At 68.0% G+C, this 56,159-nt stretch carries 60 protein-coding genes and 1 tRNA gene (1 of these 61 running past the window's edge); 19 read left to right on the top strand and 42 right to left on the bottom strand.

Annotated features, from left to right (window positions below; all coding sequences use genetic code 11):
- Positions 1 to 81: 81 nt before the first annotated feature.
- The 6 genes from JL108_RS05605 to JL108_RS05630 form a co-directional block, all read right to left on the bottom strand.
- Entirely contained in the window at positions 82 to 996 is a 915-nt protein-coding gene (locus JL108_RS05605; RefSeq protein ID WP_143911684.1) for a tetratricopeptide repeat protein, read from the bottom strand.
- A 210-nt stretch (positions 997 to 1,206) separates the two neighbouring features.
- On the bottom strand, positions 1,207 to 1,746 hold the full coding sequence (locus JL108_RS05610; RefSeq protein ID WP_143911685.1) for a PH domain-containing protein: 540 nt from the start codon (positions 1,744 to 1,746) through the stop codon (positions 1,207 to 1,209).
- Positions 1,747 to 1,753: 7 nt separating this feature from the next.
- Positions 1,754 to 1,915 (bottom strand): hypothetical protein, encoded by a 162-nt coding sequence (locus JL108_RS05615; RefSeq protein ID WP_185972956.1) that lies wholly within the window; start codon positions 1,913 to 1,915, stop codon positions 1,754 to 1,756.
- Positions 1,909 to 2,934: a methylmalonyl Co-A mutase-associated GTPase MeaB gene (gene meaB / locus JL108_RS05620; protein ID WP_143911686.1), complete on the bottom strand. Its 1,026-nt coding sequence runs from the start codon at positions 2,932 to 2,934 to the stop codon at positions 1,909 to 1,911. Before meaB ends, JL108_RS05615 begins: the two co-directional genes overlap by 7 nt.
- A 6-nt stretch (positions 2,935 to 2,940) precedes the next feature.
- Positions 2,941 to 4,131, bottom strand: a complete 1,191-nt coding sequence (locus JL108_RS05625) for an acetyl-CoA C-acetyltransferase (protein ID WP_205197460.1) — start codon at positions 4,129 to 4,131, stop codon at positions 2,941 to 2,943.
- An 82-nt stretch (positions 4,132 to 4,213) separates the two neighbouring features.
- Positions 4,214 to 4,639, bottom strand: coding sequence for a pyridoxamine 5'-phosphate oxidase family protein (locus JL108_RS05630; RefSeq protein ID WP_143911688.1), 426 nt, complete (start codon positions 4,637 to 4,639; stop codon positions 4,214 to 4,216).
- A 57-nt stretch (positions 4,640 to 4,696) separates the two neighbouring features.
- On the opposite strand from JL108_RS05630, the gene mce reads away from it, so the two are divergent.
- Together mce and ccrA are read left to right on the top strand one after the other, a co-directional pair.
- A complete protein-coding gene (gene mce, locus JL108_RS05635; RefSeq protein WP_143911689.1) occupies positions 4,697 to 5,143 on the top strand; it encodes a methylmalonyl-CoA epimerase in 447 nt (148 codons plus the stop codon).
- Positions 5,144 to 5,232: 89 nt separating this feature from the next.
- On the top strand, positions 5,233 to 6,570 hold the full coding sequence (ccrA, locus tag JL108_RS05640) for a crotonyl-CoA carboxylase/reductase (RefSeq protein WP_143911690.1): 1,338 nt from the start codon (positions 5,233 to 5,235) through the stop codon (positions 6,568 to 6,570).
- A 201-nt stretch (positions 6,571 to 6,771) separates the two neighbouring features.
- Here ccrA and JL108_RS19785 read toward each other — a convergent pair whose 3' ends face one another.
- Complete coding sequence (locus JL108_RS19785) at positions 6,772 to 7,059, bottom strand: hypothetical protein (RefSeq protein WP_143911691.1); 288 nt, start codon at positions 7,057 to 7,059, stop codon at positions 6,772 to 6,774.
- Positions 7,060 to 7,186: 127 nt separating this feature from the next.
- Entirely contained in the window at positions 7,187 to 8,380 is a 1,194-nt protein-coding gene (locus JL108_RS05650) for a 3-hydroxyacyl-CoA dehydrogenase family protein (protein WP_205197461.1), read from the bottom strand.
- Positions 8,381 to 8,475: 95 nt separating this feature from the next.
- Between JL108_RS05650 and nucS the strand changes: the two genes are divergently transcribed.
- The gene (gene nucS / locus JL108_RS05655) at positions 8,476 to 9,153 is read left to right on the top strand and encodes an endonuclease NucS (protein ID WP_205197462.1); all 678 of its coding nucleotides are present in this window, start codon (positions 8,476 to 8,478) and stop codon (positions 9,151 to 9,153) included.
- Between the two features lie 146 nt (positions 9,154 to 9,299).
- On the opposite strand, the gene JL108_RS05660 is transcribed toward nucS, so the two are convergent.
- A complete protein-coding gene (locus tag JL108_RS05660) occupies positions 9,300 to 9,824 on the bottom strand; it encodes a ferritin (RefSeq protein ID WP_143911694.1) in 525 nt (174 codons plus the stop codon).
- Between the two features lie 60 nt (positions 9,825 to 9,884).
- On the opposite strand from JL108_RS05660, the gene JL108_RS05665 reads away from it, so the two are divergent.
- On the top strand, positions 9,885 to 10,124 hold the full coding sequence (locus tag JL108_RS05665; protein WP_205197717.1) for a hypothetical protein: 240 nt from the start codon (positions 9,885 to 9,887) through the stop codon (positions 10,122 to 10,124).
- Positions 10,125 to 10,230: 106 nt separating this feature from the next.
- Here JL108_RS05665 and JL108_RS05670 read toward each other — a convergent pair whose 3' ends face one another.
- Together JL108_RS05670 and JL108_RS05675 are read right to left on the bottom strand one after the other, a co-directional pair.
- Positions 10,231 to 12,207, bottom strand: coding sequence for a protein meaA (locus JL108_RS05670; protein WP_240190710.1), 1,977 nt, complete (start codon positions 12,205 to 12,207; stop codon positions 10,231 to 10,233).
- A 65-nt stretch (positions 12,208 to 12,272) separates the two neighbouring features.
- Positions 12,273 to 13,805, bottom strand: coding sequence for a class I adenylate-forming enzyme family protein (locus JL108_RS05675; RefSeq protein ID WP_205197463.1), 1,533 nt, complete (start codon positions 13,803 to 13,805; stop codon positions 12,273 to 12,275).
- 71 nt (positions 13,806 to 13,876) lie between these two features.
- Between JL108_RS05675 and JL108_RS05680 the strand changes: the two genes are divergently transcribed.
- The 3 genes from JL108_RS05680 to JL108_RS05690 are packed head-to-tail and all read left to right on the top strand — an operon-like array spanning position 13,877 to position 16,782.
- On the top strand, positions 13,877 to 14,524 hold the full coding sequence (locus JL108_RS05680) for a TetR/AcrR family transcriptional regulator (RefSeq protein ID WP_205197464.1): 648 nt from the start codon (positions 13,877 to 13,879) through the stop codon (positions 14,522 to 14,524).
- Positions 14,521 to 16,158, top strand: a complete 1,638-nt coding sequence (locus JL108_RS05685) for an acyl-CoA dehydrogenase family protein (RefSeq protein ID WP_205197465.1) — start codon at positions 14,521 to 14,523, stop codon at positions 16,156 to 16,158. Before JL108_RS05680 ends, JL108_RS05685 begins: the two co-directional genes overlap by 4 nt.
- A 36-nt stretch (positions 16,159 to 16,194) precedes the next feature.
- Positions 16,195 to 16,782 (top strand): cob(I)yrinic acid a,c-diamide adenosyltransferase, encoded by a 588-nt coding sequence (locus tag JL108_RS05690; protein WP_205197466.1) that lies wholly within the window; start codon positions 16,195 to 16,197, stop codon positions 16,780 to 16,782.
- Positions 16,783 to 16,852: 70 nt separating this feature from the next.
- Here JL108_RS05690 and JL108_RS05695 read toward each other — a convergent pair whose 3' ends face one another.
- From JL108_RS05695 to JL108_RS05810, 24 genes are all read right to left on the bottom strand, one after another.
- Positions 16,853 to 17,020, bottom strand: coding sequence for a hypothetical protein (locus tag JL108_RS05695; protein WP_185972958.1), 168 nt, complete (start codon positions 17,018 to 17,020; stop codon positions 16,853 to 16,855).
- Between the two features lie 39 nt (positions 17,021 to 17,059).
- Positions 17,060 to 17,506, bottom strand: coding sequence for a DUF2550 domain-containing protein (locus tag JL108_RS05700; protein WP_205197467.1), 447 nt, complete (start codon positions 17,504 to 17,506; stop codon positions 17,060 to 17,062).
- A 19-nt stretch (positions 17,507 to 17,525) separates the two neighbouring features.
- Complete coding sequence (locus tag JL108_RS05705; RefSeq protein WP_143911702.1) at positions 17,526 to 17,903, bottom strand: F0F1 ATP synthase subunit epsilon; 378 nt, start codon at positions 17,901 to 17,903, stop codon at positions 17,526 to 17,528.
- Positions 17,903 to 19,345 (bottom strand): F0F1 ATP synthase subunit beta, encoded by a 1,443-nt coding sequence (gene atpD / locus JL108_RS05710; RefSeq protein ID WP_143911703.1) that lies wholly within the window; start codon positions 19,343 to 19,345, stop codon positions 17,903 to 17,905. The genes JL108_RS05705 and atpD overlap by 1 nt, the downstream gene beginning before the upstream one ends.
- Positions 19,346 to 19,350: 5 nt before the next feature.
- On the bottom strand, positions 19,351 to 20,280 hold the full coding sequence (locus tag JL108_RS05715; protein WP_143911704.1) for a F0F1 ATP synthase subunit gamma: 930 nt from the start codon (positions 20,278 to 20,280) through the stop codon (positions 19,351 to 19,353).
- A gap of 2 nt (positions 20,281 to 20,282) precedes the next feature.
- A complete protein-coding gene (gene atpA / locus JL108_RS05720; protein ID WP_143911705.1) occupies positions 20,283 to 21,923 on the bottom strand; it encodes a F0F1 ATP synthase subunit alpha in 1,641 nt (546 codons plus the stop codon).
- Between the two features lie 37 nt (positions 21,924 to 21,960).
- Positions 21,961 to 22,761, bottom strand: coding sequence for a F0F1 ATP synthase subunit delta (locus JL108_RS05725; protein ID WP_143911706.1), 801 nt, complete (start codon positions 22,759 to 22,761; stop codon positions 21,961 to 21,963).
- Positions 22,761 to 23,294: a F0F1 ATP synthase subunit B gene (locus JL108_RS05730; protein ID WP_143911707.1), complete on the bottom strand. Its 534-nt coding sequence runs from the start codon at positions 23,292 to 23,294 to the stop codon at positions 22,761 to 22,763. The genes JL108_RS05725 and JL108_RS05730 overlap by 1 nt, the downstream gene beginning before the upstream one ends.
- A 41-nt stretch (positions 23,295 to 23,335) precedes the next feature.
- Positions 23,336 to 23,521: a F0F1 ATP synthase subunit C gene (locus JL108_RS05735; RefSeq protein ID WP_087622973.1), complete on the bottom strand. Its 186-nt coding sequence runs from the start codon at positions 23,519 to 23,521 to the stop codon at positions 23,336 to 23,338.
- A 132-nt stretch (positions 23,522 to 23,653) separates the two neighbouring features.
- Positions 23,654 to 24,445, bottom strand: coding sequence for a F0F1 ATP synthase subunit A (atpB, locus tag JL108_RS05740; protein ID WP_240190711.1), 792 nt, complete (start codon positions 24,443 to 24,445; stop codon positions 23,654 to 23,656).
- 78 nt (positions 24,446 to 24,523) lie between these two features.
- Positions 24,524 to 24,967, bottom strand: a complete 444-nt coding sequence (locus JL108_RS05745) for a hypothetical protein (protein WP_205197468.1) — start codon at positions 24,965 to 24,967, stop codon at positions 24,524 to 24,526.
- Positions 24,958 to 26,079 carry an MraY family glycosyltransferase gene (locus JL108_RS05750; RefSeq protein ID WP_143911709.1) on the bottom strand — a complete coding sequence of 374 codons (1,122 nt, stop codon included), beginning with the start codon at positions 26,077 to 26,079 and terminating at the stop codon, positions 24,958 to 24,960. The genes JL108_RS05745 and JL108_RS05750 overlap by 10 nt, the downstream gene beginning before the upstream one ends.
- Entirely contained in the window at positions 26,079 to 26,726 is a 648-nt protein-coding gene (locus JL108_RS05755) for an L-threonylcarbamoyladenylate synthase (protein WP_307837199.1), read from the bottom strand. Before JL108_RS05755 ends, JL108_RS05750 begins: the two co-directional genes overlap by 1 nt.
- A 182-nt stretch (positions 26,727 to 26,908) precedes the next feature.
- Positions 26,909 to 27,406, bottom strand: a complete 498-nt coding sequence (locus JL108_RS05760; RefSeq protein WP_205197470.1) for a hypothetical protein — start codon at positions 27,404 to 27,406, stop codon at positions 26,909 to 26,911.
- Positions 27,407 to 27,442: 36 nt separating this feature from the next.
- On the bottom strand, positions 27,443 to 28,030 hold the full coding sequence (locus tag JL108_RS05765) for a CDP-alcohol phosphatidyltransferase family protein (RefSeq protein WP_205197471.1): 588 nt from the start codon (positions 28,028 to 28,030) through the stop codon (positions 27,443 to 27,445).
- 49 nt (positions 28,031 to 28,079) lie between these two features.
- A complete protein-coding gene (gene prmC / locus JL108_RS05770) occupies positions 28,080 to 28,919 on the bottom strand; it encodes a peptide chain release factor N(5)-glutamine methyltransferase (protein WP_205197472.1) in 840 nt (279 codons plus the stop codon).
- A 94-nt stretch (positions 28,920 to 29,013) separates the two neighbouring features.
- On the bottom strand, positions 29,014 to 30,078 hold the full coding sequence (gene prfA, locus JL108_RS05775; protein WP_205197473.1) for a peptide chain release factor 1: 1,065 nt from the start codon (positions 30,076 to 30,078) through the stop codon (positions 29,014 to 29,016).
- Positions 30,079 to 30,156: 78 nt separating this feature from the next.
- Positions 30,157 to 30,363, bottom strand: coding sequence for a 50S ribosomal protein L31 (rpmE, locus tag JL108_RS05780; protein ID WP_087622967.1), 207 nt, complete (start codon positions 30,361 to 30,363; stop codon positions 30,157 to 30,159).
- Between the two features lie 271 nt (positions 30,364 to 30,634).
- Positions 30,635 to 31,111, bottom strand: coding sequence for a glutathione peroxidase (locus JL108_RS05785; RefSeq protein ID WP_143911714.1), 477 nt, complete (start codon positions 31,109 to 31,111; stop codon positions 30,635 to 30,637).
- A 174-nt stretch (positions 31,112 to 31,285) separates the two neighbouring features.
- Positions 31,286 to 33,289 carry a transcription termination factor Rho gene (gene rho / locus JL108_RS05790; RefSeq protein WP_307837200.1) on the bottom strand — a complete coding sequence of 668 codons (2,004 nt, stop codon included), beginning with the start codon at positions 33,287 to 33,289 and terminating at the stop codon, positions 31,286 to 31,288.
- 217 nt (positions 33,290 to 33,506) lie between these two features.
- Complete coding sequence (thrB, locus tag JL108_RS05795; RefSeq protein WP_205197475.1) at positions 33,507 to 34,382, bottom strand: homoserine kinase; 876 nt, start codon at positions 34,380 to 34,382, stop codon at positions 33,507 to 33,509.
- Positions 34,379 to 35,443 carry a threonine synthase gene (gene thrC / locus JL108_RS05800; protein WP_143911717.1) on the bottom strand — a complete coding sequence of 355 codons (1,065 nt, stop codon included), beginning with the start codon at positions 35,441 to 35,443 and terminating at the stop codon, positions 34,379 to 34,381. The genes thrB and thrC overlap by 4 nt, the downstream gene beginning before the upstream one ends.
- Positions 35,443 to 36,750 (bottom strand): homoserine dehydrogenase, encoded by a 1,308-nt coding sequence (locus JL108_RS05805; protein WP_205197476.1) that lies wholly within the window; start codon positions 36,748 to 36,750, stop codon positions 35,443 to 35,445. The genes thrC and JL108_RS05805 overlap by 1 nt, the downstream gene beginning before the upstream one ends.
- 103 nt (positions 36,751 to 36,853) lie before the next feature.
- Positions 36,854 to 38,215: an MFS transporter gene (locus JL108_RS05810; protein WP_205197477.1), complete on the bottom strand. Its 1,362-nt coding sequence runs from the start codon at positions 38,213 to 38,215 to the stop codon at positions 36,854 to 36,856.
- A 123-nt stretch (positions 38,216 to 38,338) separates the two neighbouring features.
- Here JL108_RS05810 and soxR point away from each other — a divergent pair, with 123 nt between their 5' ends.
- Positions 38,339 to 38,803, top strand: a complete 465-nt coding sequence (gene soxR / locus JL108_RS05815; protein ID WP_205197478.1) for a redox-sensitive transcriptional activator SoxR — start codon at positions 38,339 to 38,341, stop codon at positions 38,801 to 38,803.
- A 102-nt stretch (positions 38,804 to 38,905) separates the two neighbouring features.
- Here the strand turns inward: soxR and lysA are convergent, their stop codons facing one another.
- The 3 genes from lysA to JL108_RS05830 are packed head-to-tail and all read right to left on the bottom strand — an operon-like array spanning position 38,906 to position 42,376.
- On the bottom strand, positions 38,906 to 40,303 hold the full coding sequence (lysA, locus tag JL108_RS05820; RefSeq protein WP_374190844.1) for a diaminopimelate decarboxylase: 1,398 nt from the start codon (positions 40,301 to 40,303) through the stop codon (positions 38,906 to 38,908).
- Between the two features lies 1 nt (position 40,304).
- Positions 40,305 to 41,966 (bottom strand): arginine--tRNA ligase, encoded by a 1,662-nt coding sequence (argS, locus tag JL108_RS05825; RefSeq protein ID WP_205197480.1) that lies wholly within the window; start codon positions 41,964 to 41,966, stop codon positions 40,305 to 40,307.
- A gap of 20 nt (positions 41,967 to 41,986) precedes the next feature.
- Positions 41,987 to 42,376: a response regulator gene (locus tag JL108_RS05830; RefSeq protein ID WP_205197481.1), complete on the bottom strand. Its 390-nt coding sequence runs from the start codon at positions 42,374 to 42,376 to the stop codon at positions 41,987 to 41,989.
- A gap of 47 nt (positions 42,377 to 42,423) precedes the next feature.
- Between JL108_RS05830 and JL108_RS05835 the strand changes: the two genes are divergently transcribed.
- The 10 genes from JL108_RS05835 to JL108_RS05880 all read left to right on the top strand — a co-directional run bounded on the left by JL108_RS05835 (position 42,424) and on the right by JL108_RS05880 (position 52,581).
- Positions 42,424 to 42,495, top strand: a tRNA-Arg gene (locus JL108_RS05835).
- Between the two features lie 245 nt (positions 42,496 to 42,740).
- Complete coding sequence (locus tag JL108_RS05840) at positions 42,741 to 44,366, top strand: AMP-binding protein (RefSeq protein WP_205197482.1); 1,626 nt, start codon at positions 42,741 to 42,743, stop codon at positions 44,364 to 44,366.
- 56 nt (positions 44,367 to 44,422) lie between these two features.
- Positions 44,423 to 44,914: a metallophosphoesterase gene (locus JL108_RS05845; protein WP_205197483.1), complete on the top strand. Its 492-nt coding sequence runs from the start codon at positions 44,423 to 44,425 to the stop codon at positions 44,912 to 44,914.
- Positions 44,915 to 44,989: 75 nt separating this feature from the next.
- Positions 44,990 to 45,436 carry an OsmC family peroxiredoxin gene (locus tag JL108_RS05850; RefSeq protein ID WP_143911724.1) on the top strand — a complete coding sequence of 149 codons (447 nt, stop codon included), beginning with the start codon at positions 44,990 to 44,992 and terminating at the stop codon, positions 45,434 to 45,436.
- A gap of 98 nt (positions 45,437 to 45,534) precedes the next feature.
- Positions 45,535 to 46,401 carry an ABC transporter permease gene (locus tag JL108_RS05855; protein WP_205197484.1) on the top strand — a complete coding sequence of 289 codons (867 nt, stop codon included), beginning with the start codon at positions 45,535 to 45,537 and terminating at the stop codon, positions 46,399 to 46,401.
- A gap of 5 nt (positions 46,402 to 46,406) precedes the next feature.
- Positions 46,407 to 47,138 carry an ABC transporter ATP-binding protein gene (locus tag JL108_RS05860; protein WP_143911726.1) on the top strand — a complete coding sequence of 244 codons (732 nt, stop codon included), beginning with the start codon at positions 46,407 to 46,409 and terminating at the stop codon, positions 47,136 to 47,138.
- Positions 47,139 to 47,351: 213 nt separating this feature from the next.
- Complete coding sequence (locus tag JL108_RS05865) at positions 47,352 to 51,038, top strand: multifunctional oxoglutarate decarboxylase/oxoglutarate dehydrogenase thiamine pyrophosphate-binding subunit/dihydrolipoyllysine-residue succinyltransferase subunit (RefSeq protein WP_374190845.1); 3,687 nt, start codon at positions 47,352 to 47,354, stop codon at positions 51,036 to 51,038.
- A gap of 16 nt (positions 51,039 to 51,054) precedes the next feature.
- Positions 51,055 to 51,231, top strand: coding sequence for a DUF6104 family protein (locus JL108_RS05870; protein ID WP_087622952.1), 177 nt, complete (start codon positions 51,055 to 51,057; stop codon positions 51,229 to 51,231).
- A gap of 4 nt (positions 51,232 to 51,235) precedes the next feature.
- Positions 51,236 to 51,952, top strand: a complete 717-nt coding sequence (locus JL108_RS05875) for an AAA family ATPase (RefSeq protein ID WP_205197486.1) — start codon at positions 51,236 to 51,238, stop codon at positions 51,950 to 51,952.
- 20 nt (positions 51,953 to 51,972) lie between these two features.
- Entirely contained in the window at positions 51,973 to 52,581 is a 609-nt protein-coding gene (locus tag JL108_RS05880) for an endonuclease (RefSeq protein ID WP_205197487.1), read from the top strand.
- Positions 52,582 to 52,751: 170 nt separating this feature from the next.
- Here the strand turns inward: JL108_RS05880 and JL108_RS05885 are convergent, their stop codons facing one another.
- The 3 genes from JL108_RS05885 to JL108_RS05895 all read right to left on the bottom strand — a co-directional run bounded on the left by JL108_RS05885 (position 52,752) and on the right by JL108_RS05895 (position 55,464).
- Positions 52,752 to 53,720, bottom strand: a complete 969-nt coding sequence (locus tag JL108_RS05885) for a zinc-binding dehydrogenase (RefSeq protein WP_205197488.1) — start codon at positions 53,718 to 53,720, stop codon at positions 52,752 to 52,754.
- 17 nt (positions 53,721 to 53,737) lie between these two features.
- Positions 53,738 to 54,949, bottom strand: a complete 1,212-nt coding sequence (locus JL108_RS05890; protein ID WP_240190713.1) for an NADP-dependent malic enzyme — start codon at positions 54,947 to 54,949, stop codon at positions 53,738 to 53,740.
- Between the two features lie 113 nt (positions 54,950 to 55,062).
- Positions 55,063 to 55,464: a hypothetical protein gene (locus JL108_RS05895; RefSeq protein WP_205197489.1), complete on the bottom strand. Its 402-nt coding sequence runs from the start codon at positions 55,462 to 55,464 to the stop codon at positions 55,063 to 55,065.
- A 245-nt stretch (positions 55,465 to 55,709) separates the two neighbouring features.
- On the opposite strand from JL108_RS05895, the gene JL108_RS05900 reads away from it, so the two are divergent.
- Positions 55,710 to 55,961 (top strand): WhiB family transcriptional regulator, encoded by a 252-nt coding sequence (locus tag JL108_RS05900; protein ID WP_087622947.1) that lies wholly within the window; start codon positions 55,710 to 55,712, stop codon positions 55,959 to 55,961.
- A gap of 94 nt (positions 55,962 to 56,055) precedes the next feature.
- Here the strand turns inward: JL108_RS05900 and JL108_RS05905 are convergent, their stop codons facing one another.
- Positions 56,056 to 56,159, bottom strand: partial view of a sensor histidine kinase gene (locus JL108_RS05905; RefSeq protein ID WP_205197490.1) — the end only. The gene runs 1,294 nt beyond the window's last position; 104 of the gene's 1,398 nt are visible here — the last part of the coding sequence; the start codon falls outside the window, past its right edge; its stop codon occupies positions 56,056 to 56,058.

Genomic DNA, 56,159 nt, shown 5'->3' on the forward strand with positions numbered 1-56,159 from the left:
CTCAATGGCCCCCCCTTTCCTAAACCGGCCACACCCCTGGGTCCCCTATTGGGGAGCACATTTCGGTCCAGCGCGCCGGGGTCAGAAGAGGGCGGTGGCGAGTGAACGCCGCGCCGTCGCCACGCGGGGATCGGTGACGCCGACGACCGTGAACAGTTCGAGCAGGCGCTGTCGGATCCGTTCGCGCTCATCGCCACCCGTGCGCCGGATCAGATCGATGAGCCGGTCGAAGGCATCGTCGACATGTCCACCCGAGACATCCAGATCCGCCACCAACAGCTGCGCCTCGACGTCCTCGGGACGATCGGCAGCGGCCTGCCGCGCGGATGACAAGTCGGCTCCCTGTGTGCGTGCCATCAGCTTGACACCGGCGAGGCGCTCGCCGATCTCGCTCTCCCCCGGATGCTGCGCCGCGAGCTTCTCGTACTCGGCGATCGCGGTCGTGAAGTCTCCGGCGGCGAAGGCCTCGTCGGCGGCCGCGAACCGCGGGTCGTCGGCCGGCTCGTCGTCGGCACTCTCGTCGACCGGGGCCTCGCCGCTGGGCTGGGCCCGGCCGGTCAGACCGTGCTGGGCGGCGAGACGGACCAGCTCGTCGAAGTAGCGGTCGACCTCGGCGGCGTCCACCGTGCCTTGGAAGAGCGGGACCGGCTGACCCTTGACCAGGCCGACCACGAAGGGCACGCCCTGGGCACCGAGGGCCTGGGCGACACCGGGGCTGGCGTCGACATCGACCCGTGCCACCTGGATCGCCCCCTGGTGGCGCGCGGTGGCGGCCACAAGCACCTCATTGAACTCCTCGCTCTGCGGCGATCGCGGCGACCACAGACTCAGGACCACGAGATGCTGCATCGAGGACTCGACCACCGCCTGGAAGTTCTGCTCGGTCGCGTCGATGACGTAGACGCCACCGCCACCGGCTCCTCCGCCGGGAGGACCGGACGGGGCCGGGTTCGACAGAGCGGACAGATCGAAGGCACCGGGGCGCGAGAACGTCATGGACCCATTGTAGGAACCACCTCGACACTCCCCGGGCGGTGACCTACACACCTCTCGCGGGCTCGTTCTGCGCCGGGGCGGTGACGTACGCACCTGTCACGGCCGGCGAGACGTGCCTGACTCACCGCTCGATCGAGTGAGAGGTGCGTAGGTCACCGCCCAAACGGGTGAGGTGCGTAGGTCACCGCCCGGGATCGCGGGGCCGCCGGCCTAGTGGAAGGCCGTCGGGTTGCGCGGACCGCGCAAGCCCGAGCGCTGGACGACGCGCTGGATCGTGAGGTCGCGGCCGTCCGGGTCGGAGATGTAGCGGATCTTGCGAAGCCCCTGCGACCGGGCTGCGGACTCGAAGACGAAGTGCCCGTAACCGAGCACGCGACCGATGACGGGCTTCTCGACAGTGATGTCGAGGATGCGCGTGATGGGCATCGTGGCGATCTTGACGGTGAAGACCCCGGAGGCGCGAAAGACCCGCATATTGGTGACGACGAAGATGTCGCGATACTCGCGAGCGGCGATATAGCCCGCCCAGCCGGCGACGCCGAGCGAGAGCAGGAGGAAGAACCACCCGGCACCGACCGGGACGACCGCGACGGCGACGTAGATCAGGAAGACCGCGAAGAGTCCGCCGATCGATGGCAGGACATACACCACCCAGTGCTTGCGGACGAGGTCGATAACGTGCTCGCCTTCGTCGTCGAGCAGATGGTGCTCGACCTCCTGCTCGAGCATCCGCAGCAGCCAGGCGAACACCGGCCGGTCACGTCCCGAAGAGCGAGTCGATGAAGACGCCGACCTGCGCGAAGGCACCGAGGGTCGCGTCCCAGGCGTCACCCACCGCACGGGCAGCGCCTTCCGGGGCCGTGAGCAGGTAGTACAGCACGAACCCAGCGATGACGAGAACGACGAGCTTCTTCAGCACGGTTCCGTTGTACCGGAGTCGGCAGCGCGATCGGTGAAGGCGCGCCCGAGGGTGCCGCCCTGCCCGTCCGGCGTGGCGGCCAGCAGTTCGTCGGCCGCGGTGAACGGATCGGTCCGTCCGGCGAGAACGTCCTCGGCGAGCTCCTCGAGCCGGTCCCGGCGTCCGAGCTCGAAGCGGCGGCTCACCTCGGCGAGGGCGATCTGCTCCACCTCACGGCGCAGGCGTGCACGTCGCCGCCGCTCCAGGGCACCCGAGGCCTGCTGGTGCGCGTGATGCTCGTCGAGTGCCGAGACGAGATCGTCGACGCCCTCCCCCGTCGTCGCGACCGTGAGCACGATCGGCGGCGTCCAGGCGTCGTCCGTGCGCTGGGTCATCGAGAGCATCGTGCGCAGTTCGCGCCGCGTGGTGGCTGCTCCGTCGCGGTCGGCCTTGTTGACGCAGAAGACATCGCCGATCTCCAGGATGCCTGCCTTGGCGGCCTGGATACCGTCGCCCATGCCGGGCGCGAGCAGCACCACCGCGGTATCGGCGAGCCCGGCGACCTCGACCTCGGACTGCCCGACTCCGACGGTCTCGACGAGCACCACATCGCAGCCGGCGGCATCCAGCACGCGGATCGCGTGCGGTGCCGCCCACGACAGTCCGCCCAGGTGGCCGCGGCTCGCCATCGAGCGCACGTACACCCCGCGGTCGGTGGCGTGCTCCTCCATGCGGATGCGATCGCCCAGCAGCGCTCCCCCGGTGAAGGGAGAGCTGGGATCGACGGCCAGGACTCCCACGGTCCTGCCCTGGCGACGCATCGCGGTGACCAGCGCCGAGGTGGTGGTCGACTTGCCGACGCCTGGCGCACCCGTCAGCCCGATCACCTGTGCCCGCCCCGTGTGACCGGCGAGCGCAGCGCTCACCTCGCGCAGCGCCGGCGATTCCGCCTCGACGAGCGAGATCAGACGTGCGACCGACCTGGCCTCACCGGCGCGAGCGCGGGAGACCAGGTCGGCGACGTCGTGACGTGGAGGCAGGGCCGCTCAGCCCTGCGGAACGCGGACGATGAGGGCATCGCCCTGACCGCCGCCACCGCACAGCGCGGCGGCACCCACACCGCCGCCGCGGCGCTTGAGCTCGTGGACGAGGTGCAGGACCACGCGAGCGCCGCTCATGCCGATCGGGTGGCCCAGAGCGATGGCACCGCCGTTGACATTGACGATGTCCTCGCTGATGCCGAGCTTCTTGGTGGAGGCGACGCCGACAGCCGCGAAGGCCTCGTTGATCTCGACGAGGTCGAGGTCGGCGGCCGTCAGCCCCTCCTTGGAGAGAGCCTTCTCGATGGCATTGGCCGGCTGCTCCTGCAGCGTGGAGTCAGGGCCGGCCACATTGCCGTGGGCGCCGATCTCGGCGATCCACTCGACTCCCAGCTCCTCGGCCTTGGCCTTGCTCATGACCACCACGGCACACGCGCCGTCGGAGATCTGGCTGGCGGTTCCGGCCGTGATCGTGCCCTCCTTGGAGAAGGCCGGGCGCAGCTTGCCGAGGGACTCGGCGGTGGTGTCGCCACGCACGCCCTCGTCGGCGGAGACCACGACGGGATCGCCCTTGCGCTGGGGGATCTCCACAGGCACGATCTCGTCATCGAAGGCACCGTTCTTCTGCGCCGTGGCCGCCAGCTGGTGGGACCGGGCGCCGAAGGCGTCCTGCTCCTCACGGGTCAGCCGGTCGACCTGGGCATTGCGCTGCTCGGTGAGCGAGCCCATGGCCTGATCGGTCAGCGCGTCCCAGAGGCCGTCGTACTCCATGTGGTCGAGCATCGTCGCGGCACCGTACTTGTAGCCCTCACGCGAGCCCTTGAGCAGATGCGGGGCCTGAGTCATCGACTCCTGGCCACCGGCGACCACGATGTCGTATTCACCGGCGCGCACCAGCTGGTCGGCCAGGGCGATGGCGTTGAGGCCCGACAGGCAGACCTTGTTGATGGTGATGGCCGGAACGTCGAGCGGGATGCCGCCCTTGAACGCCGCCTGACGAGCGGGGACCTGTCCGGCTCCGGCTCCGAGCACCTGGCCCATGATCACGTAGTCGACCTGGTCGCCGGCGATACCGGCCCTCTCCAGGGCGCCCTTGATGGCGATGCCGCCGAGATCGGATCCGGACAGCGTCTTGAGGCCGCCGAGAAGTCGTCCGATCGGGGTCCGGGCCCCGGCGACGATGACGGACTGGGTCATGGCACAGCTCCTTCGCGTGACGTTGCGATCACATTACTGCAGAGTCAACTTACGGTGGCCGCGTGTGGCGGGGTTCACAGGGTCACATGATCGGGATGTGCACGGGCTCGTCCCCGAAGCGCACGCGGCGACCGGTGATCTCATCGGCCTCGATCGCGATGACGTTGTACTTGAAGGTGGGCAGCTGCGGATGGAGCCGGTCGACGTCGAGGCGCTCCTTCTCGTCCTCGGACTCGACCTGCCGGGCGCGACCGCGGACGACGACGCTCACCGCTCCCTCCTCCCCTACCTCGTCGGCCTCGAAGGCCACGTGGCCGTCCAGGATGAGGGCCATCAGCTTGGTGCCCTCGGCCGTGCGGAAGAGGACGGTCTCGCCGGTGACGATGTAGTTGACCGGGAAGATGTCGGGACGGCCGAGGGTCGACACCGCCAGGCGCCCCAGCGACTGCGCCGCCAGGAACTCCCAGGCCTCATCGATGCTCAGCTCGGTGATCGGGGCATCGTTCATGTCTCTATTGTCCTCCACCACCGGGCTCAGCGATATGGGCTGCATTACGCTGCGTCCATGTCCAGCGAATCCCTTGTTCCCGGTCACCTGCTCACCGCCATCGATCACGTCGGCATCGCCGTCGCGGATCTCGATGACGCCATCGAGTTCTATGCGCGCGTCTTCGGCCTCGAGTCCGTCCACGAGGAGGTGAACGAGGAGCAGGGCGTCCGCGAGGCGATGCTCGCCGTCGGCGATTCCGGCTCGTGCATCCAGCTGCTCGCGCCGCTCAGCGATGACTCGACGATCGCCAAGTTCCTCGATCGCAACGGCCCCGGCCTCCAGCAGCTCGCCTACCGCGTGAGCGATATCGATGCCGTCTCGGCGACCCTGCGTGACCGCGGCGTTCGCCTGCTGTACGACGCTCCCAAGCGCGGCACCTCCGACAGCCGCGTCAACTTCGTGCACCCCAAGGACGCGGGCGGCGTCCTGGTCGAGCTCGTCGAGCCGGCGACGGCACACTGACGCGAGACCTGCGTCACACGGCGAGACCGTAGCCTCACAAGTTTCCCCTCGGTAACATCCTGGCAACACCCCGACCCCGGAGGACACCCGTGCAGAACATTCTCGACGCCATCATGGCGGGCGACACGACCAGCGACGAGTTCGCGACGATCGAGCTTCCCGAGTCCTACCGCGCGATCACCGTGCACAAGGACGAGGAGACGATGTTCGAGGGCGTCGCGACCAAGGAGAAGGACCCTCGCAAGAGCCTTCACCTCGACGACGTCGCCCTGCCCGAGCTCGCCCCCGGTGAGGCATTGGTGGCCGTCATGGCGAGTGCCATCAACTACAACACCGTCTGGACGTCGATCTTCGAGCCGGTATCGACCTTCCGTTTCCTCGAGCGCTACGGCAAGCTCTCGGAGTACACCAAGCGGCACGACCTCCCCTACCACGTCGTCGGATCCGACCTCGCCGGCGTTGTCCTGCGCACCGGGCCGGGTGTCAACGCCTGGAAGCCGGGCGCGGAGGTCGTCGCACACTGCCTCTCGGTCGAGCTGGAGAGCCCGGACGGCCACGACGACACGATGATGGACCCCGAACAGCGCATCTGGGGCTTCGAGACCAACTTCGGCGGCCTCGCCGAGCTGGCGATCGTCAAGGCCAACCAGCTCATGCCCAAGCCCGACCACCTGTCGTGGGAGGAGGCCGCGAGCCCCGGCCTGGTCAACTCGACCGCCTACCGTCAGCTGGTGAGCCACAACGGCGCCAACATGAAGCAGGGCGATGTCGTGCTGATCTGGGGCGCCTCGGGCGGCCTCGGCTCCTATGCGACGCAGATGGCCCTCAACGGCGGTGCGATCCCCGTCTGTGTGGTCTCCAGCCCGGAGAAGGCCGAGATCGTACGCTCGCTCGGTGCCGAGCTCGTCATCGACCGCTCGGCGGAGGGGTACAAGTTCTGGAAGGACGAGTCCACCCAGGACCCGGCCGAGTGGCGCCGGTTCGGTAAGAAGATCCGCGAGCTCACCGGCGGCGAGGATCCCGATATCGTCTTCGAGCATCCGGGTCGTGAGACCTTCGGCGCCTCGGTCTACGTGGCGCGCAAGGGCGGCACGATCATCACCTGTGCGTCGACCTCGGGCTACATGCACGAGTACGACAACCGCTTCCTGTGGATGAACCTCAAGCAGATCAAGAGCTCGCACTTCGCGAACTACCGCGAGGCCTACGAGGCCAACCGGCTCATCGACAAGGGTCTCATCCACCCGACGGTGTCCAAGGTGTACTCGATCGAGGAGACCGGTCAGGCCGCGCTCGATGTCCACCACAACAAGCATCAGGGCAAGGTCGGCGTGCTGACCCTCGCCCCGGAGGAGGGGCTCGGTGTCCGCGACGCCGAGAAGCGTGCGAAGCACCTCGACGCGATCAACCGCTTCCGCGGCATCTGATCATCTCCGCCTGACACGAGGCCCGGTTCCGTCGCGGAACCGGGCCTCGTGCCGTCTCCGAGCCACGCTCCCCCGTCCGCGCCGGGTCACCTCACCGCTCCGGGATCGCCGAGCGGTGCACATTCGCCCTTCATCGACCGGATCGAGGGCGAATATGCACCACTCGCGGTCACCAGTACCTTCCGGGGCGAGACCGAGGGATCAGGCGTGACGACGCCAGCAGTCGGTGTGCCAGTGCCGGCGCTCGTCGAGCGCGTCGGCGCTCAGCAGGGGCTTGATCTCGGGCCAGACGACGACATGCGGCGTGGCCGGACGAATCGGCTGGAGACAGCCGGGGCACGTGTAGACCTTCGTCGACGACGACCCGGTGAGCGAACGCACCCACCAACCGCCGTCGCGCTTGGTCTCCAGTCGCTCCGTGCCCGGCCTCGCGCCCGGCGGACCGACGCGGCGCTGCGCACGGGCGGCGGCGGCCTTGCGTCGGGACATGACCCCATCGTACGAGTCCATGACGACCGAACGGCGGTAGCTGGTCAACCCCATCGAACCGCCATGAGGTTGACCGGCTACCGCCGTGCCGTGCGTAGGGTTGATGACCTACCGCCACGAGGAGGGCTCAGTAGGTGTGGAAGCCTTCCTTGGTCTTACGGCCGAGCTTGCCGTCCGCGACGACCTTCTCCAGCGTCCGGGCGGGCTGCCAGCCCTGGTGACCGAAAGCGCCGATTAGGGTCTGCTGGATCGCGAGCGACACATCGTTGCCGACGACGTCGAGCAGCTCGAACGGTCCCATCGGCAGCCCGGTCGCCTTCATCGCGTCGTCGATCTCCGCGAGCGAGAGTCCCTCGGCCTCGTGGAGGCGGATCGCGTCGTTGAGATAGGGGAAGAGCAGGGCGTTGACGATGAATCCCGCTCGATCCCCGCAGGAGACGGGGTGCTTGCCGACGGCGAGGCAGAGGGCCCGCACCGTCTCATCCACCTCGGCGGCGGTCTCATCGGTCGTCACGACCTCGACGAGCTTCATGACCGGAGCGGGGTTGAAGAAGTGCATGCCGATGACATCGGCGGGCCGCGAGGTGACCGCGGCGCACTGGGCGATCGAAAGCGAGGACGTGGTGGTGGCGAGGATCGCGCCGGGCTTGCAGATGCGGTCGAGATCGCGGAAGAGCTCGAGCTTGACGTCCAGGTCCTCGGCGATGGCCTCGACGACGATATCGGCATCTCCGAGGGCCTCGCGCTCCGTCGAACCGGTCAGGCGGCCCAGCACATCGGACTTGCCGTCCTCGTCGAGCTTGCCACGGCTGATCGCCTTGTCGAGGCTCTTGGTGATCCGCGCGAGGACGCCGTCCACCTTGTCCTGCCCACGCCCGACGTAGACGACGTCGTAACCGGACTTGGCGAACACCTCGACGATCCCCGAGGCCATCGTCCCGGTGCCGACGACGCCCACGGTCGCGATCGGGCGCGCGAAGGACGGTGCCGCGGAGGTGTCGGCATTGGGGTCCTCGGAGAACGAGCCGTCACTGGCGGCGTGCCGGGTCAGGACGTCGGCCGGCTGGTGCAGCGGATCGCCGGTGCGCCCGTGCTGCTCGGTCAGCCCGGAGACGACGGTCTCGGCGCCGAGAGCGTCGATCAGGGTCAGCGGCCCGACGGGGTAACCGCAGCCGAAGATCATTCCGGCGTCGATATCGGCGGCCGTGGCATAGCCGCTGCCGAACATCGTGGCGGCATGATTCAGATAGGGATAGAGCAGCGCCCGGGCAATGCGCCCGCCCTGATCGTCGGCCACGATGCGGTCCACGATGTCCTGCATGCTTTAGTCTCCTTAGGCGGTTTGTGCACGAGTCGGTTACCGACTGGTAGCAAACAGTAGCCCACACCACACCCGACTGAGAGGGAGACTCCACGTTGAGGGTCGTCATCGCCCGCTGCCAGGTCGACTACGCCGGTCGGCTGACCGCTCACCTGCCCATGGCCACGCGCGTCATCATGGTCAAGGCCGACGGTTCGGTCCTCGTTCACTCCGACGGCGGCTCCTATAAGCCGCTGAACTGGATGAGCCCTCCGTGCACGCTGCGCGAGGAGGTCGCCGAGGACGGCGTCACCGAATGGACGGTGTCGGCGGCCAAATCCGATGACACCCTGAGGATCCGGATCGAGGAGGTCGTGCACGACACCTCGCACGATCTCGGCGTCGACCCGGGGCTGCGCAAGGACGGCGTGGAGAAGCATCTGCAGGAGCTGCTGGCCGAGCACACGACGACCCTCGGCGAGGGCATGTCGCTGGTGCGCCGCGAGTACATGACGGCGATCGGCCCGGTCGACCTGCTGTGCCGGGACGCCGCCGGGGCGGCCGTGGCCGTGGAGATCAAGCGCCGCGGCGAGATCGACGGGGTGGAGCAGCTGACCCGGTACCTGGAGCTCATGAATCGCGATCCGCAGCTACGTCCCGTGCGCGGCGTCTTCGCGGCCCAGGAGATCAAGCCCCAGGCACGTGTGCTCGCCGAGGACCGCGGTATCCGCTGCGTCGTCGTGAACTACGACGAGCTGCGCGGCATCGACGACCCCAGCCTGCGCCTCTTCTAGCGCCTGCCCGCGAGGACGGTGGGTTACGCACCTCTCGACCGAGCTGAGGCGTGCGTAACCCACCGCTCACCGAAGCGAGAGGTGCGTAACCCACCGCTCACCGAAGCGAGAGGTGCGTAACTCACCGCCGACGGAAGTGGGAGTGGTCAGGCACCGGCGACGGGCGGGGCCATCGGGTCTGAGTCCGGCCCGGAGTCCTCGCGGGCGACCCAGTCCTCGATACGCTCCAGATCATCCTTGGAGCGGGTCACGACCGCCAGCAGATCGCTCATCGTGGCGACCTCCTCGACCTGCTCCTTGATGAACCACTGCATGAACTGGTCCGAGGCGAAATCCGAGGCTTCGCGCGCCACCCGCGTCAGCTCGTTGATCTGCTCGGTGACCCGCTTCTCCTGAGCCAGCGCGAGCTCCACGGGAGACACCACGTCGGCGAAGTCCATCCGGGGCGCGTCGAGGGCCGGAATGACGACCTGCTCGTCGGCATCGAGCAGGTACTGCACCATCATCATCGCGTGGTCGCGCTCCTCGAGCGCCTGTGCGTAGAACAGCGCCGCCATCTGTGGCATCGTCAGGGCGTCGTAGTACGTCGCGATCGCCACATACTGCTGGTGTGCCGCGAACTCGTGACCGATCTGCTCTTGCAGCTTCTCGACGAATGCGGGTGCCGCCATGTGCATGTCTCCTGTCTCGAGGTGAGGTCAGGCTCACCTGTCGCTGGTACCGTTCACCTCGTGCCCAAGCCCCCGAAACGCAAGTGCTGCGAGAGCACACCGCGCTGTAAGCGGTGCCCGCTGCGCATGCTCAAGGAGGGCACGCTCCCCGCAGAGTACACCGTCAAGAAGCGACGGCTGGCGATGGCGGACGGCTCACCGCTGCCCAAGAAGGACAAGAAGAAAAAGGGCAAGAAGAAAAAGAAGAAGGCGCGCGCGGAGAAGAAGGCCGCGAAGGCATCGGCCGCCCTCGTCTCTTAACGCCTCTGCCGTCGGGCGGTGAGCCAGCACGTACCTGAAGGCCACTAGTGCGTGCTAGCGCACCGCTCAGGCACCGGGTGCGGGATCACTCACCGCCCACCGTCGGTCAGTCCAGGCCGTTCGCCTTGCGGATCTCCTCGACCACACGACCCATGATGTCGGTCATGCCGAAGTCCTTCGGCGTGAAGACCGCGGCGATGCCTGCGGCTTCGAGCTTGCGACCGTCCGAGTCGGGGATGATGCCGCCCACGATGATCGGCACATTGTCCAGGCCGGCATCGGAGAGTCCTCGCTGCACGTCCGGCACCAACTCCATATGGGAGCCCGAGAGGATGGACAGACCCACGACGTCGACGTCTTCGGCCACCGCGGCGGAGACGATCTGATCGGGGGTCAGCCGGATGCCCTGGTAGATGACCTCGAAACCGGCATCGCGGGCGCGCACCGCCACCTGCTCGGCACCGTTGGAGTGGCCGTCGAGGCCGGGCTTGCCGACCAGGAAGCGCAACCGACGTCCGCCGAGCTCCTCGCCCGTACGCCGGACCTGCTCGCGGACGGCCGTGAGCTCGGCACCCGCCTCGGTGACGCCCACGACGCCGCCGACCCCGGTGGGTGCGCGGTACTCGCCGAAGACCTCGCGCAGCGCCCCGGCCCACTCCCCCACGGTGGCCCCGGCGCGCACCGCGGCGAGGGTCGCCTCCATCAGGTTCTCATCGGTCTTGGCCACGGACTGGACCCGCGCGAGCGCGTCGTCCACCACGGCCTGGTCGCGCTGCTCACGCCACTGCTGCACGTCGGCGACCGCATTGGCCTCGGCCTGCGGGTCGGCGACCATGATCGCGGCGTCGAGGTCCTCGGTCAGCGGGGAGGGCTCGGTCTCGGTATAGGAGTTGACGCCGACCACCTTGAGCTCGCCGTTCTCGATCCTGGCGCGCCGCTCCGCGTGCGACGACACGAGGGCCTGCTTCATGTACCCGGACTCGACCGCCGGGACGGCACCGCCCATCGCCTGGACGCGGTCAATCTCCGCCTTGGCGCCCTCGACGAGCTCGTTCACCTTCGCCTCGATGACATGTGATCCGTCGAAGATGTCCTCGTATTCGAGCAGATCGGACTCGAAGGCCAGGACCTGCTGCAACCTCAGCGACCACTGCTGGTCCCAGGGACGCGGCAGCCCGAGCGCCTCATTCCACGCCGGCAGCTGGACGGCGCGCGCCCGGGCCCGCTTGCTCAGCGTCACGCCGAGCATCTCCAGCACGATGCGCTGGACGTTGTTCTCCGGCTGCGCCTCGGTGAGTCCGAGCGAGTTGACCTGCACGCCGTAGCGGAAGCGCCGCATCTTCTCCTCGGTGACGCCGTAACGCTCGCGGGCGATCTCCTCCCACAGCTGTGTGAAGGCGCGCATCTTGCACATCTCCTCGATGAAGCGCACACCGGCGTTCACGAAGAAGGAGATACGTCCGACGACCTTCTCGAACTTGTCCTCGGGCACCTGACCGGAGTCCTTGACCGCGTCGAGCACCGCGATCGCCGTCGACAGCGAGAAGGCCAGCTCCTGCACCGGCGTGGCACCGGCCTCCTGGAGGTGATAGCTGGAGATATTGAGCGGATTCCACTTCGGGATGTTGTTGACCGTGTAGGCGATCATGTCGGTGGTCAACCGCATCGACGCCTCCGGCGGGAACACATAGGTTCCACGCGAGAGGTACTCCTTGATGATGTCGTTCTGCGTGGTGCCGGCGAGCGCCGCCGCGTCCACGCCCTGCTCCTCGGCCGCCACCTGGTACATCGCCAGGAGCCACATCGCCGTCGCGTTGATCGTCATCGACGTGTTCATCTCGTCGAGCGGGATGTCCTGGAAGAGCCGCCGCATGGCGCCCAGGTGCGGGATCGGCACGCCGACCTTGCCGACCTCGCCGCGCGACAGCACGTGGTCGGGGTCGTAGCCGGTCTGCGTCGGCAGGTCGAAGGCGACCGAGAGACCGGTCTGCCCCTTCGCGAGGTTGCGGCGGTACAGCGCGTTCGACTCCGCGGCGGAGCTGTGGCCGGCATAGGTGCGCATCACCCAGGGCTTGTCAGGCATGGCCACACGTTACCGTCAGGTAAAGCACCCCGTCACCCATGGTCGGGTGATGCAGGTCACCCCGCTCAGAGGCGTGGTGCGAGCAGGTCGCGGCGGATCACGTGCTTGGTGAGCTTCCCCGAGGGATTGCGCGGGAGCTCGGGCACGCGGACCACCTCTCGCGGGAGCTTGTAGCGGGCGAGCTTGTCGCCGAGGTACTCCCGTAGTTCCTCCACCGTGACCTCTTCGTCGTCCCCGCTGACGTACACGGCGACGACGACCTCGCCCCACTCGGGATCCGGCCGGCCGACGACGGCGACATCGGTCAGCCGCGGATGACCGCGCAGCACCTCCTCGACCTCCTGGGAGTGCACGTTCTCGCCCCCGACGATGATGATGTCCTTCAGGCGGTCGACGATGAACAGATAGCCGTCCTCGTCCATGCGGGCGACATCGCCGGTGCGGAACCACGGACCCTCGAACACCGCGTCGGTCGCCTCGGGGTTCTCGTGATAGCCGATCATCCGGGTGTCGGCTCGCAGCCAGATCTCCCCGGTGCCGCCCGGTCCGACGTCGCGGCCGTCCAGGTCGACGACACGCAGGTCTACGCCGACGTGCCCGCCCCGCCCGATCGATCCGGCCTTGGCGATCTGCTCCTCGGGATAGAGCGCCGTCCCCACCGGACCCATCTCACTCATGCCGTAGACCTGGAAGAAGCGATCGGTCCCGTAGGCGTCGATGAGCGAGGTCGCGACCTCTCGACCGAGGGGTGCTCCGCCGTACAGCCACCTGTCGACGCTCGACAGGTCGAAGGACTCCAGGTCGATCGCGCCGGTCCGCGCGAGCTGCAGCGGCATCGTGTAGGCGATCGGCGCGCCGAAGAAGGCCGTGATCCGGTGCCGTTGGACGTTCTGAAGCATCTCGACCGGGTGATACTCGCGCTGCAGCACGACGGTCGCTCCGAGGAACATCATGGTGAGGAACCAGCAGTTGAGCGGCGCGGCGTGCCAGATGGGCATCGCCAGCAGGAAGCGCTCGCGCGAGGTGAACCCGAGGGTCGCGGCGAGAAGAGGCGCGGCGCTGCTGATGGTGCGGTGGGTGTGCACGCAGGCCTTCGGCGCACTCGTGGTGCCCGAGGTGAAGAGCAGCTGCGCCGGGGTGTCCAGGTCGTCGTCGACGGGGGCCGCGATCGGCTCGCAGGAGCGCGAGAGCTCGTCGAAGTCCTCCAGCCCCTCCGCCGTGGCCTCGGTCGACAGCCAGCTGACGCCCGGGGCGGCCTCGGTCGCCGTACGGGCCAGCTCACCGGCCACGATGCCGAGAACCGCGCCGCTGTGCCCGGCCGCGTGACGGACCTCGGGCACAGCGAGCTTGTGATTGACCGGCACGAGAACGGCTCCCGCGAACCAGGCCGCGAAGGCCGCCACGGTGAACCCGGGGGTGTTGAACGACATGACGGCCACACGGTCGCCCGGCCGCACTCCGCGCTCGACCAGGGCAGTCGCACCGCGGCGCGACCTCTCGAGCAGCTCCGCATAAGTGAGGGTCTCGTCGCCGTAGACGATCGCCTCGGTGTCGGGCGCGGAACGGGCGGCGCGTTCGAGGACCGCTGTCAGATGCATGGGGCTTCTCCAAGTCCGAGGGGTGACGGTAGTATTGAACCACGCTTCAATTCTTCAGTAAGGGGTCGGTCATGCCGTACCGCGAGACGGACGCCACCCGGCGCCGCGCCGAGGAACGCCGCTCCTCCCTGCTCACCGCGGCGCGCGCCCTCGTCGCCCGGCACGGATTCGCTGGGGCCAAGGTCTCGGCGATCGCCGACGCCGCCGGGACCAGCACCGGTCTCGTCTACTCCTACTTCGACAATCGCGACGAACTGCTCGCCACGGTGTTCCGCGAGTCCGCCTCACATGAGCTGGCCATGACGCGACACGCCACGACGACCTCGGGCCCGGACGTCGCCGGCCGCCTCGAGGCCTTCATCCGCACCTTCGCCGGTCGCGCCCTCCGGGGCCGTCAACTGGCCTGGGCCCTTCTCTTCGAGCCGGTGTCGCCGCTCGTCGAGGCCGAACGCCTCGTCTATCGGCGTGCCTATATCGACATCGCGGAGCACCTGGTGCGCGACGGCATCGACACCGGGGCCTTCGCGCCCCAGCATCCGGGAGTCAGCGGTGCCGCCACGATCGGCGCGATCAGCGAATCGCTCATCGGCCGCCTCAATCCGCTCGGCCACGACAGCCTCGACGGCCTGCCCGACGAGACCATCGTGGACGACATCGTCCTCTACTGCCATCGCGCTCTCGGCGCGTCTGTCATCGAACCGAAGGAGACATCACGATGAGCCGCACCCATGAGGTCCTCAACCAGTCGCCGCCTCGCGTGGACGTCAACGAGTACACGGCCAACACCGCGCTCGTCGAGGCCGTGGCCCGCTATGACGCGGACTGGGCGCACGATGCGCTCGTCGAGGCCGGCGCGCTCGTCGGGCGCGCGGACTTCCAGCACGATGCCGAGATCGCCAACACGATCACCCCGGTGCACCACAGCCACGATCGCTGGGGGCACCGCGTCGACGAGATCGAGTTCCATCCCGCGTACCACCGCATCTTCGGCGAGGCGATCGCACGTGGCGCTCACACCTCCTGCTGGACCGAGGATCGCAAGGGCGCACACGTCGCCCGCGCCGCGATGTTCATGCAGTTCGGGCAGATCGAGTCCGGTCACTCGTGCCCGGTGAGCATGACCCATGCCGTCGTGCCCTCTCTGCAGCTCGCCGAGGCACCCCTCCGCGAGTTCTGGCTGCCCAAGGTCTTCGCCACCTCCTACGACCCCGAGCTGCGCGATCCGGCCACCAAGGCCAGCGCCGTGTTCGGCATGGCCATGACGGAGAAGCAGGGCGGCTCGGACGTGCGCGCCAATACGACGCGCGCCGTGCCGGCGGCCGATGGCACCTGGCGCATCACCGGTCACAAGTGGTTCTGCTCGGCGCCGCAGTCGGACGCATTCTTGATGCTGGCTCAGACCGAGTCCGGACTGTCCTGTTTCCTGGTCCCCCGTGTGCTGCCCGGCGGCGAGCTGAACCGGTTCTTCGTCCAGCGGCTCAAGAACAAGCTCGGCAACAAGTCCAATGCGTCCTCGGAGATCGAGGTGGACGAGGCCACCGGATGGCTCGTCGGCGACGAGGGACGCGGCGTGCGCACCATCATCGAGATGGTCAACCAGACCCGGCTCGACTGCATCTTCGGCTCAGCCTCGGGCATGCGTCAGTCGGTCGCCGAGGCCGCCTGGCACGCCGCGCACCGGCGCGCCTTCGGTGCGACGCTCATCGACCAGCCGGCGATGGAGCAGGTCATCGCCGACCTGCACCTCGAGGCCGAGGCGGCGACCTGGACGGCGATGCGGATGGCGGCGGCCTTCGACGCTGCCGACGAGCAGTCGACCGCCTTCGCCCGGCTCGGCACCGCCGTCGCGAAGTACTGGATCTGCAAGCGCGGCCCGCACCATGCCTATGAGGCGATGGAGTGCCTGGGCGGCAACGGCTACACGGAGGACTTCCCGCTGGCCCGCCGCTACCGCGAGCAGCCTGTGATGGCGATCTGGGAGGGATCGGGCAATGTCATCGCCCTCGACGTCCTGCGCGCCATGGCGCGCGAGCCGCACGCGGTCGAGGCCTTCGTCGACGAGGTGAGCCGGGCGCGCGGCGCCTCCGCGGGCTTCGACGCGCATCTGGACCGCATGGGCGCACTGCTCGGTTGTGCGGCCCAGGACCCGGCTGCCGCGCCCGCCTTCGCCCGCCGGGTGGTCGAGTCGATGGCACTCGCGCTGCAGGGTTCGGTGCTGCTCCGCGAGGCACCGACGGCGGTGGCCGATGCCTTCGTCGCCGGCCGTCTCGGTGACGATCGTTCCTTCGAGTACGGCGGCCTGCCCGACGGCGTCGACACCACCGCCCTCGTCGCCCGCGCCCAACCCCGTTGACCCTGGGGCGCGTAACTGAAGCCCTAGACTCGGGGCATGGTGAACCTGACGCGCATCTACACCCGGACGGGCGACGACGGCACGACGGCGCTCGTCGACATGAGCCGGACCTCGAAGAACGATACGCGGCTGGTGGCGTATGCCGATGTCGACGAGGCGAACAGTCACATCGGTGTGGCCCTGGCCATCGGCGGGTTGGACGACGCCGTCAGCGCCATCCTCACGCACATCCAGAACGATCTGTTCGACGTGGGTGCCGACCTCGGCGCCCCCGTCGTGGACGACCCCGAGTTCCCTCCCCTGCGGGTCGAACCGGACTACGTCGAGCGGCTGGAGGCGTGGTGCGACGAGTACAACGCCCTGACTCCGAAGCTCCGCTCGTTCATCCTGCCCGGCGGCACCCCGGCCGCCGCGCAGCTGCACGTCGCGCGCACCGTCGCACGGCGCGCCGAACGATCGGCCTGGGCTGCGCTCGACGAGCACGGCGACAGCATGAACGTCCTCACCGCGAAGTACCTCAACCGACTGAGCGATCTGCTGTTCATCCTCGCGCGCCACGCCAATCTCGAGCACGGAGACGTGCTCTGGGTGCCGGGGGGCGAGCGCGGCGGCCAGCAGTCCTGAGCCCGGACACGACGACGGGGCCGCCCCGAAGGAGCGGCCCCGTCGTCGACTCGTCGTCTCGTACCGGTGATCAGTACCAATCGATCCGGAACGGCGCGAACGAGGTGACAGGCGCCGTCTTGGACGACGTCGTGACCGAGCTCTTGGTGGAGGTGTCGGCGGGGGCAGCATTCGAGGGAGCCGGGATGGCAATCACCATCGCGGCTGCCACGAACGTCGAGGCGATGATCTTCTTCACCTGCTCATCGTGACACAAAGCGATCCCGGTCGGTAGTGGTTACAGCACATTGTTGACGCCCTGGCCCGGCGGGGAGGATTCGAGCCACGCCAGCAGGCCGGTGAGCGACGAAGGGCTCAGGGCCAGCTGCCGGATGGGCGTGGGGCTCTGAGCATCGACGATGACGTGGCTGTCGTGCAAGGCGTAGGCCTCAGCGCCCTGCGGGGGACGTCGTCCGTCGATCTGGACCGCACCGCGCGGGAGCCGGTACTTGGGTCGCGGCGAGAGAGAGAATCCGCGGAACCACTCGATCTCCGTCGACCGGTACACCGCGATACCGAGCATCCACCCGCGTGCCGATGCCTCAGGGTGGCGATTGACGCTCATCTCGAAGGCGCCCCCGCGGCGCGTCAGCCAGCGGCGACGCACCACGAGAGCGACCAACAAGAACGCCGAGAGGGCGACGAGCAGCGCCAGGGAGTCGACCAGCCACAGCCACAGCGGCACGATCTACTCCCCGGCCAACTCAGGCTGCCTTGCCCAGCAGGCGCAGCTTCACCTCGGCACGATGGCGTGCCTCGTCGTCGTTGTTCGCCTCGGCCTCGGAGAGCTCGTGGCGCACCTGGGCCTCGTCGATCTCCTCCAGCAGCCAGGTGTCCTCGCTGAGGATCGACACGTGATTGTCGGCCACCGAGAGGAAGCCGTCGCCCACCGCGGCCTGGACGATCGCGCCGTCGACCGGCTTGATCATCACGACACCGGGCACCAGCAGCGACAGCAGCGGAGCGTGATCGACGAGCACGCCGAGGTCGCCCTCGGACGTGCGGGCGATGACCTCCGAGGCCTCACCGGACCAGACCACGCGATCGGCCGCGACGAGCTCGATCTGCAGTGCGCCCGCCATCAGGAGTTCTTCTGGATCTCGGCCCACTTCTGATCGACGTCGTCCAGACCGCCGCACATGAAGAAGGCCTGTTCGGCCACGTGGTCGTAGTCGCCGTCGCAGATCTTGGTGAACGCCTCGATCGTCTCCGACAGCGGGACCGTCGAGCCCTCGATGCCGGTGAACTGCTTGGCCACGTAGGTGTTCTGGCTCAGGAAGCGCTGGATACGACGGGCGCGCGAGACGATCGTCTTGTCCTCTTCGCTGAGCTCGTCGACACCGAGGATCGCGATGATGTCCTGCAGCTCCTTATTGCGCTGCAGGATCGACTTGACCCGGGTGGCGGTGTTGTAGTGATCCGCGCTGATGTAGCGGGGATCGAGGATCCGCGACGTGGAGGTCAGCGGGTCGACCGCCGGATAGATGCCCATCGACGCGATCTCACGGTTGAGCTCGGTAGTGGCGTCCAGGTGCGCGAAGGTCGTGGCCGGAGCCGGGTCGGTGTAGTCATCGGCCGGCACGTAGATCGCCTGCATCGAGGTGATCGAGTGGCCACGCGTCGAGGTGATCCGCTCCTGCAGCACGCCCATCTCATCGGCGAGCGTCGGCTGGTAGCCCACGGCCGAGGGCATGCGGCCCAGCAGCGTCGAGACCTCCTGGCCGGCCTGCGTGAAGCGGAAGATGTTGTCGATGAACAACAGCACGTCCTGCTTCTGCACATCGCGGAAGTACTCGGCCATCGTCAGCGCCGACAGGGCCACGCGCAGGCGCGCTCCCGGCGGCTCGTCCATCTGGCCGAAGACGAGCGCCACCTTGTCGAAGACGCCGGACTCCTGCATCTCGTCGATGAGGTCGTTGCCCTCACGCGTACGCTCACCGACACCGGCGAACACCGAGACGCCGTCGTGGTCCTTGGCGACGCGGGCGATCATCTCCTGGATCAGCACGGTCTTGCCGACGCCGGCGCCGCCGAACAGGCCGATCTTGCCGCCCAGCACGTAGGGGGTCAGCAGGTCGATGACCTTGATGCCCGTCTCGAACATCTCGGTCTTGGACTCGAGCTGATCGAAGGCCGGGGCCTTGCGGTGGATGCCCCACCGCTCCTCGGGCTCGAAGGTCTCGCCCTCGGCCAGGTTCATGACGTGGCCGGTGGTGTTGAATACCTTGCCCAGGGTCACCTCGCCCACGGGCACCGAGATCGGGCCGCCCGTGTTGGTCACGGTGCTGCCGCGCACGACGCCATCGGTCGGGCGGAGGCTGATCGCGCGGACCAGACCGTCACCGATGTGCTGGGCGACCTCGAGGGTCAGGGTCTCCTGCGCGCCCTCGATCTGGGTCTCGACGGTCAGGGCGTTGTAGATGTCGGGCATCGCATCGGACGGGAACTCGATATCGAGCACCGGACCGGTCACCCGGGCCACGCGACCCGTGGCGGTCTTCTTCTCTTCGACGGTGGCAGTCATGTCTCTCACTCACTCCCAGCGGCGTCGGCAAGCGCGTTAGCGCCACCCACGACCTCGCTGATCTCCTGGGTAATGCCGGCCTGGCGGGCCTGGTTGGCAATGCGGGTGTACTTGTCGATGAGGTCCTCGGCGTTGTCCGTCGCGGACTTCATGGCCTTCTGACGGGCGGCGAGCTCGGAGGCTGCCGCCTGCAGCAGGCAGTAGTAGATGCGGCTGTGCACGTACTTGGGCAGCAACGCGTCCAGCACCTCGTGGGTGCTGGGCTCGAACTCGTACAGCGGCAGCAGCTCACCCTCCTCGGGCGGCTCGGTGCCCTCGACGACCTCCAGCGGAAGCAACCGGATCGTGGTCGGCTCCTGCGTCAACATCGAGCGGAAACGCGTGAACACGATGTGCAGCTCGTCGACCGCGCGCGCCGGATCGACCGCCTCCTCTGCCGACTCATCGGCATTGAAAGCCTCGACCAGCGTGTTGCCGATCTCTCGTGCCTCCTCATAGGAGGGCCTGTCCGAGAAACCGGTCCACGCGCGGACGAAATCGCGCTGACGGAACGTGAAGTACGCCTCGGCCTTGCGGCCGGCGAGGTAGAAGTCGACCTCCTTGCCCTCGCCGCGCAGCTTCTCAGCCAGCCGCTCGGCCTCCTTGAGCGCATTCGAGGAATACGCTCCGGCCAGACCGCGGTCGCTGGAGATGACCAGCACGGCCGCCTTGGTGGGGTTCTCCTTCTCCGTCGTCAACGGATGGTCGACATCGGAGAAGGTGGCCACCGCGGAGACCGCTCGGGTCAGCTCACGGGCATACGGCGCCGCCGCCGCCGCGTACTGCTGCGCCTTGATGATGCGCGAGGCGGCGATCAGCTCCATGGCACGCGTGATCTTCTTGAGCGACTGCGTCGACCTGATCTTCGCGCGGTATTCGCGGAGCGAGACGGCCATGCTCAGCCTCGCTTCTGCTTGACGATCTGCTCCTGCTCGACGTCCTCGTCCTCGAGCGCCTCGAACTCTTCGTGACCGGCCTTGATCGACTGACCTTCGCTGGTCTCGAACTGGTCGAGGAACGAGTCGTAGGCGGACTCCAGCGCCGAGCCGTTGTCATCCTCGAATCGTCCGCTCTCACGGATCGCGTCGAGGATGCCGCTGTGCGAGCGCTTGACGTAGTCGAGGAACTCGGACTCGAAGCGACGGACATCGCTGACCGGAACCGGATCGAGCTTGCCGTTCTGGATCGCCCAGAGCGAGACCACCTGCTGCTCCATCGGATACGGAGCGTACTGGCCCTGCTTGAAGACCTCCATGATCCGCTGACCGCGAGCGAGCTGCGCCTTGGACGCCGCGTCGAGATCCGAGGCGAACATCGCGAAGGCCTCCATCGCGCGGTACTGCGCGAGCTCGACCTTCAGCGAGCCGGTCACGGCCTTCATCGCCTTGGTCATCGCGGCGCCGCCGACGCGCGACACCGAGATGCCGACGTCGACCGCGGGACGCTGGTCGGCGTTGAAAAGATCCGACTGCAGGAAGATCTGACCGTCGGTGATCGAGATGACATTGGTCGGGATGTACGCCGACACGTCGTTGGCCTTGGTCTCGATGATCGGCAGACCCGTCATCGAGCCGGCGCCGAGATCGTCGCTCAGCTTCGCGCAACGCTCCAGCAGGCGGCTGTGCAGGTAGAAGACGTCACCGGGGTACGCCTCACGGCCCGGCGGACGGCGCAGCAGCAGCGAGACGGCGCGGTAGGCCTCCGCCTGCTTCGAGAGGTCGTCGAAGACGATGAGGACGTGCTTGCCCTCGTACATCCAGTGCTGGCCGATGGCCGAGCCGGTGTACGGGGCCAGGTACTTGAAGCCGGCCGAGTCCGAGGCCGGGGCCGCGACGATCGTGGTGTACTCCAGCGCGCCGGACTCCTCCAGAGCGCCACGCACCGAGGCGATGGTCGAGCCCTTCTGGCCGATGCCGACGTAGATGCATCGCACCTGCTTCTCCGGATCGCCCGTCTCCCAGAACTGCTTCTGGTTGATGATCGTGTCGATCGCGATGGCGGTCTTGCCGGTCTGCCGGTCGCCGATGATCAGCTGGCGCTGACCGCGGCCGATCGGGGTGAGCGAGTCGATCGCCTTGATACCGGTCATCAGCGGCTCGTGCACGCTCTTGCGCTGCATGACCGTGGGCGCCTGCAGCTCAAGCGCGCGGCGGCCGACCGTCTCGACCTCGCCGAGGCCGTCGATGGGATTGCCCAGCGGGTCGACGACGCGGCCGAGGTAGCCGTCGCCGACCGGGACGGAGAGCACCTCACCCGTGCGGCGGACCTTCTGGCCCTCCTCGATCCCGGCGAAGTCACCGAGGATGACGACACCGATCTCGCGCACGTCCAGGTTCAGCGCGAGGCCGAGCGTGCCGTCCTCGAACTCCAAGAGCTCATTGGCCATCGCCGAGGGGAGACCCTCGACGTGGGCGATGCCGTCGGAGGCATCGGAGACGATGCCGACCTCCTCGGCCTTGTCCGCGGTCGGCTTGTAGTCCGACACGAACTTCTGCAACGCGTCGCGGATCTCGTCCGGACGGATCGAGAGTTCCGTCATGTGTGGTGCCTGCCTTCTTGAGGTAGAGAGATCGGGGTCAGCCTGCGAGGGCCCGGCGGGCGGACTCGAGGCGGGTGGACATCGTGGCGTCGACGACTTCATCGCCCACCGTGACCGCGACGCCGCCGACGACGGCCGGATCGACGATCACATTGAGCTGGACCTCGGCGCCGTACTTGCGCTGCAGCACCGACGCCAGTCGCTCGCGTTCGGCGTCATCGAGGTCGTAGGCGGCCCGCACAGTGGCCGCCAGACGTCCGCGGCGCTGGGCGACGAGGACGTTGAAGCCTTCGAGCACCTTCTCGAAGGACCCGGTCCGAGCCACGGTGGCCTGCTGGAGCACCGCCAGGGCGGTGGGGACGACCTTGTCGCCCAGCACATCGGCCAGGAGCTGCTTGCGGGCCGCCACCGGAGCGGACTTGTCGCTCACCGCGCGACGAAGGTCAACATCGCCCAAGACGGCCTGCCCGGCCTCGAAGAGGCCGGTCTCGAAGCGCTGGCCTTCGCCAGCGTCCTGAGCCGAGCGCACGTAGGCGGCGATACCGGCCTGCTCGAGCCCATCGGCGAGGTCACGCCCGGCCGCCCACCGGCCGCCCACAGCTGTGCGCAGCACGCCGACGGTGTCGGCCGAGAACGTGCCCCCGAAGACGGAGGACGCCAGATCCTGCTTGGCCTCCGTATCCGTCGAGGGGTCCGTCAGCACACGACGCAATGCGGGGTTGGCGTCGAGGACGTCGACCGCGGCCAACAGCTGGGTGCCGAGCTCGGCGACATCGCCCTGGACCGCGTCGACCGCGGCCAGGACCTCGTCGCGAGACTTCGCTGACGTTCCGCGCATCAGTTGGCAGACCCCTCGAGCTCGTCGATGAAGCGAGCGACCGTGCGCTTCTGCCGCTCGTCGTCGGCCAGCGACTCGCCGACGATCCGCTCGGCGAGCTCGGTCGCGAGCGCGCCGACCTCGCTCTTGAGCTGAGCGAGGACCTGCGAGCGCTCCGCCTCGATCTGCGCGTGGGCGGTCGAGGTGATGCGCTCGGCCTCGGCCTGAGCCTGGCCGCGCATCTCGGCGACGATCTGCGCGCCCTGCTCCTTGGCCTCCTCGCGGATGGCCGCTGCCTCATGACGGGCATCGGCCAGCTGTGCGGTGTACTGCTCGAGCGCAGCCTTGGCCTCGGCCTGCGCCTGCTCGGCGTCGGCGATGCCGCCCTCGATCGCGGCCGTCCGGTCGGCGTACGCCTTCTCGAAGCGCGGAACCACGAACTTGGCGATCGCAGCGACGAGCAGAAGGAAGACGACCGCGCCCAGAACGATCTCGCTGAGGTGCGGAATCAGCGGATTGGGTTCACCGCTGGCCGCCATAAGCGATTCGGACATGATGCTCCTTGGGTCTCGTACGCCAGTTCAGAGGCCGGCGATCAAATGACGAATGCGAGCGCGATGCCGATGATGGCGAGCGCCTCGGCCAGGGCGAAGCCCAGGATCGCGATCGGCTGCAGACGCGACTGCGACTCGGGCTGACGGGCGACGCCGTTGATGTACGCGGCGAAGATCAGACCCACGGCGATGGCCGGGCCGATGGTCGCCAGGCCGTAGCCAATCATGTTAAGGGAGCCCACGGGCTTTTCCTTTCGTCGTGACGCACCAAGCGTCTCTTCTGGACCGGATCGGTCCGTTGTTCTCGGTCGTATTCAGTTGTGCCGTCCCGGGTTTCCCCGAGACGAAGCCAGATGAGCTCAGTGCTCGTCAGCGAGCGACTCGCCCAGGTAGGTGGCGGCGAGCAGCGTGAAGACATAGGCCTGGAGGAACATGATCAGCAGCTCCAGGACGGTGACGGCCCCGAACATGACGGCCGACAGAATGCCCGCGAAGCCGTTGATGAGGCTCTGCGACTCGAAGAGCAGGTACTCCGCGCCGAAGGCGAACAGCATGAGCAGCAGGTGGCCGGCGAACATATTGGCGAACAGACGCAGCGAGAGCGTCGCGGGGCGCACGAGGATATTGGAGAGGAACTCCAGCGGGATGATGATGATCAGCACCGGGCCCTTGACGCCGCTGGGGATCGTGACGTGCTTGAGGTAGCCACCGAAGCCGTGCTTGCCGATGCCGACGCCGATGTAGAGGATCCAGACCAGCAGCGCGAGGGCGAGCGGGAAGCCGAAGTGCGCCATCGGCGGGTACTGGACGACCGGGATCAGGCCGAAGTAGTTGTTGACCGCGATGAACAGGAAGAGGCTGAACAAGAAGGGCACGAACTTCATGAACTTCTCGGAGCCGATCGCGTCGCGGGCGATGCCATTGCGCACGAAGCCGTAGACGGCCTCCCCCGCATATTGCAAGCGCCCGGGCACAACGGCGGCCGGGCGCGCAGCGAAATAGCTGAAGGCGAAGACGAGGACCGCCGCGAGCACCACGAGCATCATGGGCTTCGTGACCTCGCCGAAGACCGGCGGCAACTGGAAGTCGGCTGGGCCGGGCGGCTGGAATCCATTGCCTCCGGCAGTGCTGATCACGGTCGCGATCGTCAAGTCGTCATTCCTTCATGTGGCGCGGTCGGGTGCTGAACCGCCTGGGCGTGCGTCACGATGCAGTGCTCGGGAAATCCGTCACTTGCTCGTACCTAAGCTATCAGGGCCCTTGTCCTCGTCGTCAGGCAGGTCGAACATCGGAATCCTGGCGCGAGTCGCGTCGACGGTGCTCACGGCCATCCAGACGAGCGTCACGACGATGACGGTGCCCGCGACCGCCGCACGGTGCAGGGGGCCCGCGGGCTCGGCGAACCGGTCCACGACCACGAAGAAGGCCAGCAGCGCGACGACCTTGGTGAAGTAGAACAGCATCGCGGTCGCGAGCGACGCATGTGGCAGCACCGCGACGATCGGACCGAGGAAGGCCTTCGTCGAGCCGAAGAACACGATCACCAGAGCTCCGCCGACCGCCGCGCTGCCGGCCCCGGATGCTCCGTACTCGGCGGCGGCCGCGGCGGCACAGACGGCGATGGCGATGAACGCGGCGGCACCGGTGAAACGCCGGGGCTGCCTCACTTCCATACGCGCTCCTCGATCCGGGGCAGGAGAAGCATGGCCGCGGCCGTCAGAGCGGCGAGCACCCCGAACACCACCACGAGCTGCCAGCCGCTGAAGAGGCTGACGATGACGACGCCGAAGGCGACGAGCGCGGCCGACGCGTACATCAGCAGGACGGCGCGGCGATGTGAGTGGCCGATCTCGAGCAGCCGATGATGCAGGTGCATCTTGTCCGGCGCCCAGGGCGACTGACCGGCGCGCGTCCGGCGCACGACGGCGAGCACCATGTCGAGGAAGGGGATGAGCAGGATCGCGAACGGCAGGATGAGCGGCAGGTAGGCGGCCAGGAAGCTCGCATCCGCTCCCCCGATGCCCTCGGAGATGCTGGTGGCGGGGAACTGGCCGGTCAGGCTGATCGCCGAGCAGGCGAGCACGAAGCCGATCAGCATCGATCCGGAGTCGCCGATGAACATCTTGGCGGGGAAGAAGTTGTGCGGGAGGATCCCGAGACAGGCACCTGCCAGCCCGGCGGTCAGCAGCGCCGACGACATCGCGCGGGACTCGCCGTTCTCGACCGCCAGCACGAAGGCGTACAGGAAGAACGCGATCGCGCCGATGCCGACGATCCCCGCCGCCAGACCGTCGAGACCGTCCACGAAGTTGACGGCGTTGACCGTGGCGACGATGACGAAGACGGTCAGGATCATCGCCTGGATCTGGTCGAGCCCGAAGTAGGTGCCCGGCAGCGGCAGATAGATGAACTGGACGCCCATCGCCACGACGACGACTCCGGCGAAGACCTGCCCGGCCAGCTTGCTCAGGGCGTCGAGCTCGAAGACATCGTCGATGATCCCGACCGCGCAGATGATCGCCCCGCCGATCAGCACGGCGCGTGCGTCCTCGAAGACGGTCGTCCCCGCTCGCGACAGGAACGGCAGCTGCGTGGCGACCACGAAGGCGGCGATGAGTCCGAGCAGCATGGCCGGTCCGCCGAAGTACGGCATCGGCACCGCGTGCACGTCACGGTCGCGTACCTTGGCGACGGCCCCGAGCGAGTGCGCCGACTGACGCGCCACCGACGCGAGCAGATAGGTGACCGCGAGGGCGATGCCGAACACGACGAGGTATTCGCGCACTAGGGAGCGTCCTGCGCGGGCTCGATGGTGTTGTTGAAGGCGTGGAGGGTCTCCAGCGCCACCGCGCCCTGGCGCAGCACACGCGGACTCGAGCCGGTGGCGTCGAGGATCGTGGAGGGCACTGCATCGGCCGTCGACCCGCCGTCGAGGTAGACCGTCACGGTGTCGCCGAGCATCTCCTCCGCCTCGCCGACCGTCGTGGCGGGAGGCTCCCCCGTGCGATTCGCGCTGCTCACCGCGAGAGGGCCGGTGACATCGAGCAGTCGCCGGGTCCGTTCATCGGCGGGGACGCGCACGGCGACCGTCCCGTGCGTCTCTCCGAGATCCCACGTGAGCGAGGGCTGGGCCTGCAGGACGACGGTCAAGGCGCCCGGCCACACCTCGCCCAGCAGGCGGCGCAACCATCCCGGGACATCCGCGACGAGTGCATCGAGGGTCTCGGGACGGCCGATCAGGACCGGAGGTGGCTGACTTCGCGTTCGGCCCTTGGCGTCGAGCAGACGACGCACAGCGGTGGGCGAGAAGGCATCGGCCCCCACGCCGTACACCGTGTCGGTCGGCACCACGATCAGCTGTCCGGCGCGAACGGCCTGACTGGCCGCCGCGATGCCGCCTTCGAGATCGGTGGTGAGGTCGCGCGTCGTCACGCCCGCCAGCGTAGCCGCCGCTTCCCGGCCGCCCATCGCGCCCTCGTGCGTCAGCGCCGGCGCCCGGAGACCGATGATGATGTGTTGCGGTCGTTATGGCAGCCGCAACGCATCGTCGTCCGTCCGGGCGCGCACGAAAGTTGATGCATCGGGGTCGCCCCGGCGACCGCTACGCATCATCATCAGTGCGCGGCGTAGGCGATCGGGAGCGCCACCATCGCGAAGCGCGCCAGTCGGCCGACGAACACCGCCACGCTGAACAGCACGATGTTCTGCCGGGCGACACCGGCCATCACCGCGACGATGAACAGCGGCGGTATCCCGAAGATGGCAGCGGCCAGGATGGTCAAGGGGCCGAGGCGCGGGTCCCCGAGCCAGGTGAGGAGCAGGTCACCGGTCTGCCGGATCCACAGCCGGATCCGGGATGTCGGCGGCGGGAGGCTGTCACGGGACTGGGCCTTGCCCACGCCGAGCTTCTGCGAACCACCGCGGGCGAGGACGAAGAGCACGACCTTGCCGGCCACGGTGCCGAGCGCCATGGCGATCACCGCGAGCACCGTGGTGCTGGGCTGGGCCGCGGCAGCGACGACACCGACGTAGAGCTCGGAGTTGAAGATCGGGATGATCGAGGACAGCACACCGAAGCCGAGCGCGCTGAGTATGGTCAGCAGATCACTCACACTCGGCCCTCCGAAGGCCGCTGACCGGCGTGGCCGTCACGCCGCGATTTCCCGCGCCGATGCCAGTCTCGCCACCCGCACGGCGCTGGCGATCTTGACGGCAATCTGTGCCAACACGATGATCAGCGCCACCCACAGGTTGCCGATGACGACGGCCACGACGATGCCGACATTGTTGAGCGCCTTGGCCGGATGCGACCAGTTGTACCGGAAGACCTTCTGGTCCACCTGCGCGAAGTAGTTGGGGCTCACCAGGGGCCACAGCAGGAAGGACAGCGAGAGCACATTGTCGACCACCATGAAATTGAGCAGGAAGATGGCGATCGGCACCACCAGGTGCGGCTGCTCGAGGATCAGGCCGCACGCGAGGAGGGCGGTGCACAGACGGTCGCTGCAGATGTCGAACACGGCACCGGCACGCGTCTCCTGGTCCAGGATACGGGCGAGCAGGCCGTCGAGGCTGTCCCCCAGCCAGTAGGTGAGATAGCCGGCGATGAGCCACGGCACCCGGTCATCGGCGCTGAGCGCCACGAGCGCCAGCGCGGTCGCGGCGACCGTCCGCACGATCGTGACGAGGTTCGGAACCGTGCGAAACGGGCCCGGACCGGGCAGGTGCGTACTCACGGTCAAACCCTACGATGCCGCAGAGAACGACCGTGGACGGGTGCCGCAGTCACCGAAGCTGTGGCTTGCGGGCTGTCAGGAATCTCGGCCGTTCGGCGAGGTCGCGATGATCCTGGACGTCGGTCCACCGCCGCGCGAACACCTCCGGCGCGCTGACCGCCTGCGCGTCGGCGTGCTCCGCGCCGACCACTCCCCCGGGACGCAACAGACGCCAGGCGGTCTGTTCCAGCACCCGCATGGCGTCCAGGCCGTCCTCGCCGGACCAGAGCGCCAGCGACGGATCGTGGTCGCGGACCTCGGCTGTCACGCTCTCCCATGCCTCGAGGGGGATATAGGGCGGATTGGAGACGACGACGTCCACCTGCCCGGTGAGGTCCTCGAAGGCATCGGCCATATCGCCGTGACGCAGGTCCACGCCCGTGCCGTCGAGATTGCGCTGGGCCCAGCCGAAGGCCCGTTCGTCGAGCTCGACGGCGTGGACGCGGGCCTTCGGCACCTCGTGCACGAGCGACAGTGCGATCGCGCCCGAGCCGGTGCACAGGTCGACGACGACGGGATCGTCCCGAGTCGATGCCTGCTCGACGGCCCAGCCGGCCAGCAGCTCGGTCTCGGGCCGCGGTACGAAGACGCCGGGTCCGACGTCCAGCTCGACATAGCGGAAGGCAGCCGACCCGGTGAGGTGCTGTAGCGGCACCCGTCGGCTGCGTGCCTCGACCAGCTCGCGATAGGAACGCCGTTGCACGTCATCGAGGCGCGCGGAGACGATCAGCAGTGCACGCGGCACGCCGGTGACATAGGACATCAGCAGCTCGGCATCGGCGCGTGGCGAGGCGACTCCGGCGGCCGCCAGCTCGCCCTCGGCCCGCTCGAGCTCTGCCCGCGTACTCATCGCTGTCCCACCTGTACCGAGATGTGCTCGCCATGAGTCGACCCGAGCCCACTGGGGTTGACGAATGGGGAGCACATCTCGGTACAGGGTGCGTTCATGAGCGGTCCTCGAGGGAGGCGAGTCGTTCGGCGAGGTCGGCCTCGACCAAGGAGGCGATGACGCCGTCGAGTGCCCCGTCCATGACCTGGTCGAGGTTGTAGGACTTGTAGCCCGTGCGGTGGTCGGAGATGCGATTCTCCGGGAAGTTGTACGTGCGTACGCGCTCGGAGCGATCGACAGTGCGGACCTGCGACTTGCGGACATCGGCAGCCTCCGCGTCCGCGGCGGCCTGCGCGGCGTCCAGCAGCCGCGACCGCAGCACGCGCAATGCCTGCTCCTTGTTCTGCAGCTGGCTCTTCTCGTTCTGCATGCTCACGACGATGCCGGTCGGCAGGTGCGTGATCCGCACGGCCGAGTCGGTCGTGTTGACGCTCTGCCCGCCGGGCCCGGAGCTGCGGAAGACGTCGATGCGCAGATCGTTGTCGTTGATCTCGACATCGATCTCCTCCGCCTCGGGCAGCACCAGCACACCGGCGGCAGACGTGTGGATGCGCCCCTGCGACTCGGTCACCGGCACCCGTTGGACTCGGTGCACGCCGCCCTCGAACTTCAGCTTGGCGTACGGCGCCTCGCCTGGATCGGGCGTGCCCTTCGCCTTCACCGCCATCGTCACCGACTTATAGCCGCCGAGGGCGGACTCGGTGGCATCGAGGATCTCGGTGCGCCATCCGTGCTGCTCGGCGAAACGGGTGTACATGCGCAGGAGGTCGCCCGCGAACAGGGCCGATTCCTCGCCGCCCTCGCCGCCCTTGATCTCGACGATGATGTCCTTGCCATCGGAGGGATCGCGCGGGACGAGCAACTGCTGGAGCCGCTCAGCCAGCTGGTTCGCCTGCTGCTCCATCTCGTCGATCTCGTCGTCGAGGCCGAGTTCACGGGCGGCGCCGAGGTCGGCGGTCGCCTCCTGCCAGGCGCGATAGGTGCGCACGATGGCACCGAGCTCGGCGTAGCGCTGCCCGAGCCGCTTGGCGCGGGCGGGGTCGCTGTGGACGGCAGGGTCGGCCATCGCCGTCTCCAGCTCGTGATGCTCACGAACGAGCTGATCGACCGCCTCGAACACATCGACTCCTCACGTCACGACGGGTCTGGAAACACCAGAACGCCGGCCCTGTCGTGCAGGACCGGCGTTCGGACGGACTTACTTCTTGCCGTAACGCTTCTCGAAGCGCGCGACGCGTCCACCGGTGTCGAGGATCTTCTGCTTGCCCGTGTAGAACGGGTGGCAGGCCGAGCAGACGTCGGCACGGATGTTGCCCTCGGTGGCGGTGCTGCGCGTGGTGAACGTGTTGCCGCAGGTGCAGGTGACCTGGGTCTCCACGTACTCGGGGTGGATGCCTTGCTTCATGATGAGTCCTCTCTGCAGGTCGCTGGGTCGAGCCGCGGCGCGCCTCGTGAACCAGAACCAAGGAACGATTCTGCCAGTTGCCCTCTTGTTAACGACACCCGGGGCGGCTTTGTTCCCTACCGGTGGCCGGGCCCCGACCTCCCCCGCCTGGGGCGGTGAGCTACGCACGTCTCCCCGCGTGGGGCGGTGGGCTACGCACGTCTCAGAAGCGCGGAGAGGTGTCTCATCCACCGCTCACGATCGAGAACGGAGGCCTCAGCACCGCCCGCGATCAGAGCAGCTTCTCGATATCCGGCGCGATCGACTCGGGCTTGGTCTGCGGCGCGTAACGCTTGACGACCTCGCCCTCGCGATTGACCAGGAACTTGGTGAAGTTCCACTTGATGGCACCCCCGAGCACTCCGGACTTCTCGTCCTTGAGCCACCCGTAGAGCGGATGCGCGTCCTCGCCGTTGACATCGATCTTGGCGAACATCGGGAACTGGACGCCGAAGCTGGACTCGCAGAAGGTGGCGATCTCGTCCTCCGTGCCGGGCTCCTGGTGGCCGAACTGGTCGCAAGGGAAGCCCAGCACGACGAATCCTCGCTCGCGGTAGGTCTCGTACAGCTCTTCCAGTCCGGCGTATTGCGGCGTGAAGCCGCACTGCGAGGCGGTATTGACCACGAGCGCGACCTGGCCTCGGTAGTCCGCGAGCTGGCGCTCGGCGCCGTCGATCCCCGTCGCCGTGAAGTCATAGGCAGTCGTCATGGGGCCCAGGTTACTGTCCCCTCCCCGCCGCGGTACCTCATCAACCCCATCCGGAGTGGATGAGGTAGCAGGGCTACCGCGCCCGAGGACGAAGGGTTGACCAGCTACCGCCACGGGGCGGGAGATGACCGAAGGGCCGCACCCGTGCTGGGTGCGGCCCTTCGATGAGGACGATCAGGAGTCGCCGTTGTTGACGCCCCCGGGCATCGTCTTGTTGATCTCCATGAGGAACTCGACGTTGTTGGAAGTCTTCTTCAGCTTGCCGAGGACGAGCTCCAGTCCCTGCTGGCCCTCCAGGCCCGACAGCACCCGGCGGAGCTTCCAGATGATCGAGAGCTCGTCGCGTGCCATCAGCAGCTCCTCGCGACGGGTGCTCGACGCATCGACGTCGATGGCCGGGAAGATCCGCTTGTCCGCGAACTCGCGGCGCAGACGCAGCTCCCAGTTACCGGTGCCCTTGAACTCCTCGAAGATGACCTCGTCCATGCGGGATCCGGTCTCGATCAGCGCCGTGGCGAGGATGGTCAGCGAGCCGCCGTCCTCGATATTGCGTGCGGCACCGAAGAACTTCTTCGGCGGGTACAGCGCCGAGGAGTCGACACCGCCGGACATGATGCGGCCCGACGCCGGAGCGGCGAGGTTGTAGGCACGGCCCAGGCGGGTGATGCCGTCGAGCAGCACGACCACATCGTGGCCCAGCTCGACCAGGCGCTTGGCGCGCTCGATCGCCAGCTCGGCGACCGTCGTGTGATCGCCCGCGGGACGATCGAAGGTCGAGGAGATGACCTCGCCCTTGACCGTGCGCTGGAAGTCGGTGACCTCCTCGGGACGCTCGTCCACGAGGACGATCATCAGGTGGCACTCGGGGTTGTTCTCGGTGATGGCGTTGGCGACCTGCTGCATCACCATCGTCTTGCCGGCCTTGGGCGGGGAGACGATGAGACCGCGCTGGCCCTTGCCGATCGGCGAGACCAGGTCGATGACGCGACCGGTCAGGCCGCCGGCCTCGCCCTCCAGGCGCAGGCGCTCGGAGGGGTACAGCGGCGTGAGCTTGGAGAACTCGACCCGGCGCTTGGCGTCGTCGACCTCGAGCCCGTTGACCGAGTCGATCTTCACCATCGGGTTGAACTTCTCCTTGCGCTCGCCCTCACGGGGCTGGCGCACCTGACCCACGACGGCGTCACCACGACGCAGGCCGAGACGGCGCACGAGGGACATCGCGACGTAGACGTCGTTCTCGCTCGGCAGGTAGCCGGTGGTGCGGACGAAGGCGTAGTTGTCGAGGATGTCGAGGATGCCCGCTGCCGGCACCAGGACGTCGTCCTCGGTGTAGGTCGGCTCGGCCTCGAGCCCGCGGCCGCCACGGCCGCGCCCACGACGGTTGCGGCGGCGTCCGCCGTCGTCGTCGTTGTCATTGCCACGGTTGCCGCGGTTGTCGTTACCACGGTTGCCGCGGTTGTCATTGCCACGGTTGCCGCGGTTGTCGTTGCCACGGTTGCCCTGGTTGTCGTTGCCACGGTTGCTCTGGTTGTCGTTACCGCGGTTGTCGTTCTTGCCCTGGCCACCGCGCGACTGGTCGTTCTTCTGGCCGCCCTTGCCCTGGTCGCCGGACTGGTCGTTCTTGGACTGGTCGTTCTTATTCTGGTCGTTCTTCTGGCCGCCCTTGCCCTGGCCACCCTTGTTCTGATCGTTCTTGTTCTGATCGGCCTGAGGCTGGTCGTTCTTGGGCTGGTCGTTCCTGTTCTGGGCGTCCTTCTTCTGATCGCCCTTATCGACCGTGTCGTCCTTCGCCGGAGCGTCCTGCTTGTGCTCGCTCTCGGCGGCCGACTCGGCATCGCTCCGGCGCGTGGCGCGGCGGCGCGCCGGCTTGCTCTCGGCCGGGGCCTCGGCCGCGGCCGGCGCCTCAGCGGTCGTATCGCCCGACTCATTCGCGGCCTTCGCCTTCGGAGCCTGCGCCTTGGGAGCCTGAGTTGTGGGCGCCTCGGCCTTCGGAGCCTCGCCCCGCGCTTCCTTGATGGCGTCGATGAGCTGGCCCTTGCGCATCTTGGTGCCGTCGATCCCCAGGCCTGCGGCGATCTCCTGCAACTCGGCGAGCACCTTGCCGCCGAGGGAGCCGCCGGACTTGCGGGCTGTCTTCTTGGGCGCCGCGGTGGTCTCGGTGGTGCTGGTTTCAGTCACTCGGTTCAATCCTTCTGGACAGCCACGAGCCCACGGACCCACCCGGTGATCACACGCAGAGGCGGGAAGAATATTGACATGGGCCTGCCCGCATCTGACGGGCATATGAAGTGGCATTGCGCCGGGGAGATCGTCGTCTCGACTCCGACATTCACCACTGTAACACCCGATGCCCTCACGGTATTTCGTTCGGGGTGGTTTTTTGGTCGTGCCGGGCTCAGAGCAACCGTGTGCCGCGAGGGTCCACGCCGAGCTCAGCGGCCCACCAGCCCTCCGGAACGGCCCCGGCGATACCGTCGGCGAAGGCCAGCACGGTGGGGCCCGCACCGGAGATCACGGCGGGGATCCCCTCGACCCGCAGCTGGCGGACCAACCTATAGGAGTCCGGCATCGCCTGTGCACGGAAGGACTGATGCAACCGGTCCTCGGTCGCGGAGATCAGCCGCTCCGGCGCTGCGGTGAGCGCCGCGACCAGCAGTGCGGCACGACCGGCGTTGAACGCGGCGTCCCCGTGCGGAACGACGTCAGGGAGCAGCCCTCGAGCCTTCTCGGTGGACACCGCCTCACCCGGCACGAAGACGGTGACCGGGACATCGACGTCCAGACGCAGGCTCTCGGCGGCAGCGCCGTCGATCCACGCGATCGCGAGACCGCCGAGGAGGGCCGCGGCGACATTGTCGGGATGGCCCTCCAGATCGGTCGCCAGCTGGAGCATCGTCCGCGCGTCCAGACGCTCCTCGCCGCCGACCACCAGAGCCCTCGCCAACACGATCCCGGCGCTGATCGCCGCCGCCGACGAACCAAGCCCGCGGCCGTGCGGGATCGTGTTCTCGCAGACCAGCCGGAGGCCCTCGGGACGCTCTCCGAGCAGATCGAAGGTCGCGTCCATCGCCCGCACGATCAGATGCGACTCGTCGCGCGGGACGTCGGCGGCACCTTCGCCGCTGACCTGGATCTCCACACCGCCGGCGGTGGCCTCGGCGGTCACCAGGTCGCCCATCGTCAGGGCGAGACCGAGCGCGTCGAATCCCGGGCCCAGGTTGGCGCTGGTGGCCGGTGCGTGCACACGCACCGGCTTTCGGGCGATGCTCATCGCAGGCCCGCCACCTCGGCGGCAGCCTCGACCGTCGGTTCGATGACCTCGTCGACGATGGAGTCGATCCGCGAGAGGGGGGTGTCGATGTCCTTGAGCCCGTGGCCGGTGACCGTCACGGCGATCACCTGCCCTGACGGCACCTCACCGGCCTCCGCGGCCGCGAGAAGACCCGCGATCCCGGCTGCGGAGCCGGGCTCGACGAAGATGCCCTCTTCGGCACCGAGACGACGCTGGGCGTCGAGGATCTGATCATCGGTGACCGCGTCAATCCGTCCGCCGGACTCGTCCCGGGCGTTCTCGGCGAGCTGCCAGGAGGCGGGATTGCCGATGCGGATCGCCGTCGCGAGGGTCTCGGGCTCGCGCACGATCTCTCCGCGCACGATCGGTGCGGCACCGGCGGCCTGGAAGCCCCACATCGCGGGGCGAGTGCTCGCGATGCCCGCATCGGCGTACTGCCGGTACCCCATCCAGTAGGCCGAGATATTGCCCGCGTTGCCGACGGGCAGCACGTGCAGGTCCGGGGCCCGGCCGAGGACGTCGACGATCTCGAAGGCCCCGGTCTTCTGGCCCTCCAGCCGCATCGGATTGACCGAGTTGACGAGTGCGACCGGGTAGTCCTTGGCGAGTCCCCGGCTGATGTTCAGACACTCGTCGAAGCCACCGCGGACCTGGATGATCTCGCCTCCGTGCATGACCGCCTGCGCCATCTTGCCCGCGGAGATCTTGCCGTGCGGGACGAGCACGATCGGCGTCAGCCCCGCGCGAGCGGCATAGGCGGTCATCGAGGCCGACGTGTTGCCGGTCGACGCGCAGACGACCGCCTCTGCGCCTTCACCCTTGGCAGCGGAGATCGCGACCGTCATGCCGCGGTCCTTGAACGAACCGGTCGGGTTGTCGCCCTCGACCTTGACGAACACCTCGCCGCGAACGATCTCGGAGAGCCAGGCCGAGTGAATGAGCGGTGTGCCGCCCTCACCGAGGGTCACGGTGGGAGTCTCCTCGCCGAGGGGAAGCCAGTCCCGGTACTCGGCGATGACCCCGCGCCAGGGCTGTGCCATCAGGCCACTCCTTCCACGCGCATGACCGAGGAGACACCGCGCACCATGTCGAGATCGCGCAGCCGGTCGATGGTCGCCGACAACGCGGCGTCTTCGGCCTCGTGGGTGACGACGACGAGCTGGGCGTCATCGCCGTGACCCTCCTGGCGCACGGTCTTGATCGAGACATCGTTCGCGGCGAAGGCCTGGGCGACCGCCGAGAGCACGCCCGGACGGTCGTCGACATCGATCGCGACGTGGTAGCGGGTGCGGGCACGCCCGATCGGCACGATCTCATGCTGGGCATGCACCGTCTCCCCCGCCCCGCGCACCCCGGCGAGCCGGTGCCGGGCGACGCTCACGACATCGCCGAGCACGGCGCTGGCGGTCGGTGCGCCACCGGCACCGGGTCCGTAGAACATGAGCTGGCCGGCGCCCTCGCTCTCGACGAAGACGGCGTTGTAGGCACCGCGGACACTCGCGAGCGGGTGCGAATCGGGGATCATCGCCGGATGCACGCGGGCCGACACCTCACCGGAGGGCCCGAGCTCGCAGATCGCGAGAAGCTTGACGACCGAGCCGATCTCCGCGGCGGAGCGGACATCGGCGGCGGTGACATCGGTGATGCCCTCGCGGTGCACGTCGGAGATCGTGACGCGGGTATGGAAGGCGAGACCGGCGAGGATGGCGGCCTTCGCCGCGGCGTCGAAGCCCTCGACATCGGCCGTCGGGTCCGCCTCCGCGTACCCGAGACGCTGCGCCTCGTCGAGCGCGTCGTTGAAGCCCGCGCCGGTGGTGGACATCGCGTCCAGGATGAAGTTGGTCGTGCCATTGACGATGCCGAGCACGCGTGTCACGCGATCGCCCGCGAGGGAGTCGCTCAGGGGACGCACGATCGGGATCGCGCCGGCGACGGCCGCCTCGTAGTAGAGATCGCGCTCGGCCTTCTCGGCCGCCTCGTAGAGCGTGGCACCGTCCTCGGCGAGGAGCGCCTTGTTGGCGGTGACGACCGAGGCGCCGTTCTCCAGCGCCGCCAGGATCAGACCTCGTGCCGGCTCGATGCCGCCGATGACCTCGATGACGACGTCCAGATCGCCGCGCGTGACCAGGCTCATCGCATCGGTGGTGAAGAGATCGTCGGGGACGTCGAGGTCACGGCGTCGGCCTTCGCGGCGGACCGCGATGCCCACGAGCTCGATCGGCGCGCCGACGCGCTGGGCCAGCTCGTCGGCGTCGCCGGTGAGGACTCGTGCGACCTCCGTACCGACGACACCGCAACCGAGCAGAGCGATGCGCAAGGGACGTCTGGGGTCAGGCGAGGTGGTCACGGCCCCAGCCTATCGGCGTGTCTCACGGCGCGGACCCGATGCCCCGCATGTGGGATGGCCTGGTTTCCGCGAGTGGTGCGGATCCACTTCGAAACAAGCTCACCTACCGGCGCGACCTCGCAGCCGTCGCCACCGGTGTCGCCCTCCAGGAGGCGGGGACGGCGAGGACCGCGACCACGAGGCCTACGAGGAACACGGTGATGAACGGCGTCGCTTCGCCGATCGTCACGAGCCAGCCGAACAGACCGCTGCACACCGCAAGACCGAGTGCATCGGCGACCGCATCGCTGGTCTGCATCGAGGCGCTGTTGCGTCCCTCCTCCCCCACGGCCGAGTGCTCCAGCAGCAGCGAGCTGAGCGCCGGCATCGCGAGCCCCATGCCCAGGCCTCCGAATGCCCACCCGGCGGCGATGACCGGCACCGGCACGCCGGTGACCGGGATGAAGAGGACCGAGACCAGCGCCACGATCACGCTCATCACGCCGAGGCGGACTCTCCACGAGGGCATCAGCCACCGATCCGATGCCCACGCGCCGGCAAACCAGAAGAGCGCCGTCGAGGTGAGGAAGAGTCCGGCGAGGGTCGGAGTGAGGTCGCGCAACCGCACGAGGGCGAGTGGCACGAAGGACTCGGTCGCCAACAGTCCCGTTCCCAGCAGACTGCGAGTCGCGATCACGCCGGGCAGCCCGCGCGCCGCCCGCAGGGTGCCCGCCGGCAACAACGGCACCGCCGCGACAAGGGCCACGACGAATCCGGTCGCCACCAGGACCTGCCACCCACGCACGTCACGCTGTCCGCCGATGGTCACGGCGAAGACGGCCACCGCGGCCGCCGCTGAACGAAGGATCCGGGCCCAGGGCACGGCGGTCGCGTCGTCGCCGTGGGAGGAGGGCAGCGCGGGCCTCAGCAGCACGAGAGCGCCGGCGGCCACGAGAGGCACCCCCAAGAAGACCCACCGCCATCCGACATGCTCGGCGACCGCACCGGCGATGACGGGACCCACGACCGCGGGCAGCACCCAGGCGCTCATCAGGACGACGAAGGCCCGCGGACGCAGGTGCGCGGGGAAGGCACGGGCGACCAGAACGTACAACGCCACCGAGACGAGCCCCGCTCCGATCCCCTGGAGCGCACGTCCCGTCACGAACCACTCCATCGTCGGCGCGGCGCCCGCGAATACGAGCCCCACGACGAAGACCAGCACGCCGGTGGCGATCGGGCGGGCGTGCCCGTGCCTGTCGCACCACCAGGCGGCGCACGTCATCGCGGCGATCCCCGTCGCGGCCGGGGCGGCGAAGGACACCGCATACCAGGACAGTCCGTCGAGTTCGACGGCGACGACCGGGAGGGCCGTCGCCACCGCGAAGGTCTCGAAGGCGACGAGGAAAGCGACACTGAAGAGTCCGACGACCTGCGGCAGGTAGCTGGTCTCGCGCCACCGGACCCGCCTCTGCATCGTGGTCATCGCACGACCCGAACCAGCCAGACATCCAACTCGTGAGGACGCGGAGGCGGGGGCACGGGCGGTGTTCTTCTCATCATGGCTCCGATGGAATAACCTCGACCTTGGTTGAGGTCAAGGAGGACCATGACACATCGCTCCATCCGCCAGCAGGAGCTGACTCCGGGCGAGCTGTCGCAGCGCGCGGGGGTGAGCGTCTCGGCACTGCACTTCTATGAACGCGAGGGGCTCATCGAGAGTCGTCGCACCGCGGGCAATCAACGGCGCTATCACCGCGACGCCCTGCGCCGCATCGCGTTCATCCGGGTCTCACAGAGCGTCGGCATCTCACTGTCGCGGATCGGCGATGCCTTGGACTCACTGCCCGCGGACCGCACGCCGACGAAGGCCGATTGGTCGCGGCTCAGCCGGGGGTGGCGCGACGAACTGGACGAGCGCATCGCCACACTCGAGCGTCTGCGTGACGATCTGGACGGCTGCATCGGCTGCGGATGCCTCTCCCTGGCCAGATGCACGCTCTACAACCGCGACGACTCCCTCGCCGCCGAGGGCCCCGGTCCGCGCCGGCTCCCCCCAGCCCACCTCCCGTGATCCCGGTCACACCGAGTTTTGGCCGGTTGTCGCCCTTCCTGGCCGTGGGAAAGGGCCACAACCGGCCAAAAGTCGCGCGTCACCGCGGGCCGGCCGGAGGGGTTAGCCGAGGTCGAGGGCGAGGAGATCGTCCTCGGTCTCGCGACGCAGCAGCAGCCGGGCCTCGCCCTCACGCACGGCGACGACGGCCGGGCGAGGGACGTGGTTGTAGTTGCTCGCGAGCGAGCGGCAGTACGCCCCGGTCCCGGGTACGGCGAGCAGGTCCCCCGCACCCACGTCGGACGGCAGGTACTCGTCCTTGACGACGATGTCGCCGCTCTCGCAGTGCTTGCCGACCACCCGGCTCAAAGCGGGCCCCGCATCGGAATCGCGCGAGGCGAGCGTGCAGGAATAGTCGGCGCTGTAGAGCGCGGGACGGATGTTGTCGCTCATGCCGCCGTCGACCGCCACATAGCGCCGCGAGCTGCCGCCATCGAGCGCGACCGTCTTGGCGGTGCCGACCTCGTACAGCGTGAACGTCGAGGGACCGGCGATCGCCCGCCCCGGCTCGATCGACACGTGCGGCACGTCGATATCGAGCGCGGCGCACTCGTCGTCGATGATCTTGAGCATGCCCCGCGCGAGGTCGGCGGGCGGCAACGGATCGTCCTGCGTCGTGTAGGCGATGCCGAACCCGCCTCCGAGATCGAGCTCCTGGCCCGCGACGCCGAGCTCACGCGCGATCTCGGCGTGCAGACGCAGCACGCGCCGCGCCGCGACCTCGAAACCGTCGGTCACGAAGATCTGCGAGCCGATATGCGAGTGCAGGCCCCGGAAGTCGATCCCCGGGACCGCGAGCACGCGCCGCACCGCCTCGAAAGCGTCGCCCCCCGCGATCGAGAAGCCGAACTTCTGATCCTCGTGCGAGGTGGAGATGTACTCGTGGGTGTGCGCCTCGACGCCGGCCGTGACCCGCACCATGACCGATGCCGTGACACCGAGCTCGGCCGTCAGCGTCGCCAGCCGGTCGATCTCCTCGAAGGAGTCGATGATGATGCGACCAACACCGGCCTGGAGCGCACGCCGCAACTCGGCCGAGGACTTGTTGTTGCCGTGCAGTCCGATGCGCTCGGGCGGGAACTCGGCCCGCAGCGCGACCGCGAGCTCACCGCCGGTGCAGACGTCCAGAGACAACCCCTCCTCCGCGATCCATCGGGCCGCAGCCACACAGAGGAATGCCTTGCCCGCGTAGTACACGTCCGCATCGGGAAAGGCATCACGGAAGGCCCGGGCGCGCGAACGGAAGTCGTCCTCGTCGAGGACGTAAAGGGGCGTGCCGAACTCGCGTGCCAGCTCGTCGACGGAGAGACCGGCGACGGTCAGGACACCGTCGACCTTGCTGACGTTCTCCGCCCACAGCGGCGCCACCAGGCCGTTGACGTCATCGGGATGACGCAGCCAGGCGGGACCCCGGTCACCGGCCTGTCCGTGCAGGGCCCCTGCCTCGTGTGCGCGCATCAGGTCACATCCTCTCCGGAGCGTCGACCCCGAGGACGGCGAGACCGTTCGCGAACACCTGGCGGGTGGCGGCCACCAGCACGAGACGGGCCCGGTGCACGTCGCTCGGCTCCTCGTCGCCCTGCGGGAGGACCCGACACACGTCGTAGAACTTGTGGAAGGTGGACGCGGCCTCCTCCAGGTACCGAGCCACCCGATGCGGTTCACGCAGTTCGGCCGCCTGGGCGATGAGACGAGGGAACTCCGCGAGCGAGCGCAACAGGTCGCCCTCACGGTCGGTCGACACGAGCGCCGGGTCGAAAGACTCCAGAGTGGGCGTGAGACCGAGGTCGGCGGCGTTGCGGAGGATCGAGGACAGCCGCGCGTGGGCGTACTGCACGTAGTAGACGGGGTTGTCGTTGCTCTTGCGCGTCATCTCGGCGACATCGAGGGTGAGCGGCGAGTCGGCCGGGTAACGGATGAGCGTGTACCGCAGCGCGTCGACGCCGATGAGGTCGATGAGCTCGCGCAGCGTCACGATCGTGCCGGCGCGCTTGCTCAGCTTGAGCTCGTGGCCGTCCTGCAGGATCTTGACCAGCTGACCGATGAGGATCTGGATCTGCTCGCCGGGGGTGTCGCCCACACAGGCGGCCATGGCCTGGAGCCGGCCGACGTAGCCATGGTGGTCGGCACCGAGCAGATAGATGCACGGGTCGAAACCGCGGTCCCGCTTGTCGACGTAGTAGGCGGTGTCGGAGGCGAAGTAGGTGAGTTCGCCATTGGAACGCAGGAGGACCCGGTCCTTGTCGTCGCCGAAGTCGGTGGTGCGCATCCACGTGGCCCCGTCGGACTCGAACAGCCGACCCTCCTCGCGGAGGCGATCGAGGCCGCGCTCGACGGCATCCGAGTCGTGCAGGGACCGCTCGGAGAACCACACGTCGAAGTGAGTGTGGAACTCCTCCAGCTCGCTGCGCTGCTCGGCCAGCTGCATCGCATATCCCTCCTCGCGGAAGGCGAGGAGCTGCTCGTCCTCGGGGAGCTCGAGGATGCCCGGATGGGCCGCGACGACCTTCTGCGCCAACTCGGCGACATAGTCACCGTGATAGCCGTCCTCAGGAGGCTGCTGACCGTGTGCACGGGCCTTCAACGAGGCGCCGAACTTGTCCATCTGGTTGCCGCGGTCGTTGATGTAGAACTCATTGGTCACCTCATCGCCGGCGGCGCGCAGCACACGCGAGAGCGCGTCGCCGACGGCGGCCCAGCGGGTATGACCGAGGTGCAGTGGGCCGGTCGGGTTGGCGCTGATGAACTCCAGGTTGACGCGGCGGCCCGTCGACGGCGCGTGTCCGTACGACTCCCCCGCCTCGAGGACCTGCCGGGCGATCTCACCCTGTGCGGCGGCCGCCACCCGCACGTTGAGGAAGCCGGGCCCCGCGACGTCGACCGCCGCGATGCCCTCGGCGGCGCCGAGGCGGGCAGCGATCAGCTCGGCGATCTCGCGCGGCGGGCGGCCGGCCTGCTTCGTGAGCTGCATCGCGACATTGGTCGCGTAATCCCCGTGCTCCTTGACCTTGGGCCGCTCGACACGGACGGTGTCCGGCACCCCGGCGCTGAGCGCCAGGGAGTCGTCGTCGACCAGGGACTGCAATGCGGCGACGATCGCCGCGGAAAGCTGCTCGGGAGTCACCGCCCCAGCCTACCGACGGCTCAGGTGTCCCCGGCCTGTCGGTCGGCGATGGCACCCTCGATCGTGGCGACGAGCGCATCTGGCTCGAAAGGCTTGGTGACATAGGCATCGACCCCGGCCCGGTCGGCGGCCGTCACGTCGTAGTGCTGACCCTGGGTCGTGACCATGACGATGGCGAGTCGGTCCCATCGCCGATCGGAACGGATCCGCTGCACGGCGGCCAGTCCGTCCATGCGCGGCATCATCATGTCCATCGTCACCGCGTCGGGCGGCGGATCGGTGACCGAGAGCATCTCCAGGGAGTCCAGGCCGTCGAAGGCCTCGACGACATCGTGGCCCGCCAGCTCCAGATTGGTGCGGATGAGGAACCTGATCGACGGGGTGTCGTCGACGACGAGGACAGTGGCCACCGGCCCACCGTAACGGAGGAGGCATGCGGTAGGCTCGCATTCGCACGGCCCCCGTAGCTCAGGGGATAGAGCACCGCCCTCCGGAGGCGGGAGCCTAGGTTCGAATCCTAGCGGGGGCGCCGCTGCATGAGGCCCCTGATCAGCGGTGATGCTGATCAGGGCCTCTCTCATTCCTCAGCCCAGACCGCCGCCGCCGAGCGGCCGCGCAGGTCCTTCCGTGTGACTGAGGAGCCCCGGTTCTGCCGCGCCGGCCGCCACAACCAGCCGATTCAGCCGAGACGCGCGACGATGGTGCCGTAGGTCACACCCGCTCGCTCGGGCCGACGTTCCCGGTGGGCTTGGAACCGATGAGAGGTGCGAACGCATGTCCGTTGAGCTGTCGTACGCCGCTGGTCCCACCGACACTCCCCTGCTCGAGGAGACCATAGGAGCCGCCTTCGAGCGCATCGCCGATCTCCACGCCGACCGCGAGGCGCTGGTCGATATCGCGAGTGGACGTCGATGGACCTGGGCCGAGCTGGACGCCGCCGTCGATGACATCGCCCGGGGTCTCCTCGCGGCCGGTATCGAGAAGGGCGATCGAGTCGGGATCTGGGCTCCCAACTGTCCCGAGTGGACCATGACGCAGTTCGCGACCGCCAAGATCGGAGCGATCCTGGTCACGGTCAATCCCGCGTATCGGACCCACGAGTTCGCCTACGCGGTCCATCAGTCCGGCATGCGTCTCCTCGTGAGCGCGACGCATTTCAAGACGAGTGACTACCGGGCCATGGTCGACAGCACACGTGCCGACTGCCCCACGCTCGAGCGCGTGGTCTACCTCGACTCCGAGGACTGGGCAGCGCTCATCGACGAAGGGCGCTCACTCCCCGCCCCGGCGATCACCGAACGGATGTCCACGCTGTCCGCGACCGATCCGATCAACATCCAGTACACGAGCGGAACCACGGGCTTCCCCAAGGGCGCGACCCTCAGCCATCGCAATATCCTCAACAACGGCTACTTCGTCACCGACACGATCGACTTCACGGAACAGGACCGGCTGTGCATCCCGGTGCCCTTCTACCACTGCTTCGGCATGGTGATGGGCAATCTGGGGTGCGTGACCCACGGCTCGACGATGGTCATCCCCGCGCAGGGCTTCGACCCCACCATCACCCTGCAGGCGGTCCAGGACGAACAGTGCACTGGCGTGTACGGCGTGCCCACGATGTTCATCGCGATGCTCAACCATCCGGACTTCGCCTCCTTCGACCTGTCGAGCCTGCGCACGGGGATCATGGCCGGTGCGCCCTGTCCGGTCGAGGTGATGAAGCGGTGCATCGCCGATATGCACATGGACGAGGTGTCCATCGCCTACGGCATGACGGAGACCTCGCCGGTATCGACACAGACCCGGGGCGATGACGATCTGGAACGACGTACTGCCACCATCGGCCGAGTGGGACCGCATCTCGAGATCAAGATCGTGGACCCGTTGACCGGTGAGACGCTCCCTCGCGGAGAGACCGGCGAGTTCTGCACCCGCGGGTACTCGGTGATGCTCGGATACTGGGATGACGAAGCGAAGACCGCCGAGTCCATCGACCACGAGGGCTGGATGCACACCGGGGATCTGGCGCAGATGCGCGACGACGGTTACTGCGTCGTCGTCGGCCGGATCAAGGACATGGTGATCCGCGGAGGCGAGAACATCTACCCTCGCGAGATCGAGGAGTTCTTCTACGCCCACCCCGATATCGAGGATGTCCAGGTCATCGGCGTCCCCGATGAGCGCCTCGGTGAGGAACTGTGCGCCTGGATCCGCATGCGGGAGGGCACGGAACCTCTCGACGAAGCATCGGTCCGCGAGTACGCGGAGGGCAGGCTGGCGCATTACAAGATCCCGCGCTACGTCAAGATCGTCGACGACTTCCCGATGACGGTCACGGGCAAGATCCGCAAGGCCGAGATGCGGGAGAGCTCGGCACGGGAGTACGGACTCGCCTGAGAGCAGCCCATGGGCCGCACCTGCGGTCGAGCGGCCCGACAGGCACACTGCGAGACATGAGGCTGCTGTTGATGTCCGACACGCACGTGCCGACGCGAGCGCGCGATCTGCCCGATCGCCTATGGGCCGAGGTCGATGCAGCCGATGTGGTGTTCCACGCCGGCGACTGGATGGATCTCGCACTGTTCGAGCGTCTCGAGGAGAGATCCGCCCGGCTCGTCGCTTGCTGGGGCAACAACGACGGCGACGATCTGCGCGCACGGATGCCCGAACGAGCCGATGTCGAGCTCGACGGTATCCGCTTCACGGTGGTGCACGAGACCGGGGCGTCGAAGGGCCGCGAGAAACGTATGGCCGTGCAGTACCCGGACACCGACATACTGGTCTTCGGCCACAGCCACATCCCGTGGGACACGGTCGCCGACAACGGCCTGCGACTGCTCAACCCCGGCTCCCCCACGGATCGCCGACGCCAGCCGTACTGCACCTACATGACCGCGACCATCGCCGACGGACAACTGCGCGACGTCGAACTCCACCGGCTCTAGTGGTCCGTCGACTTGTGCGATGGCGCGAGGTGGCTAGCGTCGGTGGCAGACGTCCAACTCATCTGGGAGGCAACCATGCCCACACGCCACGCACGCACCGCTTGGGACGGCGGATTCGAGGACGGATCCGGACAAGTCGAGCTCACCGACTCCGGTCTCGGCACCTTCGAGATGTCCTTTCCGAAACGTTCCTCCGAGGACGGTGGCGGAGCGACCAATCCCGAGGAGCTCATCGCCGCGGCGCACTCGTCCTGCTACACGATGCAACTGACCGCGCTGCTCGGCCAGCGCGGTGCGACGCCGATCAGCATCGAGACCTCGGCAGCCGTCACCCTCGGCCCCGACCCCGAGGGCGGTTTCAAGATCAGTCGTATCGACCTCACGGTCCGCGGCGAGGTCGACGGCATCGACGAGGCCGGCTTCGCCGAGGCGGCCGAGGAGGCCAAGGCCGGCTGCCCGGTCAGCAAGGCCCTCGAGGGCGTCGACACCATCACCTTGGACGCCGCGCTCGAGACCGCGTGACGCACTCCACTCGTGGCTCCATGGGCCGCGAGGAGGAGACGAGTACGATGCTCAGGGCCCACTCGTGGGCCCTGAGTTCTCGTTTCTAAGGAGAGGGCATGTCGGTCACCGACGTGGACCTGAGCGCGTTCGACACCCCCGGTAGGGGGCGCGGCCTGCTCGATGTGTTCCGCCGTCGCTATCTGCTGCGACTGCTGGTACGCAAGGGCACCGCCACGCGCTACCGCAACTCCGTGCTTGGCTGGACGTGGTCGTACGTCAAGCCCGGCGTGCAGTTCGGGGTGTACTTCTTCATCGTCGGCATGGTCCTGCAGATGCACCGCGGAGTGGAGTACTTCCCGGTGTACCTGTTCTCCGGGCTGATCCTCGTCAACTTCTTCAATGAGGCCTTCGGCAACGCCACCAACGCGATCGTCGAGAATCGCGCGCTGGTCCGCAAGATCTATCTGCCACGTGAGCTGTTCCCGGTATCGGCGATCCTCGTCGCGCTCATCCATTTCATCCCCCAGATCGCGATCCTGCTGGTGATCGTGGTGATCCTCGGCTGGGTCCCCACTTTGGCCTCCGTGGGCATCGCGCTGGCGGCCGTGGCGATGATCGCCACCTTCGCCCTCGGGCTGGGCATGATGTTCGGTGCGGTCAACGTCCGATTCCGCGATGCCCAGAATTTCGTCGAGATCATCCGCATGGTCTCGATGTGGAGCACGCCGACCTTGTACACCTGGGTACTGCTGCGCGATGTCCTACCGGGGTGGGCCTTCGGCATCTACTTCTCCAACCCCCTCTCGATCGGTGTCGAGATGTTTCACGAGGCTTTCTGGGCGCCCGTCATCTCCACCGAGGCGGCCTGGCCGCCCCATGCTCTCCTCATGTGCGCCGTCGCCGTGACCCTCTCCCTGCTCACCGTCGTCGTCGGCCAGCTGATGTTCCGTCACTTCGAGCGTTCCTTCGCCCAGGATCTGTGAGGCCGATGTCCGACCCCGCCCTGCCCAGCATCATCGTCGACGATGTCACCAAGCACTTCCTGAAGCGCAAGACCCACTCGCTGAAGGAGGCCTTCGTGACGTGGGCCAAGCGCAAGCCGGTCCGCGCCGATCGCTTCATCGCCCTCGACGGGGTGAGCTTCTCCGTCCCGGAGGGCGAGGCCGTCGCCGTCCTCGGGCTCAACGGCTCGGGCAAGTCGACGACGCTCAAGCTCATCTCCGGCGTCCTGGAGCCGGACGAGGGCCATGTCTACACCCGCGGCCGGGTCGCCGGACTCATCGAGGTCGGCGCGGGCTTCCATCCGGATCTCTCCGGTCGCGAGAATGTCTACCTCAACGCGGCGATCCTCGGGATGAACCGACAGCAGATCGAGGAGCGCTTCGACGACATCGTCGAGTTCTCCGAGATCGGCGATCACATCGACCAGGAGGTCAAGCACTACTCCTCGGGCATGTTCATGCGTCTCGCGTTCTCCGTCGCGATCCACGTCGATCTGGACATCCTGCTCGTGGACGAGGTCCTCTCGGTCGGCGACGCACCGTTCCGGGCCAAGTGCGAGAAGAAGATCGCCGAGCTCACGGCGGAGGGTGTCACGATGCTCGTGGTGAGCCACAGCCTCGGCATGGTGCAGAAGCTCTGCACCCGCGGCATCGTCCTGCACAAGGGCAAGAAGGTCTTCGACGGCCCCATCAGCGAGGCCGTCGCACGGATCAAGTGACGGCTCGTCGCGAGGCGCCTACCGCTCACCGACCCGCCCTGCGGCCCTGCCTGCAGACCATTGGTCTTCCGCGCTAGAGTTGTCGGGACTTCACCCACTCCTCAGCACACTCCGGAAGAGGCGATTCAGGCCGTGGCCGAGTCCTCCACCACAACGTCCAATTCCGACGCCCAGTCCCCCGACTTCGGAGCCAATGAGTGGCTCGTCGAGGAGATGTACGAGCGGTTCGCCAGCGATCCGTCGTCGGTCGACTCCCAATGGGCGGACTTCTTCCGCCAGGGCAACTACGCGGGCGAGCAGAACGGGGCCGCGTCGAACGGCGCCGCGGCCAAGCCCGACTCGGTCGCCGAGAAGGCCGCAGCCTCCCCGACCCCCACCACGCAGCCGGCCGACAAGACGGCCAGTGGCGAGCGCGCGCAGACGCGCGTGCCCGATAAGGACACCGCCGCGACTCCCCCGGCTGCCAAGAGCACCGAGCCGAAGGCCACTCCGACCAAGAAGAGCGGCACGCCCAAGGCCGCGCCTGCTGCCGCCCAGCAGCCGCAGGGCCCTGGCGAGGTGGAGAAGGTCGTGCTGAAGGGCGCTGCCGCCCGCACCGCCACCAATATGGACCAGAGCCTGTCGGTCCCCACCGCCACCAGCGTGCGCTCGGTTCCGGTCAAGTTGCTGTTCGACAATCGCATCGTCATCAACAATCACCTCGCCCGGGCCCGCGGTGGCAAGGTCTCGTTCACGCATCTCATCGGCTTCGCGGTCGTGCAGGCGATCAAGGCGATGCCGGAGATGAACATCGGCTTCGAGCACAACGACAAGGGCAAGCCCGTCCAGCTCAAGCCCGAGCACATCAACTTCGGCCTGGCCATCGATCTGCCCAAGCCCGACGGCACCCGCCAGCTGCTCGTGCCGAGCATCAAGGCCGCCGAGACCATGGACTTCGCCCAGTTCTGGTCCGCCTACGAGACGATGGTCAAGAAGGCTCGCGACGGCAAGCTCGAGGTCTCGGATTTCCAGGGCACCACCGTCAGCCTCACCAACCCCGGCGGCATCGGCACCAATCACTCGGTGCCGCGCCTGATGGCCGGCCAGGGAGCGATCATCGGCGTCGGATCGATGGAGTACCCCCCGGAGTTCCAGGGCGCCTCGGAGCACACCATCGCGCAGATGGCGATCTCCAAGATGATGACCCTGACCTCCACCTACGACCATCGCGTCATCCAGGGCGCCCAGTCCGGTGAGTTCCTGAAGCGCGTGCACCAGCTGCTGCTCGGCGCCGACGGGTTCTACGAGGACGTCTTCCGATCCCTGCGCATCCCCTACGAGCCGATCCGCTGGGCTCAGGACATCGCGGTCAGCCACGATGACCAGCTCCACCGCCAGTCACGGGTGCTCGAGCTCATCCACGCGTTCCGGGTCCGCGGCCATCTCATCGCCGACACCAACCCGATCGAGTACAAGATGCGCACGCATCCCGATCTCGACACGGCCTCGCACGGTCTGACGCTGTGGGATCTGGACCGGGAGTTCGCCACCGGCTCGTTCGGCAACGCCTCGGGCAAGTCGCTCATGAAGCTGCGCGAGATCCTGGGCATCCTGCGGGACTCGTACGTCCGCACCATCGGTGTGGAGTACATGCACATCCAGGACCCGGGCGAGCGCGAATGGTTCCAGGACCGCCTGGAGCGTCCGCACGTCAAGCCCCCGCGCAGCGAGCAGTTGCGCATCCTGCAGAAGCTCAACCAGGCCGAGGCCTTCGAGACCTTCCTGCAGACCAAGTTCGTCGGGCAGAAGCGCTTCAGCCTCGAGGGCGGCGAGACCACCATCCCGGTGCTCGACGAGATCGCCTCCGGTGCCGCCGCCGACGGCCTCTCCGAGGTGTGCATCGGCATGGCCCACCGCGGCCGGCTGAACGTCCTGGTCAACATCGCCGGCAAGGACCCGAGTCAGGTCTTCCGCGAGTTCGAGGGCAATATCGACCCGCGTACCGTCCAGGGTTCCGGCGACGTCAAGTACCACCTGGGCGTCGAGGGCGAGTTCACCTCGTCCAAGGGCGACAAGGTCAAGGTCTCCGTCGCGTCGAATCCCTCGCACCTCGAGGTCGTCGACCCGGTGCTCGAGGGCATCACGCGGGCCAAGCAGGACCGGCTCAACCGCGGCGAGGAGTTCCCGGTGCTGCCGGTCCTCGTCCACGGTGACGCCGCCTTCGCCGGTCAGGGCGTGGTGGCCGAGACCCTCAACCTCTCGCAGCTGCGCGGCTACCGCACCGGCGGCACGATCCACCTGATCGTCAACAACCAGGTCGGGTTCACCACCAGCCCGTCGTCATCGCGCTCCTCGACGTACTCCACCGATGTCGCGCGCATGATCCAGGCGCCGGTCTTCCACGTCAACGGCGACGATCCCGAGGCCTGCATCCGGGTGGCGCAGCTCGCCTATGAGTACCGCCAGACCTTCCACAAGGACGTCGTCATCGACCTGGTGTGCTACCGCCGCCGAGGCCACAACGAGGGCGACGACCCGAGCTTCACGCAGCCGCTGATGTACGACACGATCGAGAACAAGAAGTCGGTGCGCAAGCTCTACACCGAGGCCTTGGTCGGTCGCGGCGACATCACGATGGAGGAAGCCGAGGAAGCCCTGGCGGACTACCAGAAGCGTCTGGAGTCGAACTTCGCCAAGGTCAAGGACGCCACCGAGATCCCCGACTACACGCGGATCCCCGAGTACCCGGCCAAGCCCTTCGAGAGCGGCTACGTCACCGCGGTCTCCCCCGAGGTCCTCAAGGCCGTCGCGGACGCCTACACGACGGCGCCCGAGGACTTCACGGTGCACCCGAAGGTGATGCCCCAGCTGCAGCGCCGGGCCCAGTCGATCACGGCCGGTCCCATCGACTGGGGCACCGGCGAGATCATCGCCATGGGCTCGCTGCTCCTCGAGGGCCGTCCGGTACGCCTCGCGGGCCAGGACTCGCGTCGTGGCACCTTCTCCTCGCGCTTCGCCGTCATCATCGACCGGCACAATGCCGCCGAGTGGACCCCGCTGTCGCACGTCGGCGGGGACCAGGGCACGTTCTACATCTACGACTCCCTGCTGAGCGAGTACGCCGCGCTCGGCTTCGAGTACGGCTATTCGGTGGCTCGTCCCGAGGCACTGGTGATGTGGGAGGCGCAGTTCGGCGACTTCGTCAACGGCGCCCAGTCGGTCATCGACGAGTACATCTCCTCCGGCGAGACCAAGTGGGGCCAGAAGTCCGGTGTCGTGCTGCTGCTGCCGCACGGCTACGAGGGTCAGGGCCCTGACCACTCGTCCGGTCGCATCGAGCGCTTCTTGCAGCTCGCCGCGAACGACGAGATGCGCATCGCCCAGCCGTCCACGCCCGCGTCGTACTTCCACCTGCTGCGCAAGCAGGCGATGGAGGCCGATCACCGTCCGCTCATCGTCTTCACGCCCAAGCAGCTGCTGCGGCGCAAGGCAGCGACCAGCATGCCCGATGACTTCACCCGCGGCGAGTTCCGTCCGGTGATCGCCGACGACGTGGCCGAGGCCTCGACCGTCGAGCGCGTGATCCTCACCTCTGGTCGTGTCGCGTATGACCTGCTCGACGAGCGCAAGAAGCGCGAGGACTCCCGCACGGCGATCGTCCGCGTGGAGCAGCTGTACCCGCGCCCCGAGAAGGAGATCCTCGCCGAGATCGCGAAGTACCCGAACGCCGCCGAGGTGCGCTGGGTGCAGGACGAGCCGGAGAACCAGGGACCGTGGCCGTACTACGCGCTGCACCTGCGTGACCTGCTCGGTCTGCCCTTCACGGTCGTCTCGCGCCCGGAGTCCAGCACGACGGCGGTCGGCTCGCACGCTGTCCACGTCACTGAGGCGCGCGATCTGATGGACCAGGCCTTCGCCTGAGCGGAGGGTAGCCGGCGTGTACTTCACCGATCGCGGCATCGAGGAGCTCGCGTCGCGCCGGGGAGACGAGGAGGTCTCCCTGGCGTGGCTCGCGGAGCAGTTCTCGGCCTTCGTCGACCTCAACCCGGAGTTCGAGGTGCCGGTCGAGCGGCTGGCCACCTGGCTGGCCCGGCTCGACGACGAGGACGAGTGATCCGGTGGCCTTCGAGGAGCAGCCGGTCGTGCGAGTGCTCCCCGGCGCGCTCCCGCCCAGCGACTGGTCCTCAGCGATCCCCGCAGTACGGCAGTTGCTCGACGAAGGGCTGGAGCTCGGCCCGGGAGTGACCTTCCTGGTGGGTGAGAACGGGTCGGGCAAGAGCACGCTCGTCGAAGCCGTCGCCGGCGCCTACGGCCTGTCGCCTGAGGGCGGCAGCACTCAAGGTGCCCATACCACCCGGACCAGCGAATCGGGACTCGGTGAGGCGCTGACATTGCAACGGGGCATCGGGGCGCCCCGGTGGGGCTTCTTCCTGCGCGCGGAGACCATGCACGGGTGGTACACGTACAGCGAGAACCACGCGGCGCCGACGACACCGGACTATCACGCGATGAGTCACGGCGAGTCCTTCCTGGAGGTCGTCCGCACCCGATTCACCTCGCCGGGCTTCTACGTGCTCGACGAGCCGGAGGCGGCGCTGTCGTTCTCCTCCACGCTGGCGTTGGTCGCGGCACTCGGCGAGGTCGTCCGCGAGGGCGGTCAGGTCCTCTGCGCGACCCACTCCCCCGTGCTCGCCGCCCTGTCCGGTGCCAGGATCCTGGAGGTCGGCCCCTGGGGTCTGCGTGAATCGGCGTGGCAGGATCTCGAGCTGGTGCGGCACTGGCGGGGATTCCTGGACCATCCAGATCGCTATCTTCGCCACGTGATGGTCGACTGATACGAGCGTAGGGTCGGGCCATGAGCACTCAACGCGAGACGGCGCGCTCGTTGATGGAGCGCCACGGCACCACCTTCGCCGAACAAGCGGGTATCACGCTGCGCGACAAGCCTTCGCCTCTGTACCGGCTGCTCGTCCTGTCCACACTGCTCTCGGCCCGGATCGACAGCGATATCGCGGCGGCCGCCGCGCGGGAGTTGAACCGGGCCGGTTTCCTCACGCCGCGCCGGATGGCGGACGCGACCTGGCAGCAACGCGTCGACGCCCTCGGGCGAGGGCACTATCGGCGCTACGACGAGCGCACCTCGACGCAGCTCGGCGACGGGGCTCAGCTGTTGCTGGACCGCTATCGCGGAGATCTACGCCGATTGCGCGAGGCATCCGCCGGCGTCGACGAGATCCGGGAACGGTTACAGGAGTTCCCCGGTATCGGTCCGACGGGGGCGGCGATCTTCTGCCGCGAGGCCCAAGGGATCTGGCCCGAATTGGTCCCCTCGATGGATCAGAAGGTCCTGGACGGCGCGCGCGAGGCCGGCCTGCCCGATCGACCCGAGCGACTCGCGAAGCTGGTCGATGCTGAGGAGCTCCCTGCTCTCGCCGCCGCCTGCGTGAGAGCCGCGCTCGCGTGATGCCTGCCCGGAGCGGCGACTTAGCCACCCCTCGTCCGCCGCGGCGGTGACTTACGCACCCCTCGTCCGCCACGGCGGTGGGTTACGCACCCCTCAACGAGCTGGAGAGGTGCGCAACCCACCGCCCACCGGGGACCCCGCGCTCGGGACAGGGGCCGACGCAGGTGAGGTCAGCGGGTGAGGACGATCTTGCCGAAGAGATCGCCGTCGATGACCTTCTGCAGGCCCTGGGCGGCATCCTCCATCGCGATCTCCGCCTCGATCACCGGGCGCACGCCTGTGACATCGAGAAACTCCGCCAGCCGAGCGAGCTCGTCACGCGTGCCCATGGTAGAACCGTGAACGCGCATCTGCTGGAAGAAGATCCTCGTCAGCTCGGCGGCCTTCGGCGCATCGCCCGATGTCGCACCGGCGATGACGATCGTGCCGCCGGGGCGCATCGACTTGATCGAATGCGACCAGGTCGCCGCACCGACGGTCTCGATGACCGCGTCGACCTTCTGCGGCAGCCGGGCGCCGGACTCGAAGGCCTCGTGCGCACCGAGTTCGATCGCCCGCTCGCGCTTGTCGGCATCGCGGCTCGTCGCGAAGACCCGGAAGCCGGCGGCCCGTCCGAGCGCGATCGCGGCGGTCGCCACGCCACCGCCCGCACCCTGCACCAGCACCGCGTCACCCGGTCGCAGTCCCGACTGGGTGAACAGCATCCGGTAGGCGGTCAACCAGGCGGTCGGCAGACACGCCGCTTCGGCCATCGAGAGACCCTCGGGTTTAGGCACCACGTTGCGGCGCGGCACGGCGACCCGCTCGGCGAAGGTGCCCTGGTACCGCTCCGACAGCAGCGAACGGCGCGGGTCGAGGGTCTCGTCATCGCGCCACGAGGGATCGGAGATCACGGCATGCACGATGACCTCGTTGCCGTCTTCGTCGAGGCCCGCGGCGTCGCAGCCCAGGATCATGGGCAGCGACTCCTCGCGCAGGCCGACACCGCGCAGGCTCCACACATCGTGATGGTTGATCGAGGCGGCCTTGACGGTCACGGTGGTCCAGCCCTCGGGCACCTCGGGCTCGGGACGTTCACCGATGACGAGGCCCTCGAGGGGATTGTCGGGGTGGATGGATCCGGCGTAGACAGCGAACATGCTTCTCCTGATGTCGGTCAGTACGGTCGGCGGGCAAGTCCGTCGCGACGTGCCGTGTCGGTCACGGCCCGCGCCACCACCTGCGCCACCCGCGGGTCGAAGGGCGAGGGGATCACATAGTCCTCGCGCAGATCGTCGCCGACGAGGTCGGCGAGCGCCGACGCCGCGGCGAGTTTCATGCTCTCGGAGATCTCGGTGGCCCGCACGTCCAACGCGCCGCGGAAGATCCCCGGGAAGACCAGCACGTTGTTGATCTGGTTCGGGAAATCCGACCGCCCCGTCGCGACGACACGGGCGTGCCGGCGGGCCACATCGGGATGCACCTCCGGATGCGGATTGGCCATCGCGAAGACAATCGCATTCGGTGCCATCTGCGCGACCGCGTCCTCGGGGACGGTGCCGCCGGAGACACCCACGAACACGTCGGCATCGACCAGGGCGTCCTCGATCGAGCCCGCCGACGCCCACGGCGAGCAGAACTCCGCGAGCCACCGCTTGATCTCGGTGAGGTCCTCGCGCTCGGGCACGAGAACGCCCGTGCGGTCGACGACGCTGATCTTGCGGACCCCCGCGGCGCGCAGGATCTTGGCGATCGCCACGCCCGCGGCGCCGGCGCCGGAGATGACGACCTTGAGCTCGTCCAGCTCGCGGTCGGTCAAGCGGGCAGCGTTGATGAGCGCCGCGAGCGTCACCACGGCGGTGCCGTGCTGGTCGTCGTGAAAGACGGGGATGTCCAGTCGCTCGATGAGTCGCCGCTCGACCTCGAAGCACCGGGGCGCGGAGATGTCCTCCAGATTGATGCCGCCGAACGAGGGCGCGAGCCGGGCCACGGTGTCGACGATCTCGTCGACATCGGTGGTGTCGAGGGCGATCGGGATCGCGTCGACCCCGCCGAACTGCTTGAACAGCACGGCCTTGCCCTCCATGACCGGCATGGACGCCGGAGCGCCGATATCGCCCAGACCGAGCACCGCCGTGCCGTCGGTGACCACCGCCACCGTGTTGGACACCCAGGTGTACTCGTGTGCCAGCTCGGGGTCGGCGGCGATCGCCTCGCACACCCGCGCGACACCGGGCGTGTACGCCAGCGAGAGGTCGTCGGCGTCACGCAGCTCGACGGTGGAACCGATCGCCATCTTGCCTTGGCGATGAAGGGCGAAGACCGGATCGGTCTCGTCGGGAAGGGTCATGTCGATATCCGGGGAGGCTGAGATGTCATAGGCGACCATGCGGGTGTCCTTGAACGCGTGGGGCGGGGCGTGGAGAGGTCACCGGTCTGGCGGCCAGAAGCGGAGATGTCCGCAAGGGCGTGGGTGTGCCTCGGACAGTCTCTCACACCGGATCAGGCCGGCTCGTCGCGGCTCATTGCCCGGCGTCCCGGGCCCGAGAACAGGCACACCAACACCACCAGCGCCGCGAGCGCCAGCACCGGCGAGACGCCACGGACGACATCGTCGCCGGCATCGCGCAGGTTCCAGGCCAACCCCAGCGAGATGAGCTGGGCGACCAGGACCGGCCCACGACCCCCGTGCCGGCCCCGCATCACCGCGATCGCCGCGACCGCCAGGCCACCGCCGAAGACCAGGAGCATGACGGCGATACCGACGCCGAGGCCGACCCGTTCGTCCACGAGGTGAGTGAGGTCGAGGACGGCGAGCCCCAGCAGCGCCGTCGCCTGCACGAGGGCAATCGCCCCGGCCGCGACGAGCAGCCGACGCCCGGTCGGGTCAGCGGTGGTGGACACGCCACTCAGCCTAGAGCGTGGCGCCTCGTCCGGAGGCGCCCCGACGAGACCGAAACGCGTTACAACGGGTCCCGCCGACGAGCCACCTCGACACGTGTGAGATAACCGACACCTCTCACAGGCGTATCACTCTTGTCATGTATTCGAAACCTTGCGAGAGTAGTCCTCGAATGCCGCCGGGCTATGCGATACGAGCCTGCCTCATTCTCATCCAGAAAGCCGCCAATTTGGGAAGGAGCGTCCTCATGGACTGGCGCCACCGTTCCGCCTGCCTCGACGAGGATCCCGAGCTCTTCTTCCCCATCGGAACCACCGGCCCCGCGATCATGCAGATCGAAGAGGCCAAGGTGGTCTGCCGCCGTTGCGACGTCCGCGAACTGTGCCTCCAGTGGGCACTCGAAAGCGGTCAAGACCACGGAGTGTGGGGAGGCATGAGCGAAGACGAGCGCCGTGCACTGAAGCGTCGCAACGCACGAGCCAGGATCCGTACTGCGTGACCTCACGCTAGCATGTCGAACCCCGGGCCCTCATGGGCACCGGGGTTCTTCGATGGTGCGACCTCCCAGGTCACCCTGACCGCGAATGCGCAGGTCAGGCGAGGTCGACGTTGATCGTGACCATCGCACCGCCCAGCGGCGAGCGCTCGAAGGAGAGCGATCCACCGAGTTCGCTCTCCACCAGCGTCGTCGCGATCG

This window comes from Aeromicrobium sp. YIM 150415 (assembly GCF_016918125.1).
Lineage (GTDB): Bacteria > Actinomycetota > Actinomycetes > Propionibacteriales > Nocardioidaceae > Aeromicrobium > Aeromicrobium piscarium.

What these genes read in the sequence shown, in the direction of transcription:
- JL108_RS05855 (WP_205197484.1), top strand. Translation starts at nt 45,535, where the DNA reads ATGTCGGTCACCGACGTGGACCTGAGCGCGTTCGACACCCCCGGTAGG.
- JL108_RS05685 (WP_205197465.1), top strand. Translation starts at nt 14,521, where the DNA reads ATGAGCCGCACCCATGAGGTCCTCAACCAGTCGCCGCCTCGCGTGGAC.
- JL108_RS05890 (WP_240190713.1), bottom strand. Translation starts at nt 54,949, where the DNA reads ATGGTCGCCTATGACATCTCAGCCTCCCCGGATATCGACATGACCCTT.
- JL108_RS05670 (WP_240190710.1), bottom strand. Translation starts at nt 12,207, where the DNA reads ATGCCTGACAAGCCCTGGGTGATGCGCACCTATGCCGGCCACAGCTCC.
- atpD (WP_143911703.1), bottom strand. Translation starts at nt 19,345, where the DNA reads ATGACTGCCACCGTCGAAGAGAAGAAGACCGCCACGGGTCGCGTGGCC.
- JL108_RS05900 (WP_087622947.1), top strand. Translation starts at nt 55,710, where the DNA reads ATGGACTGGCGCCACCGTTCCGCCTGCCTCGACGAGGATCCCGAGCTC.
- JL108_RS05705 (WP_143911702.1), bottom strand. Translation starts at nt 17,903, where the DNA reads ATGGCGGGCGCACTGCAGATCGAGCTCGTCGCGGCCGATCGCGTGGTC.
- JL108_RS05660 (WP_143911694.1), bottom strand. Translation starts at nt 9,824, where the DNA reads ATGGCGGCACCCGCATTCGTCGAGAAGCTGCAAGAGCAGATCGGTCAC.
- JL108_RS05845 (WP_205197483.1), top strand. Translation starts at nt 44,423, where the DNA reads ATGAGGCTGCTGTTGATGTCCGACACGCACGTGCCGACGCGAGCGCGC.
- JL108_RS05730 (WP_143911707.1), bottom strand. Translation starts at nt 23,294, where the DNA reads ATGTCCGAATCGCTTATGGCGGCCAGCGGTGAACCCAATCCGCTGATT.
- JL108_RS05650 (WP_205197461.1), bottom strand. Translation starts at nt 8,380, where the DNA reads ATGCAGGACATCGTGGACCGCATCGTGGCCGACGATCAGGGCGGGCGC.
- JL108_RS05735 (WP_087622973.1), bottom strand. Translation starts at nt 23,521, where the DNA reads ATGATTGGCTACGGCCTGGCGACCATCGGCCCGGCCATCGCCGTGGGT.
- JL108_RS19785 (WP_143911691.1), bottom strand. Translation starts at nt 7,059, where the DNA reads ATGTCCCGACGCAAGGCCGCCGCCGCCCGTGCGCAGCGCCGCGTCGGT.
- JL108_RS05605 (WP_143911684.1), bottom strand. Translation starts at nt 996, where the DNA reads ATGACGTTCTCGCGCCCCGGTGCCTTCGATCTGTCCGCTCTGTCGAAC.
- JL108_RS05680 (WP_205197464.1), top strand. Translation starts at nt 13,877, where the DNA reads ATGCCGTACCGCGAGACGGACGCCACCCGGCGCCGCGCCGAGGAACGC.
- rpmE (WP_087622967.1), bottom strand. Translation starts at nt 30,363, where the DNA reads ATGAAGCAAGGCATCCACCCCGAGTACGTGGAGACCCAGGTCACCTGC.
- JL108_RS05880 (WP_205197487.1), top strand. Translation starts at nt 51,973, where the DNA reads ATGAGCACTCAACGCGAGACGGCGCGCTCGTTGATGGAGCGCCACGGC.
- JL108_RS05860 (WP_143911726.1), top strand. Translation starts at nt 46,407, where the DNA reads ATGTCCGACCCCGCCCTGCCCAGCATCATCGTCGACGATGTCACCAAG.
- JL108_RS05810 (WP_205197477.1), bottom strand. Translation starts at nt 38,215, where the DNA reads ATGACCACGATGCAGAGGCGGGTCCGGTGGCGCGAGACCAGCTACCTG.
- JL108_RS05885 (WP_205197488.1), bottom strand. Translation starts at nt 53,720, where the DNA reads ATGTTCGCTGTCTACGCCGGATCCATCCACCCCGACAATCCCCTCGAG.
- JL108_RS05630 (WP_143911688.1), bottom strand. Translation starts at nt 4,639, where the DNA reads ATGAACGATGCCCCGATCACCGAGCTGAGCATCGATGAGGCCTGGGAG.
- atpA (WP_143911705.1), bottom strand. Translation starts at nt 21,923, where the DNA reads ATGACGGAACTCTCGATCCGTCCGGACGAGATCCGCGACGCGTTGCAG.
- soxR (WP_205197478.1), top strand. Translation starts at nt 38,339, where the DNA reads ATGACACATCGCTCCATCCGCCAGCAGGAGCTGACTCCGGGCGAGCTG.
- JL108_RS05690 (WP_205197466.1), top strand. Translation starts at nt 16,195, where the DNA reads ATGGTGAACCTGACGCGCATCTACACCCGGACGGGCGACGACGGCACG.
- JL108_RS05785 (WP_143911714.1), bottom strand. Translation starts at nt 31,111, where the DNA reads ATGACGACTGCCTATGACTTCACGGCGACGGGGATCGACGGCGCCGAG.
- prmC (WP_205197472.1), bottom strand. Translation starts at nt 28,919, where the DNA reads ATGAGTACGCGGGCAGAGCTCGAGCGGGCCGAGGGCGAGCTGGCGGCC.
- thrB (WP_205197475.1), bottom strand. Translation starts at nt 34,382, where the DNA reads ATGAGCATCGCCCGAAAGCCGGTGCGTGTGCACGCACCGGCCACCAGC.
- mce (WP_143911689.1), top strand. Translation starts at nt 4,697, where the DNA reads ATGTCCAGCGAATCCCTTGTTCCCGGTCACCTGCTCACCGCCATCGAT.
- JL108_RS05715 (WP_143911704.1), bottom strand. Translation starts at nt 20,280, where the DNA reads ATGGCCGTCTCGCTCCGCGAATACCGCGCGAAGATCAGGTCGACGCAG.
- JL108_RS05840 (WP_205197482.1), top strand. Translation starts at nt 42,741, where the DNA reads ATGTCCGTTGAGCTGTCGTACGCCGCTGGTCCCACCGACACTCCCCTG.
- JL108_RS05675 (WP_205197463.1), bottom strand. Translation starts at nt 13,805, where the DNA reads ATGCATCTGACAGCGGTCCTCGAACGCGCCGCCCGTTCCGCGCCCGAC.
- JL108_RS05850 (WP_143911724.1), top strand. Translation starts at nt 44,990, where the DNA reads ATGCCCACACGCCACGCACGCACCGCTTGGGACGGCGGATTCGAGGAC.
- JL108_RS05865 (WP_374190845.1), top strand. Translation starts at nt 47,352, where the DNA reads ATGTACGAGCGGTTCGCCAGCGATCCGTCGTCGGTCGACTCCCAATGG.
- thrC (WP_143911717.1), bottom strand. Translation starts at nt 35,443, where the DNA reads ATGGCACAGCCCTGGCGCGGGGTCATCGCCGAGTACCGGGACTGGCTT.
- JL108_RS05725 (WP_143911706.1), bottom strand. Translation starts at nt 22,761, where the DNA reads ATGCGCGGAACGTCAGCGAAGTCTCGCGACGAGGTCCTGGCCGCGGTC.
- JL108_RS05625 (WP_205197460.1), bottom strand. Translation starts at nt 4,131, where the DNA reads ATGACCCAGTCCGTCATCGTCGCCGGGGCCCGGACCCCGATCGGACGA.
- JL108_RS05745 (WP_205197468.1), bottom strand. Translation starts at nt 24,967, where the DNA reads ATGGAAGTGAGGCAGCCCCGGCGTTTCACCGGTGCCGCCGCGTTCATC.